At 55.7% G+C, this 57,671-nt stretch carries 46 protein-coding genes and 1 riboswitch (1 of these 47 cut by a window edge); of the genes, 18 read left to right on the top strand and 28 right to left on the bottom strand.

The window, feature by feature from the left end:
• The 17 genes from I4V53_RS04785 to rlmD (I4V53_RS04705) all read right to left on the bottom strand — a co-directional run.
• Window positions 1-170, bottom strand: the 5' portion of a protein-coding gene (locus tag I4V53_RS04785) for a glycoside hydrolase family 2 TIM barrel-domain containing protein (RefSeq protein WP_195984244.1). It extends 7,243 nt beyond the left edge of the window; only the first 170 of its 7,413 coding nucleotides appear in the window; the start codon lies at window positions 168-170; its stop codon lies off the left edge, out of view.
• A 407-nt stretch (window positions 171-577) separates the two neighbouring features.
• Entirely contained in the window at window positions 578-3,682 is a 3,105-nt protein-coding gene (locus tag I4V53_RS04780; RefSeq protein WP_195984243.1) for an efflux RND transporter permease subunit, read from the bottom strand.
• A gap of 3 nt (window positions 3,683-3,685) precedes the next feature.
• Window positions 3,686-4,993 (bottom strand): efflux RND transporter periplasmic adaptor subunit, encoded by a 1,308-nt coding sequence (locus I4V53_RS04775; protein ID WP_195984242.1) that lies wholly within the window; start codon window positions 4,991-4,993, stop codon window positions 3,686-3,688.
• 96 nt (window positions 4,994-5,089) lie between these two features.
• Window positions 5,090-6,178 carry a TolC family protein gene (locus tag I4V53_RS04770; protein ID WP_195984241.1) on the bottom strand — a complete coding sequence of 363 codons (1,089 nt, stop codon included), beginning with the start codon at window positions 6,176-6,178 and terminating at the stop codon, window positions 5,090-5,092.
• Window positions 6,179-6,214: 36 nt separating this feature from the next.
• Window positions 6,215-6,679: a MarR family winged helix-turn-helix transcriptional regulator gene (locus tag I4V53_RS04765; RefSeq protein WP_195984240.1), complete on the bottom strand. Its 465-nt coding sequence runs from the start codon at window positions 6,677-6,679 to the stop codon at window positions 6,215-6,217.
• Window positions 6,680-6,869: 190 nt separating this feature from the next.
• Complete coding sequence (locus I4V53_RS04760; protein WP_286167033.1) at window positions 6,870-9,941, bottom strand: bifunctional diguanylate cyclase/phosphodiesterase; 3,072 nt, start codon at window positions 9,939-9,941, stop codon at window positions 6,870-6,872.
• Window positions 9,942-10,084: 143 nt separating this feature from the next.
• Window positions 10,085-10,696, bottom strand: coding sequence for a glycerol-3-phosphate acyltransferase (locus I4V53_RS04755; RefSeq protein ID WP_353616471.1), 612 nt, complete (start codon window positions 10,694-10,696; stop codon window positions 10,085-10,087).
• Entirely contained in the window at window positions 10,693-11,817 is a 1,125-nt protein-coding gene (locus tag I4V53_RS04750) for an MGDG synthase family glycosyltransferase (protein WP_195984239.1), read from the bottom strand. The genes I4V53_RS04755 and I4V53_RS04750 overlap by 4 nt, the downstream gene beginning before the upstream one ends.
• Window positions 11,818-11,999: 182 nt before the next feature.
• Entirely contained in the window at window positions 12,000-12,884 is an 885-nt protein-coding gene (locus I4V53_RS04745) for a DMT family transporter (protein WP_195984238.1), read from the bottom strand.
• A gap of 34 nt (window positions 12,885-12,918) precedes the next feature.
• A complete protein-coding gene (locus tag I4V53_RS04740) occupies window positions 12,919-14,466 on the bottom strand; it encodes a histidine kinase N-terminal 7TM domain-containing diguanylate cyclase (RefSeq protein ID WP_195984237.1) in 1,548 nt (515 codons plus the stop codon).
• 41 nt (window positions 14,467-14,507) lie between these two features.
• The gene (gene rlmD / locus I4V53_RS04735) at window positions 14,508-15,701 is read right to left on the bottom strand and encodes a 23S rRNA (uracil(1939)-C(5))-methyltransferase RlmD (RefSeq protein ID WP_195984236.1); all 1,194 of its coding nucleotides are present in this window, start codon (window positions 15,699-15,701) and stop codon (window positions 14,508-14,510) included.
• A gap of 267 nt (window positions 15,702-15,968) precedes the next feature.
• Complete coding sequence (locus tag I4V53_RS04730) at window positions 15,969-17,876, bottom strand: carboxypeptidase regulatory-like domain-containing protein (RefSeq protein ID WP_195984235.1); 1,908 nt, start codon at window positions 17,874-17,876, stop codon at window positions 15,969-15,971.
• Window positions 17,877-18,173: 297 nt separating this feature from the next.
• Entirely contained in the window at window positions 18,174-19,322 is a 1,149-nt protein-coding gene (locus tag I4V53_RS13990) for a GNAT family N-acetyltransferase (RefSeq protein WP_286167032.1), read from the bottom strand.
• A 7-nt stretch (window positions 19,323-19,329) separates the two neighbouring features.
• Window positions 19,330-21,480, bottom strand: coding sequence for a PTS sugar transporter subunit IIC/EAL domain-containing protein (locus I4V53_RS04720; RefSeq protein WP_195984234.1), 2,151 nt, complete (start codon window positions 21,478-21,480; stop codon window positions 19,330-19,332).
• Window positions 21,477-22,640 (bottom strand): GGDEF domain-containing protein, encoded by a 1,164-nt coding sequence (locus tag I4V53_RS04715; RefSeq protein WP_195984233.1) that lies wholly within the window; start codon window positions 22,638-22,640, stop codon window positions 21,477-21,479. The genes I4V53_RS04720 and I4V53_RS04715 overlap by 4 nt, the downstream gene beginning before the upstream one ends.
• A gap of 65 nt (window positions 22,641-22,705) precedes the next feature.
• The gene (locus I4V53_RS04710; protein ID WP_195984232.1) at window positions 22,706-23,182 is read right to left on the bottom strand and encodes an LURP-one-related/scramblase family protein; all 477 of its coding nucleotides are present in this window, start codon (window positions 23,180-23,182) and stop codon (window positions 22,706-22,708) included.
• Window positions 23,183-23,243: 61 nt separating this feature from the next.
• Window positions 23,244-24,608 carry a 23S rRNA (uracil(1939)-C(5))-methyltransferase RlmD gene (gene rlmD, locus I4V53_RS04705; protein WP_195984231.1) on the bottom strand — a complete coding sequence of 455 codons (1,365 nt, stop codon included), beginning with the start codon at window positions 24,606-24,608 and terminating at the stop codon, window positions 23,244-23,246.
• A gap of 581 nt (window positions 24,609-25,189) precedes the next feature.
• On the opposite strand from rlmD (I4V53_RS04705), the gene I4V53_RS04700 reads away from it, so the two are divergent.
• From I4V53_RS04700 to I4V53_RS04690, 3 genes are all read left to right on the top strand, one after another.
• Window positions 25,190-26,281, top strand: a complete 1,092-nt coding sequence (locus I4V53_RS04700) for a dockerin type I repeat-containing protein (RefSeq protein WP_207747840.1) — start codon at window positions 25,190-25,192, stop codon at window positions 26,279-26,281.
• Between the two features lie 116 nt (window positions 26,282-26,397).
• On the top strand, window positions 26,398-27,072 hold the full coding sequence (locus tag I4V53_RS04695; RefSeq protein ID WP_195984229.1) for an acyltransferase: 675 nt from the start codon (window positions 26,398-26,400) through the stop codon (window positions 27,070-27,072).
• Between the two features lie 184 nt (window positions 27,073-27,256).
• Entirely contained in the window at window positions 27,257-28,132 is an 876-nt protein-coding gene (locus tag I4V53_RS04690) for a pyridoxamine kinase (RefSeq protein WP_195984228.1), read from the top strand.
• 134 nt (window positions 28,133-28,266) lie between these two features.
• On the opposite strand, the gene I4V53_RS04685 is transcribed toward I4V53_RS04690, so the two are convergent.
• From I4V53_RS04685 to I4V53_RS04675, 3 genes are all read right to left on the bottom strand, one after another.
• Window positions 28,267-28,548 carry a hypothetical protein gene (locus I4V53_RS04685; RefSeq protein WP_195984227.1) on the bottom strand — a complete coding sequence of 94 codons (282 nt, stop codon included), beginning with the start codon at window positions 28,546-28,548 and terminating at the stop codon, window positions 28,267-28,269.
• Window positions 28,549-29,073: 525 nt separating this feature from the next.
• A complete protein-coding gene (locus I4V53_RS04680; protein ID WP_195984226.1) occupies window positions 29,074-29,256 on the bottom strand; it encodes a ribbon-helix-helix domain-containing protein in 183 nt (60 codons plus the stop codon).
• Between the two features lie 250 nt (window positions 29,257-29,506).
• Window positions 29,507-30,862, bottom strand: coding sequence for an AAA family ATPase (locus tag I4V53_RS04675; protein ID WP_195984225.1), 1,356 nt, complete (start codon window positions 30,860-30,862; stop codon window positions 29,507-29,509).
• A 269-nt stretch (window positions 30,863-31,131) separates the two neighbouring features.
• Between I4V53_RS04675 and I4V53_RS04670 the strand changes: the two genes are divergently transcribed.
• From I4V53_RS04670 to I4V53_RS04650, 5 genes are all read left to right on the top strand, one after another.
• Entirely contained in the window at window positions 31,132-32,076 is a 945-nt protein-coding gene (locus tag I4V53_RS04670; protein ID WP_195984224.1) for a ComEC/Rec2 family competence protein, read from the top strand.
• Window positions 32,054-32,590 (top strand): hypothetical protein, encoded by a 537-nt coding sequence (locus I4V53_RS04665; protein ID WP_195984223.1) that lies wholly within the window; start codon window positions 32,054-32,056, stop codon window positions 32,588-32,590. Before I4V53_RS04670 ends, I4V53_RS04665 begins: the two co-directional genes overlap by 23 nt.
• A 6-nt stretch (window positions 32,591-32,596) precedes the next feature.
• Window positions 32,597-33,187: a hypothetical protein gene (locus I4V53_RS04660; protein ID WP_195984222.1), complete on the top strand. Its 591-nt coding sequence runs from the start codon at window positions 32,597-32,599 to the stop codon at window positions 33,185-33,187.
• 374 nt (window positions 33,188-33,561) lie between these two features.
• A complete protein-coding gene (locus I4V53_RS04655) occupies window positions 33,562-35,244 on the top strand; it encodes an FtsW/RodA/SpoVE family cell cycle protein (protein ID WP_195984221.1) in 1,683 nt (560 codons plus the stop codon).
• A 28-nt stretch (window positions 35,245-35,272) separates the two neighbouring features.
• Window positions 35,273-36,655, top strand: a complete 1,383-nt coding sequence (locus I4V53_RS04650) for a penicillin-binding transpeptidase domain-containing protein (protein ID WP_195984220.1) — start codon at window positions 35,273-35,275, stop codon at window positions 36,653-36,655.
• A gap of 97 nt (window positions 36,656-36,752) precedes the next feature.
• On the opposite strand, the gene I4V53_RS04645 is transcribed toward I4V53_RS04650, so the two are convergent.
• The 4 genes from I4V53_RS04645 to I4V53_RS04630 are packed head-to-tail and all read right to left on the bottom strand — an operon-like array spanning window position 36,753 to window position 39,535.
• On the bottom strand, window positions 36,753-37,187 hold the full coding sequence (locus I4V53_RS04645) for a GNAT family N-acetyltransferase (RefSeq protein WP_195984219.1): 435 nt from the start codon (window positions 37,185-37,187) through the stop codon (window positions 36,753-36,755).
• Complete coding sequence (locus I4V53_RS04640) at window positions 37,162-37,998, bottom strand: FUSC family protein (protein WP_271733138.1); 837 nt, start codon at window positions 37,996-37,998, stop codon at window positions 37,162-37,164. The genes I4V53_RS04645 and I4V53_RS04640 overlap by 26 nt, the downstream gene beginning before the upstream one ends.
• Window positions 37,999-38,034: 36 nt before the next feature.
• Complete coding sequence (locus I4V53_RS04635; RefSeq protein ID WP_195984218.1) at window positions 38,035-38,862, bottom strand: FUSC family protein; 828 nt, start codon at window positions 38,860-38,862, stop codon at window positions 38,035-38,037.
• Window positions 38,863-38,869: 7 nt separating this feature from the next.
• Complete coding sequence (locus tag I4V53_RS04630) at window positions 38,870-39,535, bottom strand: HAD family hydrolase (protein ID WP_195984217.1); 666 nt, start codon at window positions 39,533-39,535, stop codon at window positions 38,870-38,872.
• A gap of 207 nt (window positions 39,536-39,742) precedes the next feature.
• On the opposite strand from I4V53_RS04630, the gene I4V53_RS04625 reads away from it, so the two are divergent.
• Both I4V53_RS04625 and I4V53_RS04620 read left to right on the top strand, forming a co-directional pair.
• The gene (locus I4V53_RS04625) at window positions 39,743-40,915 is read left to right on the top strand and encodes an NAD(P)-dependent malic enzyme (RefSeq protein ID WP_195984216.1); all 1,173 of its coding nucleotides are present in this window, start codon (window positions 39,743-39,745) and stop codon (window positions 40,913-40,915) included.
• A gap of 2 nt (window positions 40,916-40,917) precedes the next feature.
• Entirely contained in the window at window positions 40,918-41,589 is a 672-nt protein-coding gene (locus I4V53_RS04620) for an HAD family hydrolase (RefSeq protein ID WP_286167035.1), read from the top strand.
• 430 nt (window positions 41,590-42,019) lie between these two features.
• Here the strand turns inward: I4V53_RS04620 and I4V53_RS04615 are convergent, their stop codons facing one another.
• The 3 genes from I4V53_RS04615 to I4V53_RS04605 are packed head-to-tail and all read right to left on the bottom strand — an operon-like array spanning window position 42,020 to window position 44,372.
• A complete protein-coding gene (locus I4V53_RS04615) occupies window positions 42,020-42,784 on the bottom strand; it encodes an amino acid ABC transporter ATP-binding protein (RefSeq protein WP_195984214.1) in 765 nt (254 codons plus the stop codon).
• A gap of 12 nt (window positions 42,785-42,796) precedes the next feature.
• Window positions 42,797-43,438, bottom strand: coding sequence for an amino acid ABC transporter permease (locus I4V53_RS04610; RefSeq protein WP_050699114.1), 642 nt, complete (start codon window positions 43,436-43,438; stop codon window positions 42,797-42,799).
• Window positions 43,439-43,475: 37 nt separating this feature from the next.
• On the bottom strand, window positions 43,476-44,372 hold the full coding sequence (locus tag I4V53_RS04605; RefSeq protein WP_286167031.1) for an amino acid ABC transporter substrate-binding protein: 897 nt from the start codon (window positions 44,370-44,372) through the stop codon (window positions 43,476-43,478).
• 292 nt (window positions 44,373-44,664) lie between these two features.
• Here I4V53_RS04605 and spoIIID point away from each other — a divergent pair, with 292 nt between their 5' ends.
• The 6 genes from spoIIID to I4V53_RS04575 all read left to right on the top strand — a co-directional run bounded on the left by spoIIID (window position 44,665) and on the right by I4V53_RS04575 (window position 48,855).
• Window positions 44,665-44,946 (top strand): sporulation transcriptional regulator SpoIIID, encoded by a 282-nt coding sequence (spoIIID, locus tag I4V53_RS04600; protein WP_195984213.1) that lies wholly within the window; start codon window positions 44,665-44,667, stop codon window positions 44,944-44,946.
• Window positions 44,947-45,000: 54 nt separating this feature from the next.
• Window positions 45,001-45,100: riboswitch (TPP riboswitch) on the top strand.
• Between the two features lie 91 nt (window positions 45,101-45,191).
• Complete coding sequence (gene thiS / locus I4V53_RS04595) at window positions 45,192-45,392, top strand: sulfur carrier protein ThiS (protein ID WP_195984212.1); 201 nt, start codon at window positions 45,192-45,194, stop codon at window positions 45,390-45,392.
• Window positions 45,393-45,438: 46 nt separating this feature from the next.
• Entirely contained in the window at window positions 45,439-46,212 is a 774-nt protein-coding gene (locus I4V53_RS04590) for a thiazole synthase (RefSeq protein WP_195984211.1), read from the top strand.
• Between the two features lie 15 nt (window positions 46,213-46,227).
• Complete coding sequence (gene thiH / locus I4V53_RS04585) at window positions 46,228-47,346, top strand: 2-iminoacetate synthase ThiH (RefSeq protein WP_195984210.1); 1,119 nt, start codon at window positions 46,228-46,230, stop codon at window positions 47,344-47,346.
• Window positions 47,339-47,965, top strand: a complete 627-nt coding sequence (thiF, locus tag I4V53_RS04580; protein ID WP_195984209.1) for a sulfur carrier protein ThiS adenylyltransferase ThiF — start codon at window positions 47,339-47,341, stop codon at window positions 47,963-47,965. Before thiH ends, thiF begins: the two co-directional genes overlap by 8 nt.
• A gap of 92 nt (window positions 47,966-48,057) precedes the next feature.
• Entirely contained in the window at window positions 48,058-48,855 is a 798-nt protein-coding gene (locus tag I4V53_RS04575) for a ZIP family metal transporter (RefSeq protein ID WP_195984208.1), read from the top strand.
• Window positions 48,856-48,925: 70 nt separating this feature from the next.
• Here I4V53_RS04575 and I4V53_RS04570 read toward each other — a convergent pair whose 3' ends face one another.
• Complete coding sequence (locus I4V53_RS04570; protein ID WP_195984207.1) at window positions 48,926-50,104, bottom strand: EpsG family protein; 1,179 nt, start codon at window positions 50,102-50,104, stop codon at window positions 48,926-48,928.
• 183 nt (window positions 50,105-50,287) lie between these two features.
• Between I4V53_RS04570 and I4V53_RS04565 the strand changes: the two genes are divergently transcribed.
• Window positions 50,288-56,137, top strand: coding sequence for a 3-keto-alpha-glucoside-1,2-lyase-like domain-containing protein (locus I4V53_RS04565; RefSeq protein WP_195984206.1), 5,850 nt, complete (start codon window positions 50,288-50,290; stop codon window positions 56,135-56,137).
• A gap of 198 nt (window positions 56,138-56,335) precedes the next feature.
• Window positions 56,336-57,671 (top strand): glycoside hydrolase family protein (locus tag I4V53_RS04560; protein ID WP_195984205.1); only part of this gene is annotated, 1,336 nt, incomplete at its 3' end.

Genomic DNA, 57,671 nt, shown 5'->3' with positions numbered 1-57,671 from the left:
TGAGTATCCGGAGCCATGGCTGATGCCGCCCTGGTCAGTTGAGGCCACGCGGCGCCGTCTTTCCAGGCGCCTCCATCGCTTCCGTTATCGACTGCAAATGCGGGCTGAATGCCCACGCTGACGGTCATAACGGCCGCGAGGAGAATGGAAATGAGCTTCTTGGATTTCATACACTTCTCTCCCCATCTTTAAAAATAATATTAATAAAGAGCGCCCAAACGCGACAAAAGGCCTGTCCGAAAGAAATCCTTAACCCCACGCACTTCTTACGGTCAGCCTTTCATGCATTTCCGGCATCTCCTTATTTACACCATCAACAGTTTCACAAGCCGAATTTTCAGCGGACGATTTAGCTATTTTTACAGTTTTGTTCCGTCCGTTTTTATGCAGTTCTACTGTGTATCTCATTATAGCAAATAACCCGGTGCTTTTTCTAGTATTTTTTTTGGTTTTGCTGGGAAAATTTTCACGAATTGGCCTTACAATTGGTACTTTTTTTAGATGGTAACCATAATTTACCAATCAAATTACCGGCGGCAAAAATTTCTGCCGCCGGTAAAATGTTTCAGATATAGAATCAGGAATGTTCCATTTCCGCTTCCCCGCGGGGCCCTTCCTTCAGGCCGGGGTTCTTTTTACGCATGCGCAGCTTATTGACGCCCGCATACAGCACCGGGATGAAGACAAGGGTGACAATGGTGGAAAGCATCAGGCCAAACATGACCGCAATCGCAAGCGGACGCTGCATCTCCGTGCCTTCCGCCGTGGAGACCGCCATGGGAACCAGGCCCAGCACGGTGGTCATCGTCGTCATCAAAATCGGGCGCAAACGCGTGGAGCCCGCCTTTTCCAGCGCCTCATTGCACGCCATACCGCGCGCCATCAGCTGATTGGTGTAGTCCACCAGCACGATGGCGTTGTTGACCACCATGCCGACCAGCATGATGAAGCCCATGAACGCGGTCGCCGTCACAGTATTTCCGGTGATGAACAGGCCCAGGATACCGCCGGTCAGCGCGATCGGCAGGGAGAACATGATAATAAACGGATGGATAAACGATTCAAACTGCGCCGCCATAATCATATAGACCAGCAGAATCGCAACGATCAGCACGATGAACAGGCTGGCAAAGGTCTCCACCAAACTGTCGAGCGTACCGGTGAAGGAATAGTCGTATCCTTCCGGGAAATTGTAGTTGTTCAGGATGGCTTCCATATTCGACTTTGCCGTCGCCGCGTCCAGCCCGTTCGTATTGGCACTGATGGTGATATAGCGGTGCTGGTTGGTGCGGGTAATCTGCACCGCGCCGTCCGCGATTGCAATATCAGCCACCTCTGTGAGCGGAACCGGCGTACCGTTCGCCGCCGGAACCGTGATGCCCTGCAGATCGTCCATATAGCGGACGCGGTCCTGATCCTGCATGATGCGGATATCCAGCTCGTCGCCGTTTACTTTATATTGGGTGGGCACGCTGCCGGTGATCGCCGTACTGACCGCGGACGCAATGGAGCCGGCGGTGATGCCGTAGGCCGACGCCTTGGTCCGGTCGATCGTGATGCTGGCTTCCGGGACCGCGTCGTCCAGCGAGCTGCTGGCGTCCAGCGCCCACGGCTGTGCCTCAATCCGCGCCACCAGGTCGTTCCCGATCGCGCGCAGCTGCTCCGTACTGTCTCCGTTGAGCTGGAACTGAATGTCCGCCGAGGAGCCGAAGGAGCCCATGGCAGAACTGGAGGCGGAAACGGTAATCTCCGCGCCCGCAATATCTTTTACCTTGCCGCGGACTTCGTCCACGACGTCATCCGTGGAACGGCTGCGCTGTTTCTGTTCCACCAGATTGATGGTCAGGCTGGCGGAATCGGTGGACGAGCCGCCGACCGAAACATACCATTCTTCAATCTCCGGAATATCCTGAATCTGCGCCGTCACCTGATCCACCACCTTGGAGGTTTCCTCCAGAATGGTCCCCTTGGGCATGGCAATGGAAACGCTGGCGGAGCCCTGGTCCATGGACGGCATCAGGTCGACGCCCACCACGGGCAGCAGACCCAGCGATGCGATGAAGACCAGCAGGACCAGCGCGACCACGCGCTTTTTGCAGCGCAGCGCCACATGCAGCAAACGGGAATACCCGCGGTCCAGCGCATCCAGGGCGCGCTTCCAGAGATTCAGGAACGCGGCCATCCGCGGATGCTTCTCCATTTTCTCCGTATCCGTGCTCTTGAGCAAATGCGCACAGGCCATCGGTACAAAGGTCAGGGAAACGACCAGGGAAACCAGCAGCGAGAAGCTGACCGTCAGCGACAGGTCCTTAAACATCTGGCCGATCATGCCCTGTACAAACATCAGCGGGATAAACACCGCCACTGTGGTCAGTGTGGAAGCCGCGACGGAGAGCGCCACCTCGGAGGCGCCGACCTGCGCCGCCTGCCTGGCAGGCATGCCCTCCTCATGGTGCCGCGTGATGGATTCCAATACGACGACCGAGTTATCCACCAGCATACCGATGCCGATGGTGATACCGCCCAGAGAGATGATGTTCAGCGACATGCCGCACGCATACATCAAAGCAAAGGTCACAACAACGGAGGTTGGGATGGAAATGCCGATGATCAGCGAGGATTTGCCGTTGCGCAGGAACAGGAACAGCACGACGACAGCCATCAAAGCCGCCTGGACGGCGGTGCTCAGCACGTTGCCGACGGAAGTTTTGATATAGTCCGCCGTATTGGTCAGCATCGTGATGTTGAACTCCGGGTTCTCCGCGGAGATTTTATCCAGTTCCTTTTCAATCTTATCAGAAATATCCACCATATTGGCATTGGACTGCTTCTGGATGGTGAGGATGACGCTCTTTTCGCCGTTGATCAGCGCGTACGATTCCTCTTCCTTCTCCACCTCGTTGATCTCCGCCACGTCGCGCAGGTGGATCAGCGCGCCCGTCGGGGTGGTCAGCGGCAGGTCGCGGATTTCGTCGATCGTCTGGAACTGCCCCACAGAGCGCAATTGCAGCCTGGTATCGCCCTGCGCGATCTTGCCCGCGGGCAGGTTCATATTTTCCGCCTGCAAAATGCCGGAGATCTGCTGCACCGTCACGCTGTAGCCCTGCATCTTCTCCGGGTTCAGGACGACCTGCACTTCCTTTTCCATACCGCCGGTCAGGTCGACGGACGCAACGCCGTCGATGCGCTCCAGCCGGCTGACCACCTGTTCCTCCAGCTGGTCCGTCAGCTTGGAAAGGTCCATTTCCTTGCTGTGAACGCCAATCTGAATGGTAGAAAGGGAGTTCGGGTCCATCTTTATGACCATCGGGGCCTGCGCCCCTTCCGGCAGCCGGCTCTTGGTCAGGTCGATCTTTTCGCGCACGTCGATGGCCGCCATGTTGACGTCCGTGCCATCCACAAACTGGATGATCACCAGGGATGAATTCGCAGAGGAGGTGGACATAATGGTATCCACGTTGCTGACCGTTCCCAGCGCTTCTTCAATTGGCTTGGTGATCAGCGTTTCGATTTCCTCCGGGCCTGCACCGACGTACACCGTACTGACGGCGGCAATCGGCACGTTGACGGAAGGCATCAGGTCCAGATTCAGGCCCAGCAGGGAAACGACGCCCGCCAGGATTGCGATCAGCATCACCATGACGGTGGTGACCGGCCGCTTGATGGCCGTTTTAATGGGCATCGGTTACGCCTCCTTCCCGGAATCGGAGACGTTCACCGTGTCCCCGTCCGCGAGGAAGGCCTGGCCCTTGACGACCACGCTGCTGTTCTCCTCCAGGCCGCCGGTCACCTCCACCTCTTTGCCGGTGTCGATGCCGATGGTGACGAGCTTTTTCCGGGCAACACCGTCTTCATTGACAAACACGTAATTTTCACCGCCGGAGGTAATGACCGCCTCGCGCGGCAGAACGATGACGTCCTCTTTCTTTTCCTTTATAAAGCGCACCTCTCCGAACATACCGGATTTTAAAGCGCCGTCCGCGTTGTCCAGTACAATCTTGACCTCGTAGGCGCCGGTCTGGTTTGCAGCGGGGTTGACGGTATCGATCGTCCCCTGCAGCGGCGTTTCGGATACCGCCGTAATTTTAACGTCGACCTTCTGGCCCGGCTTGACGCGGTTGATGAGCTGTTCGGAGATACTCACGTTCATATGTACGCTGCTGGTGTCGCTGATGATGAACGCCGGACCCGCCGCGCTGGAATAGAGCGTTCCCTCCGTCAGGGTGCAACCGGTCACCACGCCGGCGATCGGGCTCTTGACCGCTGCGTCGCGCAGGGCCTTTTCCGCGCTGGCCATCTGGGCTTCCACCGCCTTCTGGCTGGCCTGTGCCGCCGCCAGGCCGTCCTGCGCCTTGCGCAGGTTTTCCTCCGGCATTTGATTGGCCACCAGATCGTAGCTGGTTTTCGCCTGATTGTAGGCGAGCTCCGCGTTTTTCATGCCGGTCTCCGTCTTATCCATATCGCTCTTGGAGATGATCCCGGCTTCATACAGCTGTTTGTTGTTTTCATAGGTGGTCTTCATATCGTTATATGCGATTTCCGCCTGCTCCAGCCCAGTTTTTGCCGACTGTATCTGCGTCTGCATCGCCGCGCCGTTGACCAGCTCCACGCCGGTCTGCGCGGAACGCACCTGCGCCTTGGTCGCCTCCAGCTGCGCCTTCAGTACGGTCAGGTTGTTTTCAATGTCCTCAGTCCCCATTTGAAACAGGACCGCGTCTTTTTCCACCGGATCGCCAACCTGATAGTTGATCTGCTGAACAGTACCGGCAACGGTGCTGACAACGTTCGCCTCGCCGATCGGTTTCACTTTGCCGGAATACAAATATTCGCTTTGTATGTCGCCCTTCTTCGCCGGGGCAACTTCAACGGCCACCGCCTCCTTGACCGGCGGCGCTTCCTCCGCCGTCCCGGCGCTCTGCGCGCAGCCGCTGAAGAAAACGGACAGCGCCAGCATGACGCATACAGCCGTCCACTTGATTGATTTTTTACCCATTGTCTTCCTCTCCATTTCTCCTGGTCTGATCTGCCTGCCGGGAGCCTTTCCCCGCGGGCACGGTAAAATTGAATGGAATTGCCCGATCCGAACGGGTCAGGATGCGATAATGCCGAAGTCCAGCGCCCACTTATACTGCTCGATCGCGGAGAACAGGTTGGTTTCCGCGGTCTTCACCTTTGCGGTCTGCGCGTCCAGCTTATCCTGTGCGCTAACCATGGCGAGCTGCGACAACATGCCCAGGTCAAATTTCCGCTTTGACGCCTCATAGTTCTTTGTCTCCAGCGCCAGCGTGCTCTGTTCCTTCTCCAGCAGACGCTGCTTGTCGCCGATATTCTCATAGAGCTTACGGAAGGATGCGCCGAAAGAGCCTTTATTTTCATCGAAGTTTTCATTGTTGCTGGGGATGGAAGCGCTGCCGCCCCACGCGCTGTTGTTGCTGACCGCATCCTCCAGATCGTCGGAGAACTTGATTTTAGCCACATAGACGGTGTCGGGCCTGGGCAGCGATTTGATGGTCAGCGACTGGCTGTAGTTCCGGCCGATCAGCGTATTGAAGCTGCGCCGCAGAGCCGTAATTTCCATTTCCATCGTATCAAGGCCGCTGTTAATGGTGTTGCGGCTCGCTTTCATATTTTCCAGATCCAGCGCCGTGATCATTCCCAGCTCGTACTGTTTTTCGTATGCAGCCATGTTCTGATCGAACACGTCGAGGCTGCGCTGCAGTTCCCGCTGCTGGTCTTCCAGAGAATTATAGGCGATGAAGAGATTTTTGGCGCCGATGACAATCTGGTCGCGCGCCTGATCAATCTGCACAGAAGATTGGCTCATGCTGTTGCTGCTGCTCGCAAGCTGGCTGTTGAGCGAACCGGTCACCAGCTGCATGCCGCTGAGTACGCCGGCCAGCTCGGACCCCTCCGGCAGTTGCGCCTGTGCGTTCGCCAGCTGCTGGGAAAACTGGTTAAGCCCCTGCTGGGTCTGCTTTAACGCCTGCAGCGCCTGGTTGAGCGCTGCGGCCTGGCTGGAAAAATCAAGGCTGCCGTCGACGATTTCTTCAATGCTGTCATAGGAAATGACGCGGGTTTCCCAGGACTCTTTTGCGGACGCCGTCGTTCCGCCGATCAGGCCGGCAGGGCCGCAGAGCAGCACAGCGGCCAGAAAAATGGATACCAATCGTTTTTTCATATGTCGTTCCTCCTGCTTCTTGGACACACTTTATCATTATATGTTGGCAGATTCCTGCAACTGCTGACAAACTTTGGAAAACGACCGGCTCAGGCGGATAAACTCCTGCGCCTCCTGCTCCCCCAGTCTGTCTACAATCCGATTAATCCGCTCCAGCACGGTTTGCCGGGCCTCTTCCAAAACCCGTTCGCCCTCCGGCGTCAGGCAAATGTATGTGCGCCGCCGGTCCTCCCGGTCGTTGACGCGTGCCACAAAGCCGCGTTCTTCCAGAAAACCAACCGCTTTGCTCACGGCGGGTTTCGTCACCTCCATGGTATTGCTCAATTGGGACGATGTAACGCCGGCTACGCCGGACTTTTGTTCACTTTGCTCCGACTCCTGATGGATGACAGAAAGCAACAGCATCGTGCTCCTCGTCACCGGACCGACGCTGCCAAAGTCCTTCAAACTCTGCATCAGCTCCATCATGGACCGGAACAGTTCTCTACCCAGCTGCTCCATTGTTTCCCTTCTTTTTCGCGTTTTACGACCCAAATAGTTAACCAGGTTAACCGATCGCATCGCTAGTTTAAATCAGAAACCGGCTATTGTCAAGACGAATGTTAGAAAGTTATCAAATCGTTCACAATTGTACAACCATGCGAAAAAAAGCTTCGGCCTGCACGTTTTGCAAGCCGAAGCTTTTTCATTTTTATTTCTTATTCCTAAGTAAATCCATAAAATTCGCCTCACACACGGGTCTTCCAAACAGGTATCCCTGCATAAAATCCAGATGCATCGTTTTGACGATGCCGTATTCTTCCTCCTGTTCGATGCCCTCCAGACAGACCTGAATGTTAACATCGTGGCACAGCGCCACGATAAACTCAATGAAGGTTGCGTCAAACCGGCTGCTGCTGATATCCTTGACAAAGGCGCGGTCCACCTTGACAATATCCGCCGGGCTCTTCTTCAGGATTTCCAATGAGGAATAGCCCGTTCCAAAATCGTCCATGGCGATGCGCACATGCAGCTTGCGGATATTGGCAAAATCTTTCGCCAAATCGTCGATATTGGATACAATGCAGCTTTCCGTCAGTTCCAGGATGATCCGGCTCGGATCCACTCCGGACGCCTGGATTTCTTTTTCCGCAAACGGGATAAAATCCGGTTTGGATAACTGAAGATAAGAGAGGTTGATGCTCATTTCAAACGCGGGATTCACTTTGGCACAGGCGGCGCATACGCGAAGCGCTTCCTTAAAAATCCAGCGCCCCACCGGATGGATCAAACCGCTTTCCTCCAAAAGGGGAATAAACTCGTCCGGGCCGACCGGCCCGTACTTTTCGCAGCGCCAGCGGGCAAGCGCCTCCGCCCCATACAGGGTGCGGCTGTCCGCATTGACCACCGGCTGATAATACATCTCAAAGCCTTCAAAATGGTTCTCCACGCTCTCGCGCAGCAGCTCCGTCAGCTCCAGGGAACGTTCCCGATGCAGCAGCGTCTGCCTGGAGAAGATTTCCATGCGGTTTTTGCCCTTCCGCTTTGCGGATTCCATTGCGTATTCTGCAAATTTATAAAGGTCCTGATAGTTGGACGCATTCTCCGGATAAGAGGCGCATCCGGCGGACAGGGTACAGTAATATTTCTTTCCCTCGTGCTCCTGTTGATGGGAAAAATACCGGTGGATTTTCCGATAGATTTCCTTTGCCTGTTCCGGGCTCCCGTCGATCAGCACGCAGAATACGTCTCCATCCAGCCGGTAAACCTTCGCACTGCCCGATATCAGGCTTTGGACCTTCTGTGCGATGACGCGGAGAACCTCGTCGCCGAACCGGCGGTTGTACAGGTCGTTGATATGCTGAAATTCATCCAGACCAAGGATCATGACCGTCAGGTTCTGCCCAGGCCGCTCCGCAAGGGCGTTGGTCGCCTCCTGCTCAAACTCATATTTATTGTACAGGCCGGTCACATGATCCAGCCGGTTTTTCTTTCCCAAATTGGTGATCATCCCCGCAAACAGGCGGGGTTTTCCGCCTGCGTCCCGCTCCACATGCCCGCGGCAGCGCAGCCAGACCCATTCCCCGCTGCGGTTGCGCGCACGGTATTCCACATAGTGGGAGTTGGAACGGCCGTCGACAATCTCCTGATTTGACTGCACAAAAATTTTTCTGTCGTCCGGATGCACCTTTTCTTCCCAGACGGCTGCCGCATTGGGAATTACCTCTCCCGGCAAGGCAAATTCCTCCACCATGGCTTTGGGATATAAAAACGTCCCTTCACTGTCCTGCATGTTGCAGAGATAGATATAATCATCCGTGCTTTTGACCAGCGCGTCATATAAATATTCCCGATCAAAGAAAAACGGTTCTGGCTCCGTCCCGGGTTCTTTACGCAGCCAACGGGATCGTTCGGCCCTTTCAATATGGGAGCGCCGCTTCTGTTCATACATGCGGCTGTCCGCTTCCGCAAGAATTTCCTTCATACTCATACCGTTGTCCGGCGCGGTTTCAAAAATACCGCAACAGAATTCAGTGCGGTACGGCCTGCCGCACTGCAGGTCATCCTGGGCCAGGAGAGTTCGCACATCCTGCACAACCCGGCCGGTATCGTATTCCGAAAAATCCCAACAAGCCATGATAAACTCGTCGCCGCTCAGACGGAACAGCAGGTCGGACGGCCTGATGCATGCCTGGAATTCCAGCGCCAAACGGCACAGCATCGCGTCGCCCTCCGCGTGGCCGTACAGGTCGTTGACCTCCTTCAGCCCATTGACGTCAAACAGGCAGACCGTTACCGGAACATTTTCCCGGATTGACCGGCTCAGCATGCCGCGCAGCGCTTCCTTTCCCGCACGGCGGTTGAGCAGATTGGTCAGGTCGTCCATCCTGGCGGCCCAACTCAGCTTTTTGGACTCCGTAATATCAATGGACTGCTGAAAATGCACCAGGGAACCATCGATCCAGCGCATCAGGCTGTCGTAATTCTGGTAGGTGTGTCCGTTTAATGTGTTACACTCTTCCCACATCACAAACGGCGTATTTTCCATCCCGGACCGCAGGGTTTCCACCGGACAGAACGGACACCGGCCCGTCATCCCCTTCTGCAGGACCTGCCAGCAGATCTTACCCTCGGGATTCTCCAGACGGAACGCTTCTTTCATGGTCTTGTTCATGAACAGAATCTGATCCGTACGGACGTCCGTCACATACAGGTTCGCACGCATACTGTCCATAATGGCGTTGAACGCGCAGTTCTGCATCAGGTATTCCTCGTTAAATTGCCGGTTCGCAAAGGAGATGCCGACCAGCGTCGACAGCGGTGCAAGGCGTTCTTTTTCCTGCGGCGTCCATGGGCCGCGCGCTGTTTCCTTCCCCACAAAGATGAACCCTGTGAGCGCTCCCTCGTCTCTGACCGGAAGCATGGACGGGAAAATGGGGGCTTCCCCGGACCCAAACAGCATTTGTACCAGCTTCTCGTCCTCGATTTCTCCGCCGGATTGATCGATTTCAATCAGCTGCGGCAGGCACTCCTCCACCAGCTTTTGAAAAGCGCCCTCTCCGCAGTTGACCGCATCCTTACAGGCGGCGCCTTCCAGCACGGTCTTCCGGGCGGACAGACGCACCAGCGCCAGGCAGCAAACCGGAGCGAAACGGCGGGCGAATTCCGTCAGGTATTCCACGCTTTCCGAAAGCGATTTCGCGCCGACTAAAAAAGGTTTCAGGCTGTTCAGGTGCGCATGCATTTCCTGGACTGTTTTTCCATTCCGGTCATTCCGCCCCATATTGTCCACTCCTGTCTGTACCGTCCTTTGCGGCCGGTTCCTGTCGTATTTCAAGTATTTATTATACTATAGCTCCCTGTAAACCGCAATTTGGTTTCTTACTTTTCCCATTTTATTGGTAAATTTCCAGAGCATACCACAGCCTAAGAGGTCCGCCTGCAAAACGGGGACCGGATCCCAAACCGCTCCCCCTGATACCGCGCAAAGTGCTTCCACACCACGACGGCGGAAAGCAGGATACAGCCGCTTACAATCGCGCGGTTTTCCACCAATTGCAGGCAGCAAATGCTGAACAGCGCAAAGGTGACGACCGAACGGTAAAAATGCGGTGTGATCACAACGATAAGGGAGAACAGCAGGTAAAAAAACGCCAGCAGCAGCACGGGCCTCCATTCCGGAACAAGCCCCAGCAGCACGCCGAACGAGACGGCAATGGCCTTTCCCCCGCAGTCCCGCTTCCACCACGGGAACGCGTGGCCCAGCACCGGCGCCGCCATGACCAGCCCAAACAGCGGCTGGCGCACATCCAGAAACCGCGCCGCAAAAAAGACCGGGAGAAAGCCCTTGCCCAGCTCCAGCAGCAGCGACGCGATTCCCACGGGAATACCGGCGTGCAGAAAGGCGTTGGCCGTCCCGGGGTTCCCATCACGGCTGCATGCCGTCACATCCACATGGCAAAGATATTTCGGCAGCAGGTATCCATAAAGAACACTGCCGGATAAATAGCCGATAACCATCCAAAACAGAATTTTCACTCGATATCCTCTCCACTTAAACGAAGCAGCAGGCGGAAGAGCCTTTCCGGCGCTTCCGGCGAACAATATTCCCGCTGCGCCGTCAGCATCCTTTCCCGCCGGTCCGCCTGCCACGCCAGTTTGCGTCCCAGTGCAATCTGCTCCTGAAGACGTTCCGCCGTCACAGACATGCCGCGGCTGGTAAAAAACGCCAGGTTCTTTGTCTCACATCCCGGAATCGGCGTGGTGTGTACAATGGGAATCTGTTTAACCGCCGCCTCTGTGCTGGAAAGTCCCCCGGGCTTGGTAAAGACCACGTCGCAGGCGTCCATATAATCCGCAACCTGCTCCGTGTAGCCCAGAATGTGAACGCACGGATTTTCGTAAAACTGCTCCCGCAGCGTCTCCCGCAGACGGTCGTTACTGCCGCAGATGACGACAACATCTTCCGCGCCGTGGCTCGCCCTCGCAAGCGCCTGCACAAACGCGGGCATTTTACCAAAGCCCATGCTGCCGTTCATCACCAGCACGGAAGGACGATCCAGCGGCAGGCCGAGGCTCCGTTTGACCTGCGTTTTTTCTTTTTTGCGCAGGAACGCCGCACGCACCGGGATTCCCAGGGGGAGCAGTTTCTCCCGCAGCAGCCCTTTCTGCACGTACTCCTCTATCAGGTCGTCATGCGGCAGAATGTAAAAATCGCACTCCGTCTCTTCCCAAAAGGGGATGCAGGTATAATCCGTCGTCACCGCCACCACGGGCTGCCGCAGCAGTTTTCTGCGTTTTAAACAGGTCAGCGCCTCCGCGGCAAACAGGTGCGGCGTCACGATCACATCAAAGGCATGCTGCGCCAGATACTGCTGTAACGGCTTGCCGAGCAGCGTATTGGCATAATAGACCGGGGATTTCCGGTTGGCGGAGCTTATGAAATCGCCCGCGCGGTACAACGCGTGGAACAGTCCGGGCACATGCTTGACCATCTCCACATATGCGCCGCCCACCGCCCGGGAGGTGCGTTTTCCCGCCAGAAGCATGATATCCGTCATAACGGCTTCATGCCCCTGTGCCCGGACGCATTCCAGAACCGCTTTCCCGGCGGCATTGTGTCCCTCGCCGGTGTTACAGGATAAAATCAGCACTCGCATGGTATTACAAATCCTTTTCGCTTTTTGGATACCATTATATCACACTTTCTGAAAAACGAGCGGGAAAAACAGCGGACGGCATTCCCGCCCCGCCTTGCCCGCCCGGTCAACAACACAGTTCCTCTGTCCAGATGCTTTGCCTGCGATCCATCCCGCACACAATGGACTTTCTGCTTGCAGGGCTATACCCGTTCTTTTGGACCGCGCTTCCACCGGCCTCCGGCAGCCTGGTTCAAACAGGTAAATCCCAGGATCAGGACCGCGCCCACCGCCTGCGCCGGGAGAATCGGTTCCCGGAAAAACAGCGTGGAAACCAGGATGGCGACAAACGGGTCGACATAGCTTAAAATGGCGGTCTGCTGCCCCGGCAGGTCTTTAATCGAGGAAAAATACAGCCAGTAGCAAAGCCCCGTGTGAAAGACGCCGACAATCAGCAGATTCGCAATACTGGGGACGGACGCCGCACCAATTTGGAAGCCGCCGCGAAACAGCAGGAGTACAAACAGCAGGGCGACCGCCCCCGCGAACTGGAGCATGGTGCGCTCCAGCCCGTCTCCCTCCCGGACGAACTTGTTCATCAGGACGATGCCGGCATAAAAGGACGCCGCGCCCAGCCCATATAAAATACCGCGCAGGTTGTCGCTGCCGCCGGCGCTTCCTGTGCCGATGACCAGCACCAGACCCAGCGTCGCCATGGCAAAGCAGAAAAACTGGAACAGCGTCATCCTTTCCCGGAACAGCAGCGGCGTCAGTACAATCACCAATACCGGCGCAAAATAGTAAGCCAGCGTGGCCACCGCCACGCTGGTGTGCTCGTAGGCCATAAACAGCAGCGCCCAGTTCAGCCCTACCGCCATGCCGGAAAGGAACAGCAGCCCCTTCTGCCGGGCGGACATGCGGGCAGCCTTCTTTTTAGAGAGCAGGGTACGGATCAGCCAGAGGACTGCCAGCGCGATCGCTCCGCGCCAGAATGCAATTTCCATCGACGGGAGCGCGACGCCCCGCACAAAGATGGCGATGGTGCCGAACGCGGCCATGGCAAGAATATTTTTCAGCTGCGGCGTCATAGAAATTCCCCTATGTATCTCAGATTTTCTCATTTTATTGTATCTTTTCTAAAATCGGCGTCTGTCTGTTTTTTCGCATCTGTTTGCGCCCATACATTCTGGCGTCAGCAATCTGAAGCAGGATTTCCACATCCCCCGCCTCTGAGAAAAGGCATTTGCCGATATCGACATCCATTTCCATTTCGGGAGCGAACCGTGCGCTGTCAACATCTTGCACCGCCCGATACAACAGGGCTTCCACATCCCCGCCGTCGGCTTTATGCAGCACCACGAATTCGTCCCCGGCCAGCCGGGCCAGGACATCCGCCGGCTTCATTACGGCTCGCATTGCCTGCGCGACCGCGACCAGCGCGGCGTCGCCCGCCTTATGCCCAAAGGTATCGTTGATCTGTTTAAAGCCGGACAGATCCAGAAACAGCAGTTCAAAATCCTCTCCTCCGGATTGCGCCCGATCCGCCCATTCTTCCAGCACTTTGCTCAGGCAGCGCCGGTTGTAAAGCCCGGTCAGATCGTCATAGTGGGCCAGGTAGTCCAGCCGCCTCTGCGTATTTTTTAATTCGCTGACTTCGTTCATGCACAGGATACATACGTTCAACCCCCGTTTCCGGGAAACAAGGCGGCTGACAGAGCAGATCACCGGGAATCCGCTTTGCAGTTCCAGATTCAACGGAGGGCTCTTGCTGCTCCCGGAAGCGAGAAATTCCTTCAGCTGTCCGCGGCTTTCCGGAACCAGATACGCCAGGAATCCCGCGCCTTCCCGCCAGTCCGCCCCCAGCAGTTTCTGCGCCTCCGTATTGACGTAGAGAAGGAGGCATTCCTCGTCCATCACAACCATCGCATCAATACAGCTTTCCAGCAGATATCCGGGATTCAGCGCCAGCTCCACATGGAGAAAATCATAGTCGCGCAGCCAGCCCCAGTACCAAACCCCAAAAATCAGGGTGGCGATACAACCCGCAGGCGGGAGATACGAAGTAACGTACGGCAATACGAAGATCGACACAAAGCCCAGCGCAACCACAAAGGAATCCAGAACGATAAAGCCTTTTGCCAATCGCCGTTTACTGCGGCTCGGCACCCTTTTCTGCCAGCGGTCCAGGCCGAACAGCGCGCCTCCCATATAGAACACCAGATAGGCCAAAAAGACAAAGGGCCATATGGTCTGATAGCGCTGCACGTAGGTCCAGCCCAGCCCGCTGGCGCTCTGCACCAAATCCTCTGCAAAGGCGGTGGGGCTTGCCAGCAGAAACCGCAGTACCAAAAGCAGCGGTGGAATCCAAAAAATAATTTTGACAGGCGTTTTCAGCTTTTGATCGGCCCCCATCATGACCACGAAATACCATGCGGTGACCGCGATAAAGCCGCACCAGCCGGGCGCGCCCAGGCGGTGCCAGAACCAGGCAATTTCCTTAGTCTGCGCCACATAGAAAAACGCGTCGCACAGGTTCCACCACGCAAGGCTTGCCAGCACCAGAATCGTCCAGACGTTGAGCTTGTCCGTTTTGCTGACCGTGACCCGCTGGTAAATCAGCATTCCAAAATAGACCGCCCCCACCGTGGCGATAAACGACAATAAATTCATTCTCCCACCCCCAATCATCATACCGTTCCGCATCGACGGCATTATTTCAAAGAACGCTTTAATCGCACAACCGTCTCCACGTGATTTGTATGCGGGAACATATCCACCGGCTGGATCGCCTCCACGCGGTACCCCGCGCGGACCAGGAATTCCAGATCACGCTGCTGCGTTTCCGGATTGCAGGAGATATACACCACCTGTTTGGGTGCGAGCGCCGTCAGTGAGGTCAAAAACTTCTCATCGCTTCCGGCACGCGGCGGGTCCATCAGCACGACGTCCGCCGTCTCGCCCTCGTCCGCCATGGCGGACATAAATTCGCCCGCGTCGGCACAGTAAAAATAGGCGTTTTTGATTTTATTCGTCTTCGCGTTGACGATCGCATCGCGGACCGCGTCGCGGTTCAGCTCCACGCCGATGACGTTGCCCGCCTGTTTGCTGGCGATCAAGCCGATGGTACCCGTGCCGCAGTAGGCGTCGATCACGGTTTCCGTTCCCGTCAGACCTGCCAGCTCAATGGCCTTTTGATAGAGCACTTCCGTCTGAATCGGATTGATCTGGTAAAAAGATTTTGCGGAAATACGGAAAACGCATCCGCAGAGCGTCTCTTCGATATATCCCGGGCCGTAAAGGACTTTTTCCGCCTCTCCCAGCACCATGCTGGTGGCGCGGTTGTTGACATTCTGCAAAATCGTGGTGATTTCCGGATGCTCTTTGCGCAGCGACTTGACAAAATTATTCTTGGCGGGCAGGATGGGGGACGCAGTCACCAGTACCACCATGACCTGGCCGCTGACAAAGCCGCGCTTAACCAGCACATGCCGCACCAACCCGCGTCCAGTATCCTCATTATACGGTTCCATGCGGAAATCCTTCATCAGCTTCCGGATGGTGAGTACGATGCGATCGGCGGTTTCATCCTCAATCATGCAGCTTTCCACGGGCACGACGCGGTGTGTGCTGGCCTGATATACGCCGGAGATGATCTTCCTGCTCCGGTCCAATGCAAACGCCGCTTGCACTTTGTTGCGATAATGGTACGGGTTTTCCATCCCGATGATGGGACTGACCGAGTGAAATTTCCCCAAAAGCTTTTCCACGCGCTCCTGTTTCCAGCGCAGCTGGCGCGGATACGACATATTTTGCAGCTGGCATCCGCCGCATTTGCGGTACAGCGGGCAGGGGTTCGGGTTGCGCTCCGGCTCCTGCCGTCTATTATCCTGTTCCTTTTGTTCCATAAAGAAACTCCTTATCTCTATTTATAGCATTCTTTCCGGCGGCAAATTGGACAAGCTTGTTCCGGCACAGCCGCAAACACCAGAATGCCGCCCGCCACAGCGTGCGCCATACTTCTTGCGTCACAGCCTGTTTGCCGCCAAGATCACAATCGATCATCTGTCGTACCGTATATTATAGCCGGGATTCCTGTAAAAAGCCAGACTTTTACAGCATGTAAAAAGACGCCCTCCCGAAGGAGAGCGTCCCATATTATTTCCATTCTTCCTTTATGCGGCCTTTAATACCACATTATGCTCCGTCCCGGTCGCATTAACCTGGAAGGTTGCGCTGTACGCGGCGCTGCCGTTTTTCGCACCAATGTAGATGCGGTAAGTCCCAAACGGAATATTCTCCAGCTCATAATGCCCGTCCGCATCTGTATGAACGGAAAACGCTTCATTCGTCCCCAAATTGCGCAGGGAAATGGAATAATTTGCTGCAAACGCACCATCCGCAGTGGTTACCGTCCCTTTTAATACCGGCTCCGCCACTGCAACCGGCGCCTTGGACTCCAGTGCAATGTCGCGCACTGCAACACCGTCCACGGTAAAGTCGGCAAAATAGCCGTAATGGTCGTCATTCTGCGCGATATACAAACGGTATTTTCCCGCCTTTAAATCACCAGATGTAAACTTTCCATCTGCATCCGTCGTCAACTTCATGGTGTCGTTTGTATCCAGATTTTTCAGGACAACCGGATAGTTTGCAAGCGCTGCACTGTTTAAAACAACAGTACCGGAAACGGTCACGATCTTTTCCCACTGGGCGGCCAGCGTCACGGCCTCGCCCGGCATGGTAAAGCCGTCCTTTTCCGTTCCCGCGCGGTAAATCTCACCGTCCGCGCCCTTCCATCCCAGGAAGCGGAAGCCGTCGCGGCTGGGTTCTTCGGCAGGAATGGAATAGCTTTCACCCTCCACGCAGGTGGTGTTCTCCGGCATGCCGGCCACGGGTTCGCCGTCCGCGTTGCCGGCAAACAAAACGTCGTACGATTTCTTTGTGCTGACAAACTGGATGCCCTCCCACAGATTGCCGGAGAAATTGGCATAGGTCAGCACGCGGTTCGGCACACAATCCTGCGGCGCATAGATGACGGACGGGCCGACGCCTGCGCTCCGGCTGCCTTCATAACTGATCGTCGCCCTGGTGGGCGGTCCCGCATAGCCCGCGGTATTGGTCAGGTTGACGCCGTCCACCTTGTAGAACGCATATTTTCCCGCGCCATCCTGGCTGACGGGTGCGCCGTTGATCGTCAGCACCCAGCAGTCTTTGGTCTGGTTCAGCGGGTCTTTACCCCAGGCGTAGCCGATGGTAAAGGACTCCTTGCTGTTAAAAAAGATAGTCTGTGTGGTCTTGTTGCCGTCCATATCGGTCACTGTAAATGTCTTGTACGTATCGCGCTGCCACTCTTCCGGCGTGGTGGTATTCTCTTTCCATTGCGCGGTAAGCGTTACAGAACGCTCCGGCATGGCAAAGCTGTCTCCCGGATTATACGCCTTGTTCCCCGCCGCGTCCAGCCAGTTCAGGAAGGTGTACCCCTCGCGTTCCGGCTTTTGATTGGGAATCACAACGGTTTTGCCGGCTGTATAAACGCCGTTTGCCGGCAGATTGGTCACCGCGCTGCCGTTTGCGCTGTAGGTCAGCGCATATTCAGCGGGCGCGGGAGCCTGGTTGAAGTTCAGCGTGGAGCCGCCCTGCCAGCCGTAGCCCGAATAGGTGATCGTCCCGGCAGGGGTACAGTCCTGCGCCGCGTAGATGACGGAAGGAGCAGTCCCGCTGGTGCTGCTTCCTTCATAGAGAATGGTCGCCTGAGACAGGTTCCCTTTCAGCGGATCGACGCCGTTCACGCCGTCAACCTTCATAAAGGTGTACTTTCCGTAGCGCTGGACGATCTGTGCGCCGTTGATCGTCAGCACCCAGCAATCCTTGTACTTGTAGTTGGGGTCCTTTCCCCAGGTGTAGCCGATGGTAAAGCTTTCGCCGCGCGCAAAATTGATCGTGCCGGAGCTGGTCTTTCCGCTTGGATCCGTCACCCGGAACGTCGCGCTGGCATTGCGCCCGCCCGAAGCGGCAAACGCCGTCAAGCCGCAGGAGCACACCATTGCCAGCGTCAGCAGCAGAGCCAGCCATTTTTTCATACCTCTCATAAAAAATATCCCACCCTTTCATCGTTCTCCCGGCTGTTTGCCGGGTTATCCATGTTCTTTAATGATACGGGAATAGGAATTTATTGTCATATATACAGGTGAATTTTGGAAAATATTTTTTATTTTATTAAGAAAACTTGCAGGATTTTTTCAATTTCAAAGCAACAAAAAGTCCTTTTTTGACAGATCACCTGGAAAGTACGCAAAATTTGGGAAAACACACCATTTTCATGTTCTCCACATCCGCGCCGCAGATAACATGGCCACCCCACCCTGCCCCATGCCGGTTCAGAAGCTTTGCCGCTCCGCCCGGAAAAGCAGATGCGGCAGTTCCATTTGATAATACTGCTTGACGATCCGACCGACCGGCCGCATTCCGTTTCTTCTTGCCACCGCCTGGGAAGCGAAATTGTTGTCCCGGATGATGGAGTACACCTCTTCCGCATGCAGCGTTTCAAACGCATAGCGCTTACAGGCAATGGCGGCTTCCGTCGCATACCCCTTATGCCAAAACGATTTCTTAAACAGATAGCCGACCTCGACCACCTGTTTTCCGCCCGCGTCCTGCATGGTCAGGCCGGTCTGTCCGATCACTTCCTTCGTCTGCTTGAGTACAACCGCCCACAGGCCGAATCCGTCCTCCCGGTAGCGGCGCTGCTGATTCTCCAGCCAATCGCGCACTTCCTGCTCGCTGAAAGCGTGTTCGTAGGCGGTCATCACCTCTTTGTTCTGCAAGATTTCCCGCAGGTCCGGCAGGTCCTCTTCCTGCATCTCCCGCAGGAGCAAACGGTCTGTTTCCAAAATGACAGGGGGCTTTCCATCGAGCGACTGCGGCAGACCGTGCGCAAGCATTTCGCGGCAGTCCTCGTACCGTTCCAGCGTCTGCATCACGGCGGGCAGCGGCTCCGCATAAATTTCCGTATAATCCTTTTCATCGTACGCCGGCCGCACCGGAAACGCGACTTGTTCCCGCAGCGGATCATCCATATAAAATTGTGCGTTTTTTACACCCGTATTGCCGCGCGCGTCCAGCCGCACCCAGCGGTCCCATCCGGAGAGATATACCGCGTTCAGCGCGTGGATACAGTATCCCGTTTCGGGCGTATCGCCCCGTGTCAGCCGCTGGTAACAGATCCCCGCTGGAATCCCGGTGCTGCGCAGCAAAGCAGCCAGTAAAGCGGATTTCGCATAGCAGATGCCCTCCCGGTACCGCAGCGCTTCCGATGCGGTGCGTGTAACGCGGCGGCTCCTGAGATCGCCGGAATGCGGTATTTCATCACGCACAAACAGGAAAGCGGCGTTGATTTTTTCCAGTTCACCGCCGCAGTCCCTGAATATCGATTCTGCCTGCGCCTGAATCAGCGGATCGGTAAAATCGATGCTGCGGCTGGATTGCAGATATGCATCCAGACAACTGTCTTTCTGTATCCATTCCATGATTATTTTATTCCTTTTCCTGATTGTTTTGTTCGATCCCGTTGCGGTTCCTTGCAACCAGTTTGATCAAATCTTCAAACGGCACCGGCTTGCTGAACAGATACCCCTGATAAAACACGCATCCCAGCTCTTCCAGCACGGCGCGCTGTTCTTCCGTTTCCACAAATTCCGCGATCACCTGGAATTCCAGCGATTCCGCCAAATAGATGATGGAGGAAATGATATCCCGGCTGCGCTTGTTGGTCAGCACATCCCGCACCAGACTGCCATCCAGCTTGACTACGTCGAACTGGTTTTCCCGCAGGTACATCATGGAGCTGTGCCCCATGCCGAAGTCGTCCATAATCACCTGCATTCCAAGGCCGCGCATGTTCTGGAGCTGTTCACTGATTTCAGGAGAAATCTGCAGGGCTGTCTGCTCCGTCAGCTCCAATCCCAGCTGCTTTCCTTTAAAACGGTGGGCACTGATCTTATCCCGGATTTCCTGCAGCACGTTGCCGTCAGAAATCTGTCCCGCCGTCAGGTTGATGGAAATTTCCATGCCGTTGCCGAACAGACAGGTCAATTCTTCCAGGTCGGCGCACGCCTGCTGGATGATGAAGCTGCCCAAATCGTCCATTTGTCCGGTTTCCTCCGCGATGGCAATGACCAGCGGCGGATAAAAACACTGCCCGTTCTCACGGCGCCAGCGCAGAAGGGCCTCCGCGCCGACAATGACGCCGTCCCGGTTCACCTGCGGCTGATAGTGCAGCTGTACCTGTCCGGCACGGATCGCGCGCCGCAGATCTCCCGCCAGACCTTTTGCCGTCATGCCCAGCATGTCGGTACGGGCCGTCAGCGGCTGGCGCTGGCCGTGCTGCTCCATCGCCCGGACCTCATCCGCCAAGCGGCTGATATTTTCCTCGCGGTTCCGGTGGTGCAGCTTTTGCGCCAGGCGCACAAACGGAAAATAGACGGCTGTGCCGACCGCCAGATTAAAGAGCTGCAGCAGGCTGCCCGCCACGGAACCGGTCGCCACATAGCCGCTCAGAAAGATGGGCGTGGTCCATTCTACAGAGTGCGTAACGTAAGGCACAAAGCCCCAAACCGTCGCAAAATAGCTGATTGCCGCCAGCAGCAGGGGCGCGCCGACAAACGGGATCAGGTAGACCGGATTCAGCACAATTGGAAGGCCAAAAATCATCAGCTCGTTCATATTGAACAACGCGGGCAAAAACGCCGCTTTGGTCAGCCGCCGGATATTGGTTCGGCGCTCCGCCAGCAGGATCGCCAGAATCAGGCACAGCAGCGCGCCGCAGCCGCCGAACAGCGCAAAGGTGTCAAAAAACGGCTTGCTGATCACTTCGGTCGGCGCCTGCCCGGCAGCGACCAGCTGCACATTGACGTCCAGACCGGCATTGAACACGTTCCTTGCCACGTCATCCAGAACGTTGCTGCCGTGAATACCAAAAAACCACATCAGGTGCATCAGAAGCAGAAACAGCAGACCGCTTCCCAGGTTCCGGCCCAGATGGTCAAATACGCGGTTGCCCGACTCCCAGAATACCGTCTGGATGTTCGACGTGCCGAACACGCTCATCAGCAGGCGGTTGCACAGCGCAAAGGCGGCGATCACCGCCGCCGCAGGAATAACCGCATGCAGCGCGTACTGGAACAGATCGTCTTCCCCGTCCGTGTAGATCCGCCCGCCCTCCGGCAGGCGGCCCTTCAGCCAGACAAAGGCGGCGGACGAAACCACACCGCAGAAAATAGCGTGAAACAACCAGGTGCTTTCAAAGATGGTAAACGCCATCTGTTGGTCTCCGCCGGCCGTAAAGGCTACATAGGAGCAGAGGCTGACCATTGGCACGACGCCGCGATAGGGCAGGCGGCTCAGCGATTCATAGCTGATGCTGGTGGTTACCAGAATCACGAAGGAAATCATTCCCAGTGTTGCACCCTGTACGGTGGAGAGGAACTGACGAACCGCCCCTCCAAACAGGGTGGACAACAGCTCCTGATAGGCCGGGATCGGGATGCTGAGCAGCAGCAAAGCCACAGCCCCCGTCATAATCAGGGGAACCGCCAGCATCATGCCCTGCCGGATAGACAGCAGGATTTTATTTTCTTCCAGCCAGCGGTAAACCGCCTGCCAACGACCAGTTTGATTTTCTTTCATTGGTGCAACCCCGTAACAGGCGATCCTGTTTTCTTCTTCAAGCCCATTTCTTCATGGTAATATGCCGCGCAATTGCGTCCATTCTCCTTGGCATAATACAGTGCGGTGTCCGCCTGCTGAATCAAATCAATATAGGATTCTTTCTGCGGGCAGGCGTCCTGCGCCACGCCGATGCTGATGGTAATGTAGCCTGTGGCGCTTCCCTTCCGTTCAATTGCACACTGCCGCACACAATCCATAATTTCTTCGACAATCTGCTCTGTCTGCCTGACTTGCCGGCCCACCAGGACCAATGTGAATTCTTCTCCCCCGTAACGGGAAATATATATGTCGTTCTCCGCAAAGACATCGTGCAGCGCCTGCCCCAGCAGGGACAGGCAGGCGTCCCCGGCCAGATGTCCATAATCGTCGTTGTAATCTTTAAAATGGTCGATGTCCATCATAAACAGGGCGATCGGCTGCTTTTTCCGCCGGCATTCCGCATATGTCTGTGCAATGTACCGGTTGAAGTCGCGCCGGTTCGAGAGCCCTGTGATCTCGTCGATCAGGCTGATCCGCTCCAGCTCACGGCGGACGTCGTTTTCCCGAAGGCGCAGGTCCAGAATGAGATATGTAAAGGCAAATCCGATCACCCAGGCTGTCACCGAAGCAAAAATATCATAGGAATAGCCGTCCGGCGTTTTAAACAAAAGAACCAGCACTACAAACACCGCCTCAATTGCCGACAGCAGCAGGTTTGTCTTCCACATGGGAAAGACAAACAGAACCGTCATGACCAGATACATGATGGGAAAAAAGATGGACGGTTTGGTAGGATACGGAAACACACTGATTACTATGATAAACGCCATCACCAGCACAATAAACAGCATACAGAGCGTTTGCATCGCGCGGTAAGATTTCCTGTGCTTTATGTAACAGTTCCTTGCTACAATGACAAACGCAACCGACAGCACCCAAAAGACAACATAGCAGCTGAGCAGCGTGGTATTCCGGAACATAAAAGTAGAAAGCACCGCATAAAACGTAAGCAAAAGTAAATAGATAATCCCGGCCTTGCGCAAAATAATAAAATTATTATTTGTGATATCCTCCCGGTAATGGGTAAAGTAGTCTGCACTTCTCCGATACATATTTCCTATAAATCCATTTGTTTTCATGATACCAATCCCCTGTTCCCTTTTTCCCTCTCGCGTCCCGCCATCTTCCCAATTGGAAGGGCAGCTTATCCGTTCCCTCTGGAGCACTTGGCAGCGTCGATCGCCAATACGATCATCAGGCAAAGCAGCGCGTCCTCTTCCCGCTCAATGGAAAGCGTGTATGTATCCGTCCAGTTCCAGACCTCCTTGCTGGCCAGCATCACCGTTCTCCCGCCCGGCGCGTCGACCTGGTAGTCCCACTCCAGAATATCACCTTTTACACTCCAGCCGTTGCAGTCCAGGGTAAAGGCCGGTTTAAAAAAGGTCAGCTCTTTTTTGATCTCCCCGATTTTCCGATCCTGCACATAGAGCGCAAAACGCGGTAAAAATGAGAGCACCTCTTCTTTCACGGTCCCCACATGGCGCCCGAGCGCATCATGGATTTCCAGCAGATGGCCCCAACTGAGCTTCCCTTCCACGGTATAGACGGTTTTCCCGTTTTCGTCGTAAATGTCGTAGCTGTCAAACCAGGAAAAAAAGCGCTGTTTAAAAAGCAGTTTCATATGGTTTCTCCTATTTTTTATTTCATGCTTTGCAGATGCGCGACTCTTTTTATCTATATTCCTATCTCATATTTAAAAGCACCACGCTTTCCACATGCGCGGTCCTTGGGAACATATCCACCGGCGTCAGTTCCTGCGGCTCGTAGCCGAGCTCCGCGAGGCGCTTCAAATCCCTTGCCAGTGTGGCGGGATCGCAGGAGACATACACAACGCGCTGCGGCTGCATCTGCGCCACGGTCTGCAGCAGTTCCGGCGCACAGCCCTTGCGCGGCGGGTCCAGAATCACCACATCCGGCTTTTCCCCACGGGCGCGCAGCTCTGCGGCGGCTTCCGCCGCATCCCCGCAGAAGAATTCCGCGTTTTCGATCCCATTGCGCACCGCATTTTCCCGCGCGTCTTCCACCGCCTGCGCTACCACCTCCACGCCGATCACCCGCCCGGCGCGGCCCGCCATGGACAGGCTGATGGTCCCTGTGCCGCAGTAGAGGTCCAGCAGCGTCTCTTTCCCGGTCAGGCCCGCGTATTCCGCCGCCTTTTGATACAATCGCTCCGCCTGTGTGCGGTTCACCTGATAAAAGGACAGCGGGGAAATGTGAAATTCCAGCCCGCAGAGGCGGTCTGTGATATGGTCCTGCCCCCAGACCACGCGGTTCTTTTTGCCCAGCACCACATTGGTCCGCTCGCGGTTGCTGTTGATCATCACGCTTTTCAGTCCGGGAACTTTTTCCCGCAGCCGTTCGACCAGCTCCGGTTCCTTGTGCACGCCGTTCCCGTTAACCACCACGCAGACCATCACCTCGCCGGTCGCGTCGGCCTGGCGCAGGTACAGGTGGCGCAGGCGGCCCTTTCCCGTCAGTTCGTCGTAAGGCTCGTCGCCGCTCAGCCGCGCCCATTCGCGAAATGCGTCCATCGCCGCCGCAAAGGCGGGCGGCTGCAGGCGGCATTGGTCGCAGCCGACGATCCGGTGGCTGTGGTTCGCATAGAAGCCCAGGACAATTTCCCCGTCCGGCCCCCTGCCGATCGGCAGCTGCGCCTTATTGCGGTATCCGTCCGGCTGTTCCGCGCCGAGAATTTCCCGGACCGGCAGGTCCGGAAAGCCGCCGATGCGCGTTATCGCGTCCTTGACGCGCTGCAGCTTGGCCCGTAGTTCCGCCTCATAGGAGAGATGTCGATAGACGCAGCCGCCGCACTGGGAGAAATGCGCACAGTCCGGCGCGACCCGCTCCGGGGATGGCTGTAAAATCTGTTCTATTTTTCCAAACGCGTGGGTTTTGGCCACTTTTAACACGCGCGTTTCCAAGCGGTCCCCAACGGCCGCCATCGGCACAAAAACCGCCATTCCCTGCCAGCGGCCTACGCCGCTTCCCTCCGCCGTATATCCGGTAATTTCCAACTCAATCCGGTCGTTCTTTTTGATCTGTTCCATGCGCGTATTTCAAGCCCCTTTGCCTACCGATTTGATTTTAGGTCTATTGTACCACATTTCAGGTAGAAATCGGAATGTTTCTATTTGGACGCATCATATTTTTAATGGAAGGACTCCGTTTTCCGCAAAACGAGACCTTCGGCGGTGTTGTTTCTACGATTTCTACACATCTTCTATTCATCTAAGTAAACTGATAAATCGATCGACATCCTCTTTTTATTACGAAAATCGTCGAAAACTTCATGTAAAAAATCGCTAAAAATCCCATTTGAAAAGTCACGTTTTGTCCAAAACAGAGATTCTATCCAACACATTTGTGAAATGATTGACAGTGCTTTTTCCCGGTATTATAATGGAAACCAGAAAAAGGAAAACAAAGCTTGATTATAAGTTCCGTGGCAAAGATTGTCACGCCTTTTCAATACAACTCCTCCCCAAAAAAGCGAAGACCGGTTATACCGGTCTTCGCTTTTTTACTGCTTATCTGCAAATAATCACGTAAAATTTTTTCACTATTTCGTCATGAATCCCGCCCATCGGCTATGATAGGATCAGGAAAAATATGCCAATCGGGAGGGTCAATGATGAAAAAACGCCTGCGCCGGTTCGGTGCGATTGCGGTCTGCTGGGCTGTGCTCACTGTCCTCGTCACGCTGTTGGGCGCGGCCAGCGGAACACAGGAAGACCTGCCAGACCTCTCCCGGATCGACAGCCTTTATATTCTGCCGGAAAACCAGACGCTGCTTCCCGCATCGGACGGCGGGTACTTTGCCGTCACCTCGGACGGCGTCTCCAAGACTTACCTGGCCAAGCTGACCGCGTCGTCCTCCGGCTGGCAGGTGCAGCTGTTACAGAACTTCTTCCCCGCTTACGAACGCGTATTGACGGCGGATGAAAGCCTGTACCTCCTGTTTTCCGTCACAGACCTGTTGGAAGAGGCGAGCGAAAAAACCGCGCCTGCGATCCAGATCACCCGCTGCCGGGTCGGAACCGGGGAGATCGAAGGCCGTATCATCCGCAACGCGGTCTGCGATTACACACGGGCCTGCCGCGCGGAGGACGGCGGAAGGCTCTGTCTGGTAACGGCCCCGCCCCTCGAGGAAATCACCGACGCGACGCCCATTTCGGTCTACCGATTCGACAGCGCCGATTACGAGCTTTCTGTCTCGGAAACGATGCCGCAGGAGGGCGGCGAAACACCTGACCCGGACTCCTCCGACCCTCCGCCGCCGGAATCAAGCGGTTCCGACCCAAATCCGGAGGACAGCAGCCTGCCGGAGAAGGACCCGCCGGTCGAATCCAATTTTCACCTGTTCGACGGGCCGGTCACGGTCACTGAGATGGAACAATTTTATTTGGAGCAGACCGGCGGTATCGTACAGGTCACAGCGGCGGACGGAACCCGCAAGCTGAAAGGACGCGTGGTTACCGGGGACGTTGTCGACGTATGGATCGGCGGCAGCCTGGATTCCCGGGTGATCGCCTGCATCCCCGGCGACCTCACGGGCCGCGGGAAAGCGGATTCCAACGACGTCCAGCGTTTATACGAATTTTTGACGAACGGCGTTTACCTGAGCGACGCCGCCGCAACCGCCGCAGACCTGAACCGGGACGACGTTCTGGACACCGGCGATTTGCTTCTGTTAAAAAATCTGGTCTACCAAAAAAGCTAAATGCTGGAATTTCCAACGGATTTCCATTGACCCGCGGGCAAACGGAAAATATAATAGAAGGATACCGGGCGCGCTGCTCTGCAGTCGCGCCCCCTTTATAGGAGGAGTACTTTACCATGACAGACTGTATCCGGATTGAAAACCTGTATGACCTCTCCCATACCGCGGCGGCGGACCTGATGAAGCAATACGATTATCCGTGGGAAGTCCTGCCCGAGATCGGCGGCTTTATCCTGAAGCTGGGCGCGACACTTTCCCCGGAGGAATACGACAAACGCGGCGACGATATTTGGGTCGCCAAAAGCGCCACGGTGTTTGGCACCGCCTATCTCCACGGCCCCGCAATCATCGGCCCGCACACGGAGGTCCGCCAGGGCGCCTTTATCCGCGGCAACGCGCTGGTGGGAGCGAACTGCGTGGTCGGCAACTCGACGGAACTCAAAAATGTGATCCTGTTCGATAACGTGCAGGTTCCGCACTACAATTATGTGGGCGATTCCATCCTCGGCTACAAGTCCCACATGGGCGCGGGCTCCATCACCTCCAATGTCAAGGCGGATAAAACGCTCGTCACCGTCAGGGTGGGCGACGCCTGTGTTGAAACGGGCCGCAAAAAATTCGGCGCGATGCTGGGCGACCATGTGGAGGTCGGCTGCAACTCCGTGCTGAATCCCGGCTCTGTGATCGGCCGCGGCAGCAACATCTACCCGCTCTCCATGGTGCGCGGATACGTGCCCGCCCACAGCATTTACAAGCGCGCCGGAGAAGTCGCGGAAAAGCGCGGGGAATAACCCGAATCCCGTCGGGAAATATTTGTTTTCTTGTTACATTTTTCGCCTTGATTTTACTTGCCGTTTCTCATAAAATAGGAAGCCTACGGCTGAAACGCACGGGTTTCAGCGTACAAAATACGCAAAGATAGGACCTTGCGCGGCAGGGCGCGCGAGGGGGGCCAAAGCGCCCCGGTAAATTGTAATGAGACAAAAAAGAGTGGCCGCCATTCACGATATTTCCGGTTTTGGAAAGTGCTCCTTGACCGTTATTCTTCCGGTTCTTTCCGCCGCCGGAATTGAGGCCAGCGCGATTCCGACCGCCGTTCTTTCTTCCCACACGGGCGGGCTGGGCGCATGCACGTACCGCGACCTGACCGACGACCTGCGCGCGTTTGCGGACCATTGGAAAAGCCTGGACCTGCGCTTCGACGCGCTGTATTCCGGCTTCCTCGGTTCTGAGGAACAGGCGGAAATCGTCGGCAACATTTTTGACCAGTTCCGCACCAGTGAAACGCTGGTCATGGTGGACCCCGTCATGGCGGACAACGGAAAGCTGTACGCCTCCTGCACGCCGCAGACGGCAAAGCGCATGAAACAGCTCTGCGCAAAGGCGGATCTGATCGTCCCCAACCTGACGGAAGCGGCGTTCCTTCTTGGCGAGGAATTTTATGACGGCCCTTACGACCGGCCCTACATAGAAAACCTGCTGGAGAGGCTGGCGGAGCTCGGCCCGCGTCAGGTGGTGCTGACCGGCGTGTGGTTCAGCCCCAGCCTGCTGGGCGCGGCCGGTTACGACAAGGCGACGGGCCGCGTCAGCTATGCGTTCTCCCCGCGCGTGGAGGGCTACTACCACGGCACCGGCGACCTGTTTGGCAGCGCGCTGCTGTCCGGCCTGCTCAACGGCATGCCGCTGAAAAACGCCATGCAGCTCGCGGTGGACTACACCTGCGGCAGCATCCGCCGCACCCGCGAATCCGAAACCGACCAGCGCTACGGCGTCAATTTTGAGGCCGGTCTGCCCCGCTTTATGGAAGAACTGGGGCTTCTGTGTCCCACGAATATCCGTCTGGCGCGATAAACGCGGCATAATGGATTGATACAAGAATCTTTGAGCATGGAAAAGCTCTTCCTGTTGGACGTCACGGGCCAACAGGAAGAGCTTTTTCTCTATGTTCTTATCGCACGGATGAACCCTTATTCAAGCTTCCGCACTCAATCGATTCCCTGTGTGATCAGGATTTCCAGCAGGGAGGACAGCAGGTTGTCTGCGGTAATCAGGGTAAAATCAGGGCCGTAGTTGTTCCGGTCGACGCGCAGGGCCTGCAAAACCGCGATCTGGTTGTCTTCCTCCGGTTGCAGCCTGACGTCGTATTCCGCCCGGTTGATCTTCATGTTTACCGTATAGCTCGCGTCCAGCGGCTCGGCGTGGGCATGGCGCATCAGAGAACGATGGAACCATGCAAACTGTTTTTCATCCAATTGCCGTATAATCATAAAAACGCTTCCTTTCTTTGTTCAACCGGCAATGCTTGAAAGGAGCCGCGGCGCATGGTATAATATTTACGCCGTATTTGCCTTTGGGTATTTGCCGGTATTGGGGGAAGTGACATGTCGCTTTAGGGAGAGACTGCCACTTCCTTATTTTTTATTGAGGCCGTCATATATCTGGTTAATTCCTTTTCGGACAATATCAGAGGTTGTTGTATCCAAAGCTTTCTTACAAAATTCCAGCTTCATCTTTGTATCATCATCCACTAATACAAAGATCCTGTCCTTCATGGGTTTGTCACCAGACGGAGGCCGCCCCATTTTCTTTGGCGCCACATGCTCACCCCACTTTCATGCGCATATATATTATAAATAATATGCGCATGAAAGTCAAGGCAATTGTTGGTACATACCGGCAGCGCTTGAAAGGAATTGCGGCGCATGGTATAATATTTACGCCGTATTTGCCTTTGGGCATTTGCCGGTGTGGGGGAAGTGGCATGTCGCTTTAGGGAGAGACTGCCACTTCCTTTATTTTTTGTTCAGATCATCGTGTATCCGATCAATTCCCCTGCGCACAATGTCAGACATCGTCGTGTGCAATTCTTTTGCACACTCTTCAAGCTTAGCCAGTGATACGTCATCCAGACGAACACGGAACATGGTGTGTTTGGAATTTGGAGATACAGGACGACCCATTTTCTTTGGCGGCATACACGCCTCCTTTCCGTCGCTACTATAGCGATATAGGAGTAGCGACGGAAAGTCAAGAGTCAAGATAAAATATAAAAATATGGCGTCCTCTCACGGATGCAGAACCGCAGAGAACGCCGCTTATTTATTTCTTCTGAAAAGGCTTTTCTGGATGCGGCCCCGGTTTTTTACGCTCCTTCAATGAAGCACCACCTCCTACGCAAGTGAATAATATATCTTGCGTTCCAATTATCGCGATAGAAAGAAAATGCTATTGCTTTTTAAACTTAGGAATTGCTCCATAGCTACCGTCAAAATAAGCCTTACAAACCTTTTTATCGAAACGCTCATTAAACTTGTCTAAAGAATAAATCGTTGACTTTCCATCTTCATCTTTGTCAATAAAACCAATTTCATCTTTTCGAAGCAGTTCGAAATCCATTAGTTTGGATTCATGTGTCGTTACGATTAGTTGGATATTACGTGTTGCAGCTAGTTTTAAATATTCCTCAATAAACTTATATGTGAGCAGTGGATGAAACCGCCTATTTATCTCATCGATAATATATATGCGTTCGCTATCTTTGCTCAATAATACCTCTATTAAATCCAATAAGCGAATGGTGCCATCCGATTCTTCCTCCAGTGAAAAGATTGCATTTGTTCTTTCATGCTTAAACTCTAAAGTCTTGCATTGCACGTTTTCCCCTTCTAACTCAATAATAAACATGGAGTTGTCTCCCATTGATCGAAGCATGACCGCAGGATTACTCTTTCTCCCTTTTTCATCGTAGAGTCTTTTCTGCTCATTAAGGCTTTCAATTATGTCCTGCATAATGTCTTTAGATGTCGTAGCCGTAACTTTCTCTAATGACACATTAGCAATTACAAACTCAGATACACCTGTTCCAAATGTTGATAGCCATTTACCTATTTGGTCAACTCTTTCAGCATCCATTAGATAGGAATAACTCGTTATCGGCCTATCAGGATAGTTCACACTCAATTTATACTTAATCCAGTTAAAAACTCGTTTATATATTTGAATTTCTGAGGCATCTGAGTATAGAGATTCTTTATTTTTGTTCATCAAGCTCAAGAATAGAATGGAGTCATCTTCTTTTACATCATCTGCATAGATTTTTAAGCGTTCGTTTATTGCGGTATCTTTAAAAAATGAATCGACTTCGTAATCCCCCACAGAAATATCTCTCTGAAAAACAGTTTTATGCAAAGCCCCTGAACGGCACTTTTTTAAATATTCTTTCACAAAGCGCCCCTCGCTTAGTATTATTTCAAATCCGTAAATATAACGTTCGTGTCCTAACTTGATTGTAAACTCAAAATGTGACGGCTTAAGCCTATTTTCCTCGCCCAGTCTGCAATAATTACTGCTGAAACCCGCCTGCATCCCTCTTACAATAACGGTTTGCGCAAAATTAAACGCGCTCACTAAGTTTGATTTTCCTGATGCATTTGAACCATATATAGCCATAAATTTGAGAAGCTTAAATCTTTTGTCTGTATATACACGGTCAATGTTATTTCTGACTTTACCAGCTTCCATAGAAAAAGTCTGTTCCTCATCAAAGGAAAGAAAATTACTGACTCTAAATTCCACTAACATATTATCCCCTCCAAGCTTATGTAATTGTAAATATAAACGAAATTGTCACGTTTGTCAATTAGAACACTTTTATTTCATCGAAAAGTTTCATCGATTATGAGAAAAAATCACATTTTCTTTCAAGATCCTCTTGACTGAACCTGCTTTGGGTGCTATACTTGCCTTAAATTAGCACTCGCATCCTGTGAGTGCTGAAGCGCCATTAATTAGTGGCATCACTATATTCAGGTGAGCAGACCACCTTTACTTGTCTGCAGAAAGGATGTTATATGCAGTTAAAAGCTCTTAGCTATTATGATGGGGACAAGGATACACGTTATGGGGATTGTATATTACTTTACGACACCACTTCTCTGGTCGTGTATGATTGCGGCCATATAAGGCACGCAGAAGCTACAGAAGCCCTTTTGCTGGAAAACCCTTCCATCAAACAAATACATATTGTGGTATCGCATAATGATAGCGACCACACCAATGGCGCCTGCGATCTGCTTTCATGGTTGGATTCCAAAGCCAAATATGCGGTAAGCGTCTATACCCATCAGTATTTGAAACATGTTGATACCATTCTTGACAAAGTCAACGACAAGCGGCGGACGCGAGAAAGCCTAAAAATAGCACTGTTAGAGGAATTCGATAATATTAAGGAAATTATCGAATCTGCAGAAGGGTATGGATTTTCCGCAGTGGAGGCATTAAAAGGTACGATAGTCGGGAACTGCACAATTGTTGGTCCCACAGAGGATGAGTTTACCGATGTTGCAGCCAAAGCGGTTGATAACCGCACTAATGATGTAATCGGTGAAGGACATGCCGAAGAGACGGTGATGAATGCAGCAAGTGTTCAGTTGACGTGCAAACTGAAAAATTTTGAGACTATTTTGCTCTGCGGGGACGCATCTCCCTCATATCTACATAGTATTGACAATTACGATATCATTCAATTGCCTCATCATGGGCAACTTGAGGATGCACAGGCTATTTTCGAGACGCTGAGAGATCCATATGCCAAGAAATACTTCATATCAGACAATACTGGATCTGGTGCAACAAGTGGTGGCTCTGAAAAAGTTACTAAGTACATGAACGATGAACGTCTAAGCTCCGCAATGAATACGAAAACGGGAGTCGTGAATTATCCAAAGGCTGGGTCCACAAATATGCCAAATAAACTGCAAGGAGTAACGCTTGGTGAGATGGATTTTAAGTGCTGATCCAAAAATTGCAGTCGATACAACTCAACTACAGGCAAGGCGCGTCTTCATTCAGGATGTGACCTGTGCGGAAGTTTCGGATTGGGGACATATGCAAATAAGTGTTTCAGATTCTTACGGTTTCTTCCAGTGCATCTCTAATGATGGAGTAGACGGTGTATTCATTACGGCGCATATGCCGGATGTACATTTTCTTTGTAATTTTCCACAAATTTACAACACAGAATTTATTGTTGCAAACACGTGCATATGGGAAAGACTTTCACATAAGTCGCTATTATATAGTCTCAGGAGCAAAAAGCAAGATGCCCAATTATGGTTTGCAAAACAGGAGTTATCTGTAGATGCCAACCACCTTTTTAGACAATCCACAACTTTGAATAATGTGGGCCAATTTGGATTTCAAACATCACTGTCGGAGCGGAAGCTGTTTATGCATCGTAAAAAAGGGCTCGTCAATGGAATCCAAGAGTCCTTTGATCGAGTATCACCAATTGTGTTTTTAGGAGAATAAGAGTTTATGAGTAGCATTCTGGGGAAATTAGATTCATATCAATTATTGACCAATTTATTGCCTGGGGCTTTCTTTGTATTTATCCTTAAAATTTTTTTTGAAACATCCTTCCCAACCGACAATGTCATGGAAGATATAGTTGTGTATTATTTCGTGGGACTTGTCATTAATCGAATAGGTTCCTTAGCTATAGAACCTATTCTGAAACAAGTCCGATTTATAAATCATGTGCCATATTCAAGTTTTGTCAAAGCAGAGCGCGTGAATTCGAAAATAACAACACTATCTGAAACGAATAATTACACACGTTCGCTTTTGACATCCGCAATTCTTTTTCCAATCATATGGATATTACAGACTTTATTTATAAAATGGCATTGGTTTTCTGCTAATTGGAAAGCGCTAGCTGCGATTTGTTTAATTGTGATTTTTCTCTTTTCTTATAGAAAACAATCTAAGTATGTTTGTGATCGGGTTGAAGCTGTAAATAGTCAATCTGTTAAAAGGCGGGCTAAACGCGGCAATCACGCTTTTGTTGTACAAACCCGTCGTGACTGCCCTGAGGAAAACGCGGCTGATCGACGAAGCTCACGATAAAGTGGAGCAAAAAAATAAGCCTGTGATTGTATTGGTCTCGCCCCTGCTGTTTACCACCTGTATCTTTTTTATGCTCGTATTAGAAGGCCTTGCGTAAAAAACAGCGTTCTCCGGCGGCAAGATTTGTCCCGAAGAACGCTGTTTTTTTTGCCCCCCATCCTTCCGGAAACACGCTTGCGGCGGAGTATTTCCCCTTCTCCGCAAGATTACAAAACCCTTACGAAACAGGGCATTCGGTTTACTTTGCATTTTTTTGCTAGTATAATAGCAGTGGTTTCACAGGAAAAGAAACGCGCGCGGTTTTTTCTCCGCATTCCGGTTCACAATAAAGACAACCGCGCGAATCTTCATCTGATAAAAAAGGGGGCCGGCCCATGCTGGACAATCCTGTGCTCCAGAATATTCTGTCCGTAGCCCTGTACCTGGTACGGATCCTTGTGCCGCTGCTTTCCATCTATGTGGTTTGCCGGTGCTTCCTCTCCCTCAAGGCGGGACGGCGGCGGGAAGAACCCGTCGTCATTTTGCAGGACATGGTCACCAAGGAGATCATCCCCGTCCTGTACTGGGAAAATTCCCTGGGACGCAGCCGCAGCTGCGACATCGTTCTGCCGGACGGCACCGCCAGCCGCGACCACGCCGTGCTGATGCGCCGGGAAAGCGGCTGGATCGTCGTCGATACGGAGTCCAAGGCGGGCACGCGCGTCAACGGCAAAAAGATCGATCACAGCGCGCAGATTCTGCCCGGGGACGTGATCTCGATGGGGTCCACCTCCCTGATGCTCAAGCGGACCAGCGAGGTCAAAAATTTAAAGCAGCCCAAACGGCGGCAGCGCCACGCGGCGTCTCCGCCCGGCCTGCTCTTCACCACCATGGTGATTCAGCTCCTGCTGTGCATCGAGGTCTGTTTTACCGGTGAAGCGTTCGACTACATGCCCCTGATCCCGCTGGGCGCGCTGGTTGTGATGGAATGGGGCCTTTACCTCTATTCCATGAAAGGGCTGAACCGCGTCAGCTTTGAGCTGGAAACCGTCGCGTTCCTGCTCTCCGGCATCGGCATTATGCTGATCGCCGGGACGGGCGTGGAGAAAACATACACGCAGCTGGGCGCGATGCTGCTGGGCATCGTGCTGTTCTGCGCGATGATCTGGTTCCTGAACGACCTGGACCGCGTCATGAAATGCCGTTTGGCCATTGCGATTCTGGCGCTGATCCTCTTTGCGGCCAACCTGGTGCTGGCGGAGGTCAGCCACGGCGCGCGCAACTGGATTTCCATCGGCCCGATCAGCATCCAGCCGTCGGAATTCATCAAAATTGCGTTTGTCTTTGTCGGCGCATCCACACTGGACCGTTTGCAGACGGCGCGCAATCTGGGCGGGTTTATCCTGTTCGGCGGCGCGTGCCTGGGGGCGCTCTTCCTGATGCGCGACTTCGGCACGGCGTGCATTTTCTTTGTCACCTTCCTGATTATCGCGTTTATGCGCTCCGGCAGCGTGCGCACCATCGTGCTGATCTGTTCCGCCGCTGTATTCGGCGTTTTCCTGATCCTCAAATTCAAGCCGTACATCGCCCAGCGCTTCGCCGCCTGGCGGCACGTCTGGGAATACGCCAACGAGACGGGCTTCCAGCAGACGCGCGTGCTCACCTACACGGCGAGCGGCGGGTTCTTCGGCGTCGGTTTGGGCAACGGCTATCTGAAAAACGTCTTCGCCGCCAACAGCGATCTGGTTTTCGGCATGCTCAGCGAAGAGCTGGGCCTGCTGCTGGCGCTTGTCGTCGTGATCTCCATCGCGCTGCTGGTCTTCTACGCGCGGTCCGACGTCACACGCAGCCGCTCCACCTTCTACTCCATCTCCGCCTGTGCGGCGGCGGGTATGATGCTGTTCCAGACCTGCCTGAACGTCTTCGGCGCAACGGACGTCCTGCCGCTGACCGGCGTGACGCTTCCGTTCGTCAGTCTGGGTGGTTCCAGCATGATGGCGTGCTGGGGGCTTCTGGCCTTTATCAAGGCCTCTGACGAACGCACCTACGCCGCACGGCGGCAAAAAGCCGCCCGCTGACAAATTCATATAGAAAGGCGGTGCGCCTATGAAAACAACGGGAACGCGTTCCCTGATTCTGTACCTTCTGACCGGCGGGTTCCTCGTCGGTTTGGTCGTCTTTCTGCTCTCCTTTGCCATGGAGGGCGGGAACTGGGCCTTCCAGCCGTACAATAAGCATCTGGCGGGCGGCGGGCAGCTCTCCTACGCAGGTATGGTCCTCGACCGCAACAACGTGGTGCTTGCCAAAAGCGAAAACGGCGAGCGCATCTACAACGGCGACGAGACCGTGCGCCGGGCGATGCTGCACACGGTGGGGGACACAAACGGATATATCTCCACCGGCGTGCAGTACAGCTACCGTTCGGAGCTGGCGGGATACAATGTCTTTACCGGGCTGGCGACGCCCACAGGCAAAACCACCGGGAACGATGTCAAGCTGACGCTGGACAGCAACCTCTGCAAAATCGCTTTACAGCAGTTCAACGGGCAAAAGGGCGCGGCCGTGCTCTACAACTACAAGACCGGCGAGGTCCTCTGCATGACCAGCAGTCCCAATTTTGACCCCGGCAACGTCCCCGGCGATCTCAACACGGATACGACGGGCAAATACGACGGCGTTTACCTCAACCGCGCGCTGTCCGCCTCCTATACGCCGGGTTCCATCTTCAAGGTCGTCACCAGCGCCGCCGCGATTGAGAACCTCCCCGATCTGGAAAGCCGCACCTGGACCTGCAACGGCAGCATTACCGTCAACGGCAACCAGATCACCTGCCTGAGCAGGCACGGAACCATCGGCTTCAAGGACGGCCTGGCCAAATCGTGCAATATTGTGTTCGCGGAGCTGGCGATGGAGCTGGGCGAGGAAAAGATGACCGCGGCGGCCGACGCAATGGGCTTTAACCAGAGCTTCACGCTCGACGGCATTCCCTCCAGCAAGAGCGTCTACAACGTCAAGGGCGCGGAGGCGAACGAACTGGGCTGGAGCGGCGTGGGACAGTACACCGACCTGACCAACCCGTACCACATGCTGCTGCTGATGGGCGCGATCGCCAACGACGGCACGCCCGTCAAACCCTACATGATCGATAACATTACGACGCACTTCGGCCTGACCACCAGGGCGGGCCATACGGAAAAGGGCGCCCAGCTGGTCAAGCCGGAAACGGCGGCCAAGCTGAAAGAGGCCATGCGCTACAATGTGACCAGCGAATATGGGGACAATCTGTTCCCCAACATGGCGGTCTGCGCCAAGACCGGCACCGCGGAGGTCGGCGGCGGCCTGAAGCCGAACGCCTGGATGATCGGGTTCTCCTCCGATGAAAAAACGCCCTACGCCTTCGCCGTGGTCGTGGAAAACGGCAACTCCGGTATCCGCGCGGCGGGCGGCGTCGCCTCCGCCATGATGGCGGAAGCCGTTAAAACCAAATAAACGGATAAAAACGAACCCCACCCCCGCCGATGGCGGGGGTGGGGTTCGTCCATTCAACCGGTTTTTATGCATTTGCGTACACAGAGACGCTTTCCTTCTATCTGCATCCGGCCTTTTCCCAGCGCATTCGGATTTCCCTGCAGTTTGTCTCCGGGTCCACGCGCGTTTCTTCCTGCAAAAACCCTTCGCGCCGGTAAAAGCGGACAGCCGGTTCGTTCTCCTCATAGACATGCAGGGCAAGCGCCAGATACAACGACTTTGCCTTTTTCAACAGCTGCCTGCCGATCCCGCGGGACCGCCACGCCTCCGCGACAAACAGGCCAGCAATATACCCGCCGTCGAGACCGATAAATCCACGCACCACGCCGTCCTCTTCCGCAACGTAAAGCTCCGCCTGCGGCAGCATCGTTTTTACCTCTGCAAAATGCGATTCCCAATAGCTGCGCGGCACAAAGGGGTGCGCCTGTAAATTGGCGGACAGCCAAATTTCCATCACCGGCTCCAGATCACGCTTCTGAAACGCCCGTATCATCTGTTTCCTCCCGTATTTCCTCATATAAGGCGGACAACCGGCCCAGATGGTAATCGTACACGGGCCGCAGGGCATCCGTCCGGGGCTGGCGGTCCAGCAGCGCCAGATCCTCCAGCTCGTGCAGCAGCTCCTCGTACAGGGGAAGCCGCTCGGAAAGCCGGTCGAGCTCCACCTCCTGCCGGCGCAGGTATTTTGTCTCCTGCCGGTACAGCTCAATTCCGCTGCGGAGCTGTTTCAATTCTTTCCGTGCTACAGCACTGTCCGCGTTGATCCCCTCCATGGCGTTGTCCACCGCTTCCCTGAGCAGCTTGTGCAGCGCGTCGCGGCTCTTTTGGACCCGCGCGCCCTGCCAGGGCGGTTTGACCAGCAGGTTGACCAGCACCGCTACCGCAATGCCGATCAGCGTATCCAGCATCCGGTTCCATACGAACAGCTGGGGATTCACGTCCGCGCCGTGTGAAACCGTGATGCTCATGAACACCACACAGGTGATGTAGGACGCCGTGGGTTTCTTCGCCAGCAGCGTGACGTAGATCAGCGGAATAATGACCAGAGAAACCAAGCCGTACTGCAGCAGCGGCAAATTGCGCGGGATAAACGCCCGCTCAAACAGCAGCACCAGCATGCCCGCACCCGCGCCGATCACGGTGCCGACCGTCCGGTTCCAGGCCACCTTAAAGCTGTTGGAAACCGCCGGCTGCATGCAAAGCACCGCCGCGATGGCGGAATAAAACGGCACGCCCTGCTGCCCGCGCAGCAGGTACACCATAAAGCAGAGAAACACCGCGAGCGCGGATTTTACAATCCGCATTCCAATTTTAGGCAGTTTGATAGAGGGTCACGCTCCTTAGTCGTCCTGCACCGTTTCCTCATACAGGCTGATCAGCCGGTTCAAATGATACTCGAACACGGGATACTGCGGGCTGTCCTTCGATACCGGGCGCGGCTCCAGATCCTCAATGCTGATCAGCTCGTGCAGCATCTGTTTGAAGTTGGAAATCTTGCAGGAAATCTGAAAAACCTCCCGGTCGCCGCCGCGGAAAATCCGGATCTCCGCCACATAGTGGTTGATGGACTGGGACAGCGACTGGATCATCGCATCGACGCCCGGTACGTCGATAGTATCCCCGGTGGAGGCATAGTCGATGGACTCCTCCACCAGATTGCGCAGGTTGGCGTAGGTCTTTTTGATCTGCGCCACATAGTTGGGCGGCATCACCAGCACGTTGACCAGCAGCGCAATCGTCACGCCGATCAGCACCTCCACGCAGCGCAGCCCGGCGTACAGCCAGGGATCCGGCCCCCGGTACAGCATCACGATGGTAAACACAATACAGGCCAGCGTCGGCGCGCCGTCCAGCTTGAAGAAATGGCACAGGTACAGCGTCAGGATGATCCCGATCCCGCACAGGCCCGCGTTCCCCGGCATGGCGGACGCAAACGCCGCGCCGATTGCCGCACCGATCGCAGTGCCCAGCACACGGTTTTTGCCGCCGCGAAAGGAAATCTCGATGGATTTTCCCATTGAGACGACCGTCGCCGCCACGGCAAAAAACGGGGAATCCAGCATCATCCAGTAGGCGACCACCACGCAGATGGTCGCCGCCATGCCGGTTTTGACAATGCGGAACCCCATGCTGCGGCCGCTGCTCAACAATTTTTTGAATAAATTCATGCGCGCCTCATCCGCCGTTTTGTACGAGGGCCAGCAGGTCCTCCGGCTTTTCTAAAATATAGTTTGCGTGGTTCTGTTCCAGCTCCGCGCGGCCGCGGAAGCCCCAGAGCACGCCCGCGGTGTCCATACCCGCCGCCGCGCCGGTCTTCATATCGGTGTTGGTGTCCCCGATATACAGGCATCCCCGGGGCGGCACGCCCAGCTCTTCCGCAATTTTCAGCGCGCCATCCGGCGCGGGTTTTTTCGGGATGCCCTCCCGCTGCCCGTAGCAGCAGGTAAAAACGTCCGATCCAAAAATATCGTGCACAATTGCGACGCTCCAGGCGTGCGGCTTATTGGAGAGCACCGCCAGCTTGACGCCGCGCCGCTTCAATTCCCGTACCGCTTCCTCTACGCCTTCATAACGGGCGACCCCATGCGTGGGATCCGCCGCGTAGAAGCCGTCGTACACAGACCGCAATCGTGCCAGTTCTTCTTCCGTATAGCTCCCCCGCACACGGGTCAGCATGCGGCGCATCTGCGTGTCTGCGCCGTCCCCCACGATTTTCCGGAAATCCTCCGGGGCAATCTGCGGATAGCCGCAGGCCGCCAGCGCACGGTTGGAAAAGTCCGCGATGGAATACAGGGTATTGGCCAGGGTCCCATCCAAATCAAAGATACAGGCGCGATACAAATTACCACCCTTTTTCTTACGGCGCTCCCGCGCCCTTGCTGTTATGTTTAACCTATTTTACCCAATTCATGCTATTTTTGCAACCCTGTGCAACTTTCCTGCACGTATCTTCCGCTGCTCCACGCAAAGACGCTTGCGCTTTTTTTCACAGATTGGTATACTTAGACTGCATCTTTTAAGAATCTACAAAAAAGGAGCCTAAACAGTATGGATTACGCAAAGGAAGCCCTGAAACGGCATGTAGAATGGCACGGGAAGATCGAGATCGTCCCTACCTGCCCGCTGGAAAACAAAGACGACCTCTCCACCGCCTATACGCCGGGCGTCGCGGAGCCCTGCAAGGAAATCAACCAGGACGTCTCCAAGGTTTACAATTACTGCCGCAAAGGCAATCTGGTCGCGGTTGTGACGGACGGCACCGCCGTCCTCGGCCTCGGCGATATCGGCCCGGAAGCCGGCATGCCCGTCATGGAGGGCAAGGCCGTACTGTTTAAGGCCTTCGGCGATGTGGACGCGTTCCCCATCTGCCTGGCAACCAAGGACGTGGAAGAGATCGTCCAGACCGTCAAAATGATCGCCCCCGGCTTCGGCGGCATCAATTTGGAGGACATCTCCGCGCCGCGCTGCTTTGAAATTGAAAAGCGTCTGAAAGCGGAACTGGACATCCCGGTCTTCCACGACGACCAGCACGGCACGGCGGTCGTCACCGTTGCGGCGATGCTGAACGCGCTGAAGCTGGTCGGCAAAGAGCTGTCCGAAATCTCCGTTGTGGTCAACGGCGCGGGTGCGGCGGGCATCGCCTGCACCAGGCTGCTGATGTCCCTGGGCCTGAAGGACGTTGTCCTCTGCGACCGCCAGGGCGCGATCTTCAAGGGCCGCGAGGGCCTGAACCCGGTCAAGGCGGAGATGGCGGAGATCACCAACGCCGCCTGCAAGAAGGGCAGCCTGGCAGACGTGCTGAAGGGCGCGGACGTCTTCATGGGCGTATCCGCTCCCAACATGGTCACCAAGGAGATGGTGCGCAGCATGAACCGCGACGCCATCGTCTTCGCCATGGCGAACCCCACCCCGGAAATCTTCCCGCAGGACGCGCTGGATGCGGGCGCGAAGGTCGTCGGCACGGGCCGTTCCGACTTTCCGAACCAGATCAACAACGTACTGGCGTTCCCGGGCATCTTCCGCGGTGCGCTGGACGCGCGCGCCAGCGAGATCAACGACGAAATGAAGATCGCCGCCGCGCGGGCGATTGCAGAGCTGGTCAAGCCGGAAGAACTGTGCCCGGAGTTCATCATCCCCAACGCTTTGAATAAGGAGGTAGCGCCCGCCGTGGCGAAAGCCGTGATGGAGGCGGCGCGCCGCACGGGGGTCGCGCGCGTTTGAGTATGGAACCGATCAAAGCCGTTATCTTTGATATGGACGGCCTGATGTTTGACACCGAACCCCTGTACGAGCGCACCTGGGGGCAGGCGGTCGCGGAGCAGGGCGGCGTCTTCACGCGGGAAATTCACAACCATATGATGGGCCGCAGCAAGGCGGACTCCGCGCAGATCCTGCGCCGCTTTTACGGCGCGGATTTTCCCGTGGACAAGGTGATCGAGCGGCAGAACCCGCTGTTCTTTGAGGCGCTCAAAACAGAGGATATCCCCGCCAAAAAGGGGCTTTTTCCCCTGCTGGACGAGCTGGAACGGCGCGGCCTGAAAAAAGCGGTGGCTTCCTCCTCCCGGCGGGAAAAGATCGACTTCCTGCTGTTGAAGCACCGGCTCTCAAACCGCTTCACCTGCACCGTCAGCGGGCAGGAAGCCCATGCCAGCAAGCCGGACCCGGCAATTTTTCTGCTCGCGGCGGAAAAGCTGGGCGAAGCGCCCGCCAACATTCTGGTGCTGGAGGACTCCAACGCCGGTATCCGCGCGGCGCATAATGGCGGCTTCCGCTCCGTACTGGTGCCCGACCTGTGCGAATCGGACGAAACCGCCCTGTCCCTCTGCTTCCGCAAGGTAAACAGTCTGGACGACGTGGCGGCGATCATCGACGAGATCAACGGTTGGTACTTTTAGGAACTTTTATCTTCGCCATCATTTTTGGCCAACAAAAACAAGCTGCGCTTTTATACGTTGCGCAATTCTATAAAACGCAAGAACAGCCGCCCTGCCTCAAGCCTTATTACAGGCTTTGAAGCAGGGCGGCTGTTTGTTTGCATTTACACAGAGAAGACTATTATTACAGAACGTATAAAAACCTAACAAAAAAACGCACAGTCTCCGACGTCATCCCTTTCACAATCAGGTTCGGGAGATTTTGCGCAAAATGCGTGTATCCCTCAAGCGTCCAGTCAAACGCATGTATTTTTTTACAGATACAATTCCCTGCTGTTTTCATCTAATGGGTCTTTGTCTGCCATTCCATTTCCCTGTTTTGATCGTTTCATTTGGAACTATATACGGCTGCCTCCGCCAACAGAGACAGCCGTTCTATCCTTTATTCCATTTATGCGTCGTGATACCGGGACAGGAACGCCAGTGTCCGCTCGTTCGTCGTGCTGTCAAACAGCTGCTCCGGCTTCCCCTGCTCCACAATCGCGCCGTCGTCCATAAAGACGACGTAATCCGCCACGTCGCGGGCAAATTTCATCTCGTGCGTGACGACCACCATCGTCATATGCTCCGCCGCAAGCTCCCGGATCACCTTGAGAATTTCGCCGGTCAGCTCCGGGTCCAGCGCGGAGGTCGGTTCGTCAAAGAAGAGGATTTCCGGCTCCATCGCCAGCGCCCGCGCAATGGATACGCGCTGCTGCTGCCCGCCGGAGAGCTGGAACGGATAGGCGTCCGCCTTATCCGCCAGGTTCATCTTCACCAGGAGCTGCCGCGCAGCCTTCTCCGCTTCCTCCTTCGATTTGCCCAGCACCCGGATGGGCGCCTCCGTGATGTTCCGCAGCACGGAAAAGTGCGGGAACAGGTTAAAATTCTGGAACACCAGCCCGATGCGCAGACCGATCTTGCCGCAGGCCGCCTTATCGGCGTACCGGGCCTTCCCGTCCTCGCCGTTCTGCACCAGCTTTTCGCCGCAGATGGTAATATCCCCCGCGTCCACCGTTTCCAGCTGCGTCACACAGCGCAGGAACGTGCTCTTTCCGGAGCCGGAGGGGCCGATGATCGCCAAAACCTCGCCTTTATTCACCCCGACGGAGATGCCCTTGAGGACCTCCACGCCGTCAAAGCTCTTGTATATATCGTTTGCCGTCAATATCTGCATAGCCGTCCCTCCTCAGCGATAGTACGCAAGACGCTTTTCCGCCACGGTGAAGCAGCGCGTCACAATGCCGTTCATCACCAGGTAGAAGACGCCCGCAATCAGGAACGGGGTCATATCGACCGCGGAGGAAACCCAGTTGGAGGTGATCTTCAGCAGCTCCACCACGCCGATTACCTGCGCCAAAGACGTATCCTTGACCAGAGTGATGAACTCGTTGCCCATCGGCGGGATGATGCGCTTGACCACCTGCGGCAGCACAATGCGGAAAAAGGTCTGCTGCCTGGTAAACCCGAGCACCTTGGACGCCTCATACTGCCCCTGCGGGATGCCCTCGATGCCGCCGCGGAAAATCTCCGCAAAATAGGCCGCATAGTTCAGAGCGAACGCCACCTGCGCGGCCAGCACGCGGTCCAGCTGGATGCCGAACAGCGGCTTCAATCCATAGAAGATAAACAACAGCTGCAGCATCAGCGGCGTGCCGCGCATAATCAGGATATACAGCCGGACCGGCAGGTTGATAATCGGATTCTTCGACATGCGCCCCAGGGATACCAGCAGTCCCAGCGGCAGGGAAAACAGCAGCGTGGAAAAAAAGATGCGCAGCGACATGAGCGTCCCTTCCAGCATCTGGGACAGTAAAATCTGATAATTCACGCTGCAACCACCTCCTTTTCCTTCGGTTTCACCAAACTCATTCCGCAGGGACCGTCGTGACGTCCTCGCTGAACCATTTTTCAGAAATTTCCTTAATGGTGCCGTCCGCGGCCATTTCCTTCAGCGCGCCCTCAACCTTCTCCTTCAGCGCGTTATCTGCTTTGCGGAAGCCGATGACGTAATCCTCCTGCGCCAAGGAAGCGTCCGTGCCGTCCTCGTTCTGCAGCACAACGTACGCGCCCGGGTTATTGGTCAGGTAATAGCGGGCCACCACCTCGTCGATCGCAATCGCGTCGATGGTGCCGTTCTGGATTTCCAGCACCGCCTTGGAATAATCGTCGATCTGCACGATGTCCTTCAGGGTGTTTTTGAAATCCGGATTGTCATTCAGCGCAACCTCCGCGGAGGAATCCGCCTGTACGCCGACGGTCTTGCCTTCCAGGTCCTTGAGGCCCTTGTATGCGGAATCGGACTTGACCAGGACGATCTGGTTGTTTTTCATGTACGGAATACTCAGGTTAAATTCGCGGTCGCGCTCTTCCGTCTTGCTGAAACCGTTCCAAAGACAGTCCACGTTGCCGTTGTTAAGCTCCGCGGATTTATTGTCCCAGTTGATCGGCTGGGTTTCCAGCTCAATGCCGAGGTGATTGCAGACTTCGCGCGCCACGTCAATGTCAAAGCCGACGAGCTCGCCCGTCTGGGTGTCGACAAAACCCATCGGCGGGAACGCGTCGTCCAGGCCCAGGATCAGCTTGCCCGCCTGCTCCACCTTGTCCCAGGAGGCGTCCGCTTCCCCGTCCATGCCAGAGGCCATCTCCTGCGAGTTATTGTTCAGTCCCGCCGCGTCGCCTCCGTTTCCCGCATTTGGGGAACCGCAGCCCACACAGCCGATTACCAAAATTGCCGTCAGCAAAAGCGCCCATACTTTTTTCATTTTCTTTACTCCCATCCTTCTTGTCAGATAAAACCCCTCCATACGTATGCGGGAAGATCCCGGCGTGCGCGGAGGGGACTATATGGTATTATTCTAACGGATTAGCAGGATAAAGTAAAGAGGCAAATCCGGGTTTTGTCGATTTTACAGGACAAATTTCCTTCCTGCCTTCCATTCCGCCGTTAACCGCGGCTGAAAAAAGCAGACTGCACATTTTCCCGCGCGGCTTATCCTCATATTCCGGCGCGCCGCATCATATATTGGTAGCGTAACTTGATTAGGGGGGCGTACCATGAAAGGAATTGTGGAAGAGCGCGCAGTGGAGCTCGGCGAATATATCATTGAAAATAAAGCGACGGTGCGGAAAGCGGCCAAAAAGTTCGGCGTGAGCAAAAGCACGGTACATAAAGATGTTGCGCAGCGTTTAAAATATGTGGACCCACAGCTCTACAAGGAAGTAAAAAGCGTGCTGGAGGTCAACAAAGCACAGCGGCACATCCGCGGCGGCATGGCGACCCGGCTGAAGTACAAAAAGGAGCCGGTCGGCGCGGGAACCGCCGGGCACAACGGCTGACCGCCGTTGACACCGCAAAAAAAGTGTGTTATCATGGGGAAAATTGCATAGCATGATCGTTTGCGGGGGGACTTAGCAATAAGTTGAGAAGGTAAAACCTGACCCTTTGAACCTGTCAGTTAACACTGTTGGAGGGAGCAAGCCATATTTTAAGAAAATTTTTGATTAAAATGGAAGCACTCGCTGAAAATGGCGGGTGCTTTTTGTTTTGCCCACCGCATGGCTACGCTTTGGGAGGTGAATGCATGCAGATCACAGTCAATGGAAAAGCGGAAACCCTGTCTGAGCCGGCGACGGTCGCCGGGTATCTGGCGCTCCGGCAGCTGCCGGGCAACGCCGTTGCGGTGGAGTGGAACGGGACCATTCTTTCGCCCGCCGCATTGGACCGCACCGCCCTTTCCGAGGGCGACACGCTGGAAATCCTGCGCTTTGTGGGCGGCGGCTGAATACGCCGCGCCGCATGATGAAACGATGGAATGGAGGAATATATTCATGATAAAGGAAGACGTTTTAAAAATCGGCGGACAGGCCCTGGCCAGCCGCCTGTTCGTGGGGACCGGCAAATTCGGCGACGACCGTTTGATTCCCGAGGTGATCGCCAGATCCGGCGCGCAGGTGGTGACGGTCGCGCTGCGCCGCATGGACTTTGAGGCCCCGGACCACAGCATGCTGCCCTATATTCCCAAGAACTGCATTTTGATGCCCAACACCTCCGGCGCGCGCACCGCCGACGAAGCGATTCGCATCGCGCGGCTGGCGCGCGCCGCCGGCTGCGGCGACTGGATCAAGATCGAAATTGTCTCCGACAACAAATACCTGCTGCCGGACAATCAGGAGACCATCCGCGCCATCGACGTGCTGGCAAACGAAGGCTTTACCGTCCTGCCCTACATGTCGCCGGACCTGATGGCCGCCCGCCGCATGCGCGACGCGGGCGCATCCGCCATTATGCCCCTGGGCGCGCCCATCGGCAGCAACCGGGGGTTAAAGACCAAAGAGCTTGTCAAAATCCTGATCGAGGAAATCGATCTGCCCATCGTGGTGGACGCGGGCATCGGCAAACCCTCCGAGGCGCTGGAGGCCATGGAACTGGGCGCCGCCGCCGTGCTGGTCAACACCGCCATTGCCACGGCAAACGACCCGGTGCTGATGGCGGACGCCTTCGGCGAAGCGGTCCGCGCCGGGCGCAAATCGTATCTGGCCGGGCCGGGCGGCGTGTCCGAATATGCGCAGGCTTCCTCGCCCCTGACCGGATTCCTCCGCTGAGTGGGAGGCGTAAAGATGAGTTTTTATACGCTTTACCGGCAGTACAAGGAATTCCCGTTTGATGAATTCCTGAAAAAAGCGGACGACGCAGCCGTTTTGCGCGCGCTGGGAAAGGAACATAAAACGGAGCTGGATTTCCTGACCCTGCTCTCCCCCGCGGCGGAACGCCATCTGGAGGCGATGGCCCAGCAGGCCAACCGCTTGACACTCTCCCATTTTGGGCGTACCATTACGTTGTTTACGCCATTATATTTGGCAAACATCTGTGAAAACGCCTGCATTTACTGCGGCTTTAACCGGCATAATTCTATCAAACGCTCCAAACTGACGATGGAGGAAGTGGAGCGCGAGGGACAGGCCATCCAGCGCGAGGGCATCAAGCACATCATCATTCTGACCGGCGAATCCCGTGCCGCGACGCCGCCCGTCTATATCGCGGACTGCGTGCGCATCCTGCGGAAATACGTCTGCTCCATCTGCATTGAGGTATATTCCCTGACGGAAGAGGAATACCGGATGCTGTACGACGCCGGCGTGGACAGCTTCACCATGTTTCAGGAAACCTACAACGAGGACCTGTACCCCACCCTGCACCCCAGCGGACCGAAGCACGACTACCGGAACCGGCTGGACAGCCCGGAGCGCGCCTGCCGCGCCAAATACCATGGCGTCAATCTGGGCGCGCTGCTCGGCTTGGACGACTGGCGCAGGGAAACCTTTTTCACCGGCCTGCATGCCAGGTACCTGACGGACCGCTATCCGGACACCGACGTCGCCGTTTCCCTGCCCCGCATCCGCCCCTGCCCCGGCGAGGGCGGGTTTCATCCCGCGTGCGATGTGACGGACGCGGCGATTGTGCAGGCCATGACGGCCTACCGCTGCTTTTTGCCGCGGCTGGGCATCACGGTTTCCACGCGCGAGGAACCGTCGTTCCGCGACAATCTGATCGGGCTGGGGGTCACCAAAATGTCCGCCGCATCCGTCACCGAGGTGGGCGGCCACGCCGAAGAGGCAAAAACCGAAGGACAGTTTGAAATCTCCGACGGACGGGACGTGGAGGAAATGTCTGACGCGATCCGCCGCAGGGGATATCAGCCAGTATATAAGGATTGGGATATTTTATCAAATGAGTGAGTATCTTTTCTGCCAGGGCCTCAAACAATATCTGCATGGCGCACAGCTCCAGCGCATCCGGCAGACCCGCGTCGGGATTGCCGGACTGGGCGGGCTGGGCTCTAACGCGGCGCACTTTCTGGTCCGCTGCGGGTTCTGCCGCCTGACGCTGGCCGACTTCGATTATGTGGAGCCGTCCAACCTCAACCGGCAGTTCTATTTTCCCGACCAGCTGGGAAAGAGCAAGGTGCAGGCGCTGCGGGAAAACCTGCTGCGCATCAACCCCGGCTTACAGCTGCGGTGCGAGCACGTGCGGGTCAACGCGCAGAACGCCGCCCAGCTCTTCGCCGGCTGCGACATCTGGATCGAGGCCTTTGACACGCCCGCCTGCAAAGCCATGCTGGTCCACGAGGCAAACCATCTGCGCAAACCTATTGTCACCGCTTCCGGCATCGCGGGTTACGGGCATACGGACACGATTTCCGTCCGCCGCATGGGGGACTTTCTCTATGTTGTGGGGGACGGCGTGTCCAGCACGGACGATCTGCCGCCGCTGAGTCCGCGCGTCGCTCTGGTTGCAGCCAAGCAGGCGGACGTCGCTTTGTGCATTGCACTGGGAGAAACCGATCAAATTTGTTAATTGTTCCATTGCTTTTTCTCCGGTCCTCCCGTATAATATTAATAATAATTATTAATTTAAGTTTGAACCCTTTCAAACAGAAAGGAGGACCTATGAACGAATTGCATCCCGCATTGCTCGCTTTGGCGGGCACGGGGTTCACGTTTTTATGTACCGCCGCGGGTGCGGCCATGGTCTTTTTATTCCGGGGTGAAATCAAAGCTTCCTTCCAGCGCATTTTTCTCGGCTTTGCCGCGGGCGTGATGATCGCCGCTTCCGTCTGGTCCCTGTTGATTCCCGCCATTGAGATGGCGGAGGACGCGGGCGGGATCGGCTGGGTTCCCGCCGCGGGCGGGTTTGTGCTTGGCGGGTTGTTCCTGCTGGCGCTGGATCGCCTGCTGCCCCACCTGCACCCCGGCAGCAGCGAGCCGGAGGGGATTTCCTCCTCCCTGAAGCGCACGACCATGCTGGTCTTTGCCGTCACGCTGCACAACATCCCGGAGGGCATGGCAGTGGGTCTTGCCTTTGCCCTGTCCATCCAGACCGGCAGCCCGGTCACCATGGCGGGCGCGATGGCGCTGGCACTGGGCATGGGCCTGCAGAATTTCCCGGAGGGCGCGGCTATCTCCCTTCCCCTGAAAAAGGAGGGGCTTTCCAACACAAGATCCTTTGTGTACGGCGCGCTGTCCGGTATTGTAGAACCGATCGGCGGCGTGCTGGCCGTGCTGATCGCGGGCTCGATCACCCCGCTGATGCCCTGGTTCCTGGCTTTCGCCGCCGGCGCGATGATTTACGTCGTGGTGGAAGAGCTGATCCCGGAAGCGCATCTGGGCGAGCACTCCCACGCGGGCACCGCGGGCGTCATGCTGGGCTTTCTGGTCATGATGATCCTCGACGTGGCGCTGGGATAAGATGTAAGAACGAACAAAAAAACCGTACCGCAGAAAACGCATTCTGCGGTACGGTTTTCTTTTTGCGCTTTTAAAAGAAAGTCAGGTAGGGAAGCAGGTTGATGCGGTCTTGCAGTAAGAACCAAATATGATACAGCAGGCCAAAACACAGCACAGCCCCCAGCGCATAGCGGTAATAGGCCTCCCTGCGCAGGAAGCGGCTCCTGCCCAGACGGTATTGCCGCAGCTGTTCCATGCGCTCTTCCCTGTTACTATTCTTAAAGTTTGCCGCTTCTATTGGAGCGGGCATTTCCACGCGGACCGCCTGTACCAGCTCCGGAACCAGCAGAATGGCGCTGATAAAAAATATATTGGCAACGCGCTGGAACAGGAAGTGCTTGCAGGTCATAATGAACAGCAGCCCGGCATACAGGGAAAAGTTTATCAGCACAACGTTTCCCGGCCTGCGGGCAAGCAGCGGCTTTTTCATAATCAGCGCCGCAAACAGCATTAAAACAGGGATCAGCGCGGTCTGCCAGCTGCGCCCATGCATAAAATAGCGCCCTGTCTCGCTGGCGTAGCCCTGGTAAACAAATTGTGTAACAAAGGTAAACAGCGGCCAGGAAAAAATCAGGACCAATACCGTCGCCGCCGCGTAAACGCTCACGCTTTTCCAATTGACCGGGATTTGCGCCAGAAAATAGACGGGGATCAATAGCAGCATGGATTTGTGGAAGGAAGATGCCAGCAGAACCAGCAGCAGGTAAGGAAGCGGCCGCCGGTTCTGCAGAAAGCGGATGGCAAACAGAAAGACACCGATCGCAAGGGATTGACGGATGAAACTGAGCGTATTGCCGAAAAAGTTGAAGCTGACAAAAACAAACATCCCCAGCCAGGGTATCGCACAATCGCGGTACAGCACAATCGCGGTCATGCCCACGATCAGCACGGCTACCGCCGTCATAAACACATGTACATTCCCAGTCATCAGGGAAAACAGATAATTGAGCAGGCTGAAACCGAATTCCACGCGGTAGGGATTCTCCGGGCCGGTCAGGAACGCCCAGCCGCCCGATCGCACCTGCTCAAAATAATCCTGATAAACGCCGTAGTCAATCCCGACCGTTTCCGACCGCGCCGCTGAAAAGAGCACGAGAATCACAGAAACCAGGCACAGGAAAAACGCATCCCTTTCGCCGCTGGAATTCCACTCGCACAGGAGCAGCCCCAAACCAGCAATATAAATCAATAACAACACGTAAGACAGCATCCGGATCCCTCCTCTATCCTGTTCATTATAACAATACTGGAATTTCTCTGCAATCCCCTGCTAAAAATCCACATAAAGTCGTTGTATTTTTATAAATACTTTCTCTTTCTCCTTTGGTATAGTAATTTCATATAGATGTAGACGCAAAACATCGATTGATTACAACAAGGAGTGGAAGCATTCATGAGAAAAGGAAAACTGTGGAGACGGGCGGCCGCCTGTGTCCTGGCGGTCTCCATGCTATGCAGCATGGCGCTGCCGTCCGCCGCTGCGGTCTCAGAAGCAGACCGCCGGGGAAACGCCAACTATCTTGCAAACCAGGGGGAACTGCTGGAAACGCCCCTGATTCAATTGCCCCTGGGCGCGGTTAAAGCGCGCGGCTGGCTGGAAAACCAGCTGCTTTTGCAAAAGGACAACCTTACCGGCAACATGCATCTTTATAACGACTACAACAAAGAAACCAGCCAGTGGCTGGGCGCCTCCAGCGGCGACGACTGGGAGCGCGGCCCCTATTTCCTGCGCGGGCTGGTCGCTCTGGCCTATGAGCTGGACGACGCCGGTTTAAAAGCCGAGGCGCAGGAGTGGATCGATTGGGCCATCGAGAGCCAGCGCGACAGCGGCCTGTTCGGCCCGCGCAACGACAGCTGGTGGTCCCGCATGCCGGTTTTGATGGCCATCCGTGACTATTACGAGGCGACGGAAGCCGCCGGGGAACCGGACGAACGCGTGCTTCCCTTCATGGAAAAATATTTCCGCTATCAGCTCGATGAACTCCCCCGCCGTCCGCTGAGCAACTGGGCGGACGCGCGCGGCGGCGACAACATCGACAGCGTGTTCTGGTTCTACAACCGCGTGTATGATCCGGCAAACCCGGATGCCAGCCAATGGCTGCTGGACCTGGGCACCCTGCTGCTGAGTCAGACGACCAACTGGGAGGACCAGTACAACAATACCACCGTGCGCCAGCACGTGGTCAACACCAGCCAGGGCATGAAGACCCCGCCGGTCTACTACCAGCTGGACCAGAGCGAGAAATACCGCACTGCCCTGCAGAACGGTATCTTTAACATGAGTCTGGACCACGGCCGCATCGACGGCCTGCCCAACTCCGATGAAGCCGCGCGGGACAACCGTTCCACCCGCGGCTCCGAGACCTGCGGCATCGTGGAGGGACTGCTCTCCATGGAAATCGCGCAGAAGGTTCTGGGCGACGCGTGGATCGGCGACCAGATGGAGCGCCTGGCCTACAACGCGCTTCCGGCGGCCTATACGCCGGATTTCTCCGGGCACACCTATTATGTCCTGCAAAACCAGGTGATGGCGACGCTGGGCAACCACGAATTCGACTGCGACCACGGCGACAGCTCCGCGTTCGGCGCGCCGCTGGGCTTTGACTGCTGCTATTCCAACTGCCACATGGGCTGGCCGAAATTCGTGCAGAACATGTGGATGGCGACCGCCAACGACGGCCTGGCGCTCGTGGCCTACGGCCCGAACAGCGTCACCGCGAAGATTGCAGACGGCAAAACCGCCAAATTTGTACAGGAAACCGATTATCCGTTCAAGGACGCCGTACATCTGACCTACAACGGCGACGCGGCGGAATTTGAACTGAAGCTGCGCATCCCGGCGTGGTGTGAAACGCCCGTCGTAACCGTCAATGGGAACGTTCAGCCCGGCGTCGTTTCCGGCGAATATTTCACCATGACCCGCGCATGGACGGCGGGCGACGAGGTCGACCTCCGCCTGCCCAGCGAGATTGAAACCTCCACCTGGTACAACGATTCCGTCGCGGTGGAAAAAGGCCCGCTGGTGTACGGCCTCAAGATCGACGAGGACTGGCGCACTTATGACAGCAACGACGCGCGCGAGCTCAAGGTCGAGCATCAGGAACAGTCCCCCCTGCGCGAAATCTTCCCCGCCAGCAAATGGAACTATGGCCTGATCGTCGATGAGGACGACCCGGCTTCCAGCTTTGTAATTGAGGAACAGGAAGACGTGGCATTGCAGCCGTTCAGCACGGACAACGCGCCCGTCGTGCTCAAGGCAAAGGGCCAGATCATCCCCGAGTGGCAGCTGGACGGCAACATCGCCGGCCCGCAGCCCTACGGCCCCACCCCCTACGACGAAAGCCTGGTAGAAAATATCGAGCTGATCCCCTACGGCTGCGGCCGTCTGCGCATCACGCATTTCCCGCGCATCGGCGAGGCGGCGGACACCGTTGTCCGGACCGCAGAGCGCGACTCCAAAAATATCCGCCACAATGGCGCAACCTATCAGGAATTTGACAACGTTGTGGTTCCCGCGGCGGCAAATTACACCCTGCGCGTCGCCGGACAGGGCGCGGGCGCCATCGTAATCAACGGCAAATACAGCAGCGCGATCGATCTTTCCACCGGAGAAGCGACCATTGAAAACCTGAAAAATCTGCTTTCCGGCGGTTTCTGCTTTGACGCAAAGCAGTACAACAACATCCGCTTTACCAGCGATGTGCAGGTGGATGAAATCGAAGTGATCCCGGTGGACCGCAGTATTACGGATATTCAGGTCGGTTCTTCCCGCCGCACCGGCGACAGCATCAAAATCGCCACGAACCTGGATCCGCAGGAGACCCCGTACCGCGTGGTTTACGGCACGGAACCCGGCGCGTACACACAGACCGCGCGCGGTTTCAGCTCCGGCACAGCAACCCTCACCGGACTGGATCAGGAGGCGACGTATTACGCCAGAGTGATCGCGCCCATCGGCGGCGTGGAACAGGAATCGGAAGAAATTACCTTTGAACCGGCCTCCTCCGGCGGCCTCAAGCCGAATCCGAACGTACCGGCGGCAACCTACAACGGCTTTAACTCCCTGAACTACATGGAACAGGATTGGAAATTGTACGATCCTCAGGGCAAGGTTGCGCTGCAGTCCAGCGAGGACGGCTCCAAAACCCAGATCCGCTTTGAAAAAGGCCCGGACGTCAAAGCCGTTCTGAATTTGCAGGATGCGGAAACCTGGGTCGACTACGTGGCAGAAACAGAGCTTTCCGTCGATCTCGTCAACAATAACAACTGCGGCATGATTCTCCGCGGCACACAGATCGGCAACGGTCCCGACAATTACCACGGTTACTTTGTCGGCATCGGCATGCTGAACGTCAACAAGCTTCCGGAAACCGGCAGTTCTTACAGAGGCCCCGGCCTGATGATCGGTTTTGCAAACGGCAACTGGAACGACCTCAAGCCGATGCGCCTTGACATCCGGCCCGGACAGACCTACAAGCTGAAGGTTGTGGTATACGGCAGCCAGTTCGCAGTCTATCTGGACGATGAACTGATTACAACCTTTGAGGACGAGCGCTTTGACAAGGGAACCATCGGCCTGCGCTCTTATAACGAAGCCTTCACCGTGCACAACGCGACGGTACGCCCGATCGAAGAAGCCGACCTGGCGGTCTTCTCAGAAGGCGGCGAAGAGCAGCCCTCCGACTGGCCGCCCTATGTGGAAGCGAATTTCTCCGACGACTTTACGAATGCGGATGAATCCAACGCCCACTGGACCAAAGTTGGCGACGCCGGCCTGATTCAGATCGCAGACGGGAAACTTTCTCTTGGCAGAAGCACCAACGTCAAAGCGACCGCGGGCAACGAAGCATGGAGCGACTTCGCTTATCAGGCGGAGGTACAGCTCGGCAACGGTGACGGCAACTCGGGCATCATCTTCCGCACCAGCCGGGAAGGCTCCGGAGCGGACAACTACTACGGCTATTACTTCGGCATCAGCGGCAGCAATTATGAGATCGGAAAAGCCAGCAACGGCTGGACCTCCCTGCGCAATGAATCCTATCCGCTGGACGCAGGCCCGCACACGCTGAAAGTTCTCGCCTATCACAACTATCTGGCCTTCTACATCGATGGCAAGCGCGTCACAACCCTGATGGACGACACGCACAAGACCGGCAAAATCGGCCTGCGCGGCTACAACCGCGCCTATGAGGTGGATCATGTGCTGGTCCGCCCGCTGACGGAGGAGGAGATCAAAGAGATCACCACCCAGACAGTGGACGAGAAGGAAATCACCGTCGATTCCTCCTGCAACACCCTGCGCATCTCCTATCCGAAGACCGGCAATGCCACATCCTTCAAAGCGCTGGTCGGCACGGAGCCCGGCGTATACACAGACGAATACGTGGACTTCCATTTCAACGGCTATAAGGGCTCCGGCCCCTTCACCGCAGACAAAACGGCTGTCAGCGTCCCGGAAAACGGCACTTATTATGTGAAATTCGTCGGTCTGAACGGTACCAGCACGGTCATGACCTCCAACGAGGTAAAAATCGCTTCCGATTACCGTGCGGATACCACCGAGGACCGCGAAAAGCTGGCGGCGATGCTGGCGGAAGCCAAATCGCTGGATACCGCCGCCTTTACGCAGACCAGTCTGGCCCGCCTTGAGCGCGCAATCTCCGACGCGGAAGCCATGCCGGAAAACGCCAGCCAGATGGACGTCGCCCTGACAACCCGTCTGCTCTACTCCGCGATGAACGCCCCGTCCTCCGAGGACTTCACCCCTGTTACCCCGCCGGAAACCGGCAAGGTCTCCGTGCGCTACACGGTCAACACAAACCTCACTGTCAACGGCGAGGAGCAGCCGCTCTCCGATCTGATCGGCCTGTATACCGCGGAGACGGACGAGAACCTGACCCTGACCTTTGTCCCGGCCATAGAGGGCCGCACGCTTCTCTCCGCCGCCTGCAACGGCAGGGACCTCTCCTCTCAGATCAACTTTGACAGCGAGACCGGAGAAAGCGCCTTCACCTACACCGCCAAGCCGGGCGACACACTGCAATTCACCTTCACTCTGGTCAACAAAATGATCCTCCGCCAGATCATCGAAACGGCGGAAGCGCTGCAAAACGGACCGGAATACGAGACGGCAATCGGCACGGTGCAGACCGCGTTCGACAACGCGCTGAAAAATGCACAGGCCGTATACGTTGACCGGACTGCCTCCCAGGAAACGGTTGACGATGCCTGGTCCCGGATGCTCAAAGCCATCCATCTGCTGAGCTTCGCGGAAGGCAGCACGGATGAGCTGGAAACCCTGCTGTTCATTGTCGACGCCCTGAACGAAAACGGCTACACCCCGGCAAGCTGGGCGACGCTGCAGACCGCCGCAGACGAGGCCAGAGAACTGATCGCCGATCCGGAGCCGCTGAAGGCGGATGTGGACAAGGCCTATAAAGCGCTGAAAGACGCCTTGATGAACCTGGTTGAGGCGAATGACAGGGAAATGCTGCAATATTACTTTGACACCGCTTCCGGCATCGACCTCGACCTGTATCTGGAAGCCGGAAAAGACGCGTTCCGCGCGGCGCTTGCCAATGCGGAAAAGGTCCTGAACAATGCCGACGCCACACAGGAGGAAATCGACGACGCGGCTTCCACACTCAGCGAAACCATGGCAAATCTGCTCCTGATCCCGAACAAAGACGCGCTGAAGGCTTCCGTCGAGAAAGCGGAAACCGTGGATACCAGCAAGTACACAGCGGCAAGCGTCCGCACCTTCCAAAAGGCGCTGGACAACGCCAGAAGCGTATTAAACAACCCGCAGGCGACCGAGCAGCAGGTGCAGTCCGCGGACAAACAGCTGACCAGCGCACAGAACGCACTGGCTGTCAAGAATACCGGCAAGAGCAGCAGTAAAACCACCCGCACCGCACCCGCCAACACCTACGGCGCGGAGGGCACCGCAGCAGTCGGCGCAGACGTGGCAAAAGCCGCGTCCGTCGTCTCCGACACCACCGTCAACTTTACCCTGAAGAGAGGCAGCGCGTACTGCTTCAAGATGACGGTCGTCAACGGCAGCGGCCAGGCCCCGAGCTTCACCGTGGGCAACGGCGATGTGCTCAAGACCCAATTTGTCGCACAGATCGGCAATGTCTATTACTACAGGGTCTGGGCGGTCGGCGCACCGGGCGCAAGCACCGGCGCCTACACCACTCTCAATGGACAGACCGTCCAGCACTGCGCGGTGACGATCGGCTAACCCCCTGCTGCAAACAGAACTTCTCAAAACAATGGTTCCAAGGCCATCCGGAATCCGCCGGGTGGCCTTATCCTTTTTAAAATAGTCAAACATTTGAACAAAACAATCATATTATCGCAAATACATCTCTTTTTACATTTGCTATACTGAAACTAAACAATAAGGCGGTTTAACCGCCAAAAAAAGAGGAGTGTGTACATGAAAAAGAGAAGCTTCCTTTGGAAACGGGCCGCCGCCTGTATCCTGGCGGTTTCCATGCTGTGCAGTATGGCGCTGCCGGCGGCAGCGGAGACAGCCTCCGCCGCATCCGGAAATCAGAACTACACGGCAAATCAGGGTGAACTGAGGGAAAACCCGCTGATTCAACTGCCGCTGGGCGCGGTTCAGGCGCGCGGCTGGCTGGAAAACCAGCTGTTGCTGCAAAAGGACAACCTGACCGGCAATATGAAAAAGTTCAATAACTACAACTACGAAACCAGCCGCTGGCTCAACCACACCAAGGGTGACGACTGGGAAAAAGGCGTCTATTTCTTCCGCGGCCTGGTCGCGCTGGCCTATGAGCTGAACGACGAAGCGCTGAAGGAAGAAGCCCAGCAGTGGGTGGAGGCCATTCTCAGCAGCCAGATGGAATCCGGCAACTTTGGCCCGACCAGCAGCCAGAACAGCTGGTGGTCCCGCATGCCCGCACTGATGGGCCTGCGCGATTATTATGAGGCAACCGCCCATCTCGGCACGCCCGACGAGCGCGTGCTCCCCTTCCTGGAGAAATACTTCCGCTTCCAGCTCCGTGAGCTGCCCGGCCGGCCGTTGAGCGACTGGGCGGACGCGCGCGGCGGCGATAATCTCGACGTGGTGTACTGGCTGTACAACCGCGTTTACGATTCCGCTGACCCGGAGGCCAGCGATTGGCTGCTGGAACTGGGTACCATCCTCAACAAGCAGACCTGGAACTGGCAGGATATGTGCAACAACGGTACCGTCCGCCAGCACGTCGTAAACATTACACAAGGTATGAAAATGCCTCCTGTTTACTATCAGTATAGTAACTCTGAGGCGGACAAGACCGCCTACCGCAACGGCATCTTCAATTACGGCCTGGACCACGGCCGCATCGACAACCAGCCTAACGCCGACGAGGCGTCCCGCGACAACCGTTCCACCCGCGGCACGGAAACATGCAGCGTGGTCGAAGCACTGCAGACTGCGGAAATCTCCGAGCGCATCTTCGGCGACGTCTGGACGGGCGACCACATGGAACGCCTGGCCTACAACTCCCTGCCCGCCTGCTTCACGCCGGACTTCTCCGGGCAGTCCTACTATCACCTGCAGAATCAGGTCATTTCCACCGTCGGCTACCATGAATTCGACTGCGACCACGGCGACGATATCGCCTACGGCGCGCCGGCCGGCTTTGAGTGCTGCTTCCCGAACTGCCACATGGGTTGGCCGAAATTTGTGCAGAACATGTGGATGGCGACCGCCAACGACGGCCTGGCGCTCGTGGCCTACGGCCCGAACAGCGTCACCGCGAAGG

It is taken from the genome of Clostridium sp. D33t1_170424_F3, assembly GCF_015667585.1.
Lineage (GTDB): Bacteria > Bacillota > Clostridia > Oscillospirales > Acutalibacteraceae > Anaeromassilibacillus.
Note: the sequence above shows the minus strand (reverse complement) of the source record. Positions and strands in the feature narration are given on the sequence as shown.

Bases quoted from the DNA above. Each gene is read 5' to 3' on its own strand.
- I4V53_RS04780 (WP_195984243.1), bottom strand. From the start codon at position 3,682: ATGCCCATTAAAACGGCCATCAAGCGGCCGGTCACCACCGTCATGGTG.
- I4V53_RS04775 (WP_195984242.1), bottom strand. From the start codon at position 4,993: ATGGGTAAAAAATCAATCAAGTGGACGGCTGTATGCGTCATGCTGGCG.
- I4V53_RS04770 (WP_195984241.1), bottom strand. From the start codon at position 6,178: ATGAAAAAACGATTGGTATCCATTTTTCTGGCCGCTGTGCTGCTCTGC.
- I4V53_RS04765 (WP_195984240.1), bottom strand. From the start codon at position 6,679: ATGGAGCAGCTGGGTAGAGAACTGTTCCGGTCCATGATGGAGCTGATG.
- I4V53_RS04760 (WP_286167033.1), bottom strand. From the start codon at position 9,941: ATGGGGCGGAATGACCGGAATGGAAAAACAGTCCAGGAAATGCATGCG.
- I4V53_RS04750 (WP_195984239.1), bottom strand. From the start codon at position 11,817: ATGCGAGTGCTGATTTTATCCTGTAACACCGGCGAGGGACACAATGCC.
- I4V53_RS04745 (WP_195984238.1), bottom strand. From the start codon at position 12,884: ATGACGCCGCAGCTGAAAAATATTCTTGCCATGGCCGCGTTCGGCACC.
- I4V53_RS04740 (WP_195984237.1), bottom strand. From the start codon at position 14,466: ATGAATTTATTGTCGTTTATCGCCACGGTGGGGGCGGTCTATTTTGGA.
- rlmD (WP_195984236.1), bottom strand. From the start codon at position 15,701: ATGGAACAAAAGGAACAGGATAATAGACGGCAGGAGCCGGAGCGCAAC.
- I4V53_RS04730 (WP_195984235.1), bottom strand. From the start codon at position 17,876: ATGAAAAAATGGCTGGCTCTGCTGCTGACGCTGGCAATGGTGTGCTCC.
- I4V53_RS13990 (WP_286167032.1), bottom strand. From the start codon at position 19,322: ATGGAATGGATACAGAAAGACAGTTGTCTGGATGCATATCTGCAATCC.
- I4V53_RS04720 (WP_195984234.1), bottom strand. From the start codon at position 21,480: ATGAAAGAAAATCAAACTGGTCGTTGGCAGGCGGTTTACCGCTGGCTG.
- I4V53_RS04715 (WP_195984233.1), bottom strand. From the start codon at position 22,640: ATGAAAACAAATGGATTTATAGGAAATATGTATCGGAGAAGTGCAGAC.
- I4V53_RS04710 (WP_195984232.1), bottom strand. From the start codon at position 23,182: ATGAAACTGCTTTTTAAACAGCGCTTTTTTTCCTGGTTTGACAGCTAC.
- rlmD (WP_195984231.1), bottom strand. From the start codon at position 24,608: ATGGAACAGATCAAAAAGAACGACCGGATTGAGTTGGAAATTACCGGA.
- I4V53_RS04700 (WP_207747840.1), top strand. From the start codon at position 25,190: ATGATGAAAAAACGCCTGCGCCGGTTCGGTGCGATTGCGGTCTGCTGG.
- I4V53_RS04695 (WP_195984229.1), top strand. From the start codon at position 26,398: ATGACAGACTGTATCCGGATTGAAAACCTGTATGACCTCTCCCATACC.
- I4V53_RS04690 (WP_195984228.1), top strand. From the start codon at position 27,257: ATGAGACAAAAAAGAGTGGCCGCCATTCACGATATTTCCGGTTTTGGA.
- I4V53_RS04685 (WP_195984227.1), bottom strand. From the start codon at position 28,548: ATGATTATACGGCAATTGGATGAAAAACAGTTTGCATGGTTCCATCGT.
- I4V53_RS04680 (WP_195984226.1), bottom strand. From the start codon at position 29,256: ATGCCGCCAAAGAAAATGGGTCGTCCTGTATCTCCAAATTCCAAACAC.
- I4V53_RS04675 (WP_195984225.1), bottom strand. From the start codon at position 30,862: ATGTTAGTGGAATTTAGAGTCAGTAATTTTCTTTCCTTTGATGAGGAA.
- I4V53_RS04670 (WP_195984224.1), top strand. From the start codon at position 31,132: ATGCAGTTAAAAGCTCTTAGCTATTATGATGGGGACAAGGATACACGT.
- I4V53_RS04660 (WP_195984222.1), top strand. From the start codon at position 32,597: ATGAGTAGCATTCTGGGGAAATTAGATTCATATCAATTATTGACCAAT.
- I4V53_RS04655 (WP_195984221.1), top strand. From the start codon at position 33,562: ATGCTGGACAATCCTGTGCTCCAGAATATTCTGTCCGTAGCCCTGTAC.
- I4V53_RS04650 (WP_195984220.1), top strand. From the start codon at position 35,273: ATGAAAACAACGGGAACGCGTTCCCTGATTCTGTACCTTCTGACCGGC.
- I4V53_RS04645 (WP_195984219.1), bottom strand. From the start codon at position 37,187: ATGATACGGGCGTTTCAGAAGCGTGATCTGGAGCCGGTGATGGAAATT.
- I4V53_RS04640 (WP_271733138.1), bottom strand. From the start codon at position 37,998: ATGCGGATTGTAAAATCCGCGCTCGCGGTGTTTCTCTGCTTTATGGTG.
- I4V53_RS04635 (WP_195984218.1), bottom strand. From the start codon at position 38,862: ATGAATTTATTCAAAAAATTGTTGAGCAGCGGCCGCAGCATGGGGTTC.
- I4V53_RS04625 (WP_195984216.1), top strand. From the start codon at position 39,743: ATGGATTACGCAAAGGAAGCCCTGAAACGGCATGTAGAATGGCACGGG.
- I4V53_RS04620 (WP_286167035.1), top strand. From the start codon at position 40,918: ATGGAACCGATCAAAGCCGTTATCTTTGATATGGACGGCCTGATGTTT.
- I4V53_RS04615 (WP_195984214.1), bottom strand. From the start codon at position 42,784: ATGCAGATATTGACGGCAAACGATATATACAAGAGCTTTGACGGCGTG.
- I4V53_RS04605 (WP_286167031.1), bottom strand. From the start codon at position 44,372: ATGAAAAAAGTATGGGCGCTTTTGCTGACGGCAATTTTGGTAATCGGC.
- spoIIID (WP_195984213.1), top strand. From the start codon at position 44,665: ATGAAAGGAATTGTGGAAGAGCGCGCAGTGGAGCTCGGCGAATATATC.
- thiS (WP_195984212.1), top strand. From the start codon at position 45,192: ATGCAGATCACAGTCAATGGAAAAGCGGAAACCCTGTCTGAGCCGGCG.
- I4V53_RS04590 (WP_195984211.1), top strand. From the start codon at position 45,439: ATGATAAAGGAAGACGTTTTAAAAATCGGCGGACAGGCCCTGGCCAGC.
- thiH (WP_195984210.1), top strand. From the start codon at position 46,228: ATGAGTTTTTATACGCTTTACCGGCAGTACAAGGAATTCCCGTTTGAT.
- thiF (WP_195984209.1), top strand. From the start codon at position 47,339: ATGAGTGAGTATCTTTTCTGCCAGGGCCTCAAACAATATCTGCATGGC.
- I4V53_RS04575 (WP_195984208.1), top strand. From the start codon at position 48,058: ATGAACGAATTGCATCCCGCATTGCTCGCTTTGGCGGGCACGGGGTTC.
- I4V53_RS04570 (WP_195984207.1), bottom strand. From the start codon at position 50,104: ATGCTGTCTTACGTGTTGTTATTGATTTATATTGCTGGTTTGGGGCTG.
- I4V53_RS04565 (WP_195984206.1), top strand. From the start codon at position 50,288: ATGAGAAAAGGAAAACTGTGGAGACGGGCGGCCGCCTGTGTCCTGGCG.